We start from the raw sequence: 57,671 nt of genomic DNA on the forward strand, positions 1-57,671 counted from the left end.
TGGTTTAACGCTGATAAAGGTTTCGGTTTCATCACTCCTGCTGATGGCAGCAAAGACGTGTTCGTTCACTTCTCTGCTATCCAGAGCAATGATTTCAAAACCTTAGATGAAGGCCAAAAAGTTGAGTTCTCTATCGAGAGCGGCGCTAAAGGCCCAGCAGCGGTAAACGTTATTGCTCTGTAAGAGTCAATAATTAATACCCTCGTCATTGGATTTACAGCAAATACAGCTGTGATTTCAAAGATGGCGGGTATACCAGAATAAGTTACGATAATGATGAAATTAATAATTCTGAGCAGTTAAATTATTCTGGTAATATTAGCCCGCCTTAGTGCGGGCTTTTTGTTGTTTATAATATTAACGCCCTATTTATCTACTATAAAATAATCAACAATCCAACTCTTACATTAAAAATATAATATCCATTCTAAAAAACACCATCTGCAAATACTTTATTTTTATTTAAAAATCAAGTATATACGCGCGCATAAAACAACAGAAAATATTATATATAATTAAAAGATTAAATTAATAGCGGCATTTTGTCCGAATCACCCGATTCGGAACAATATATTTAACCCACGTCCCCTCACACTTGTTACTGAGTGGCGTTCTGACGTGGATAATGTGCTTGCCAAGCAAGATACCTGGCACACTATGATTGGGTTCTCGGTGCTGCTGATGCTCGCTAGCCAACAATAAATTGGGTTTTATTGCCGGGCTTAGGTCAGTTATTGCCAGCGCAGAACTGGGTATGAGCTGGGTGCCGATGATAAGCATTCTGCTGCGGGTGGCTCGGCGGCTATCTTGTTCGGCTGTGACTTCATTCCATTGGCGACTTGGTGGAAAATGCTGGAATTCTGGTAAAAATCAGGAACTGATACCCAGAGAATTCGATGACGGCATAGACATTGATTATGTTATAATCTTAAAAAAGCCAATCTCGCTTATCGATAGCCCACCTTTCGTGTTCCTTCACTACGCGACCCCGCTTTTAATGTAAATATTGCGTCAATTATCGTATTCACGAAAACGATAATTGAGTAACAGTGTCTGATAATATGTACCGCTATCGAGTGATATCCATATGCGTTACACATTTGTATTTAATGCATCACGATAGAGTTCATATGATAAAGCCGCAGAAATTCCATATTTCCCTGCTCCGCCCTCGCTATTGGCTAACCTGGTTTGGCCTTGGTGTGCTGTTTCTATTAGTCCAACTGCCCTACCCAGTGCTGAACAAATTTGGGATTTGGCTCGGGCGTACCTCAATGCGTTTTCTCAAACGGCGGGTTTCTATTGCCCGACGCAATCTGGAGCTTTGCTTCCCAGAGATGGACAAAGTCACCCTCGAACGCACTATTGTCGGTAATTTTGAATCCTTGGGAATGGGGCTGCTGGAAACCGGTATGGCATGGTTCTGGCCCGACTCCCGAGTGAAACGTTGGTTTACTGTTTCCGGTCTGAATAACCTGAAAAAAGCTCAGGAAGGCAATCGCGGCGTATTAGTGATTGGCGTGCATTTTATGTCGTTGGAACTGGGTGGGCGCGTGATGGGTCAATGCCAACCTATGATGGCAATGTATCGCCCGCACAATAATAAAGTGATGGAATTGGTGCAGACATGGGGCCGAATGCGATCCAACAAAGCCATGCTGGATCGTAAAGATCTCCGTGGCATGGTGCAGGCGTTGAAAAAAGGCGAGGCCGTCTGGTTCGCTCCGGATCAAGATTACGGCCCGCGTGGCAGTGTTTTTGCCCCTTTATTTGCAGTGGATCAAGCGGCGACCACCAGCGGCACTTTTATGCTAGCGCGCCTGGCAAAACCGGCCTTGCTGCCATTAGTATTGCTGCGTAAAACAGATGGCAGTGGTTATGACCTATTGATCCAACCGGCGTTGGAAGATTATCCCATTGACGATGAGCTAGCCGCAGCCCGTTATATGAATAAGGTCATTGAAAAAGAAATCATGCGAGCGCCAGAGCAATATCTTTGGTTACACCGCCGTTTCAAAACCCGGCCAGAGGGCCAACCGTCGCTCTATTAAACACCATTAAATATGTAAACCCGGCCAGTGACTACGCCGGGTTTTTTATTATCAAAAATCAGCTTGATACCGTTTTCTTATTGCTGTGCAGCTGCCTCTACAGCACTTTCTATTGGTGTTGTTTCCCCAAGGAAGATGGGGTTTCGCCCCGGCAAGGTTTTACATGCAGTGCCGTGGGTTGGCGGCGCGCTACTCGGATAAATGTCTTTCGGTAAGATATACACCGGGGTAGTTGCCACAAAGCCATCATTGAATGTCGCCTCAATAAAAGTGGCCTGCCAACCAGAGCTTGGCGCAGTCAATGCTACCTCAATATTATTTTCCGCTGATATCACTACGGGAAATGCCATGTACTGCACATCACATGCATAGCGGAAATCCCGCGCATCAGGGTTGATGGCACTCCAGAGCACCACTTTCTCTGGTGACTCAGACAAATTCACCGACAATGTTTGCACCTTATTTTTCATTTCGATGCTGGCGGTCACTTGCGGCATTGGAATGGATTGCCGCAGGCGATTCACAAAGGTAATCAAAGCTTGCTCAGTAAAAGCCGTAATGCCCGAGTGACTGGAGTTTGGTGCCACTCTCAACGTTTTTTGCCCCGGTAATTTATCGTCATAAAAATCACTATTATCAGGCACATAAAAATCATCACCACTGGCATTAATAATATATTTCGCAATAGTGAGCCGAGATTGGTACTCCGTCCCCAAATATTGCAGCGGATCAACCATCTGCATCAGATGAGTGAATGCGGGCGTATCCAGATTTTTATCAACTTCCTCCTGATAATAAGGGGCAAAAGCAATGGGCCAGTTACCCCCATAAGATTGATACATATGCTCTAATGCATTGCGCGTATCCAGCAGGTCAAAAACAATGGGGACAATAGCCGTAACTCGCGAGTCCACTACTGCCGTCAGCCAGGTTGTCCAACCGCGCTTAGAGATCCCAGTGACCACAAAACTGTCTAATGCCATTTCCGGCAAAGCATGCTGCACCATACTCATGGCTTGGGAAACTGCAGCCGCCATAGGAACTTGCAACGGCAATGTCGATCGCGCCAGCGGCGCACTCATAAATAAAGCCCAACTGCGGGCCACACTGTCATCTTCTTTACGTGGCTCCCCATCGGGTTGATATTCAAGATATTGATTAGGGATATTGCTTATTGAGAGCACTGGGGTATTGGTCATCCGGGCAATATTTTGCAAAGTACCGAGAGAAAAATTAGTGGGGCCAGAAACTGGCACCGTCTCTGTGCCGTGGTTGGTGCCATTATTAATGACCACCAGCACTTGCGTCGAGGTGCTGCCAGTGGGAATAAAGACCTCCACTTCATGCAGCCAGGCTGCGGGCGAAACCAAATTCTCCGGAGCCCAATGCTGAGAAGTCAGTTGGTAGCGACGCCATTCCAGCCCAGCAACATGCTGCTGACTCAGTAAATGGTAAACCAGCGGCTCGGTTGCCAATTTATCCCGGTAGCAGGGTAAAACCTGAGAAAAATCAATATTGTTGCAGGTTGTGGATTCAGTTGTCGGGGCGACAATCCCTTGTGCCAGACAACTGGCAGCGAACAGCCAGGGCAAAACCAATATTAAGGCCGTTAAAGAGTGGGGCATCATTCTTCTCCTTTTATCTAATGTGACGAGGTAAAAACTGGCTCATCAGGATTAGATAACGAATGTGGAATTCAAAAAATCCGAATTGTGCCGCTATAGGCTGCTTTTTATGTTACTCAATTGACGAAACACAGGCGGCCACTCCGCCCTCATTCCCCTACTCCGTTGCCCAAAACGGTTGCACTAAAAAGCATCAACCGGCCATTAAGTGCCCGATAAAAGTGCGTCTTGCCCCATCAAAACCTCCTCATAAAGAGTTAACCCATAGTAATTATCCGGATGATCAATGGAATGCAACTCTGGCATTGCATTTGCTAATACCAAACTGGCTACACGCCAACACACAGCGACAGTGCATCACCGGTGCGCTACAAAATTAACATCGGCTCGACTTTGCCTCACAGGACGCTTTCATGAAGAAAATAATGATTTCAACTCTGGTTGCTGCCGCCTCATTAGTGGCATTAGCAGGTCAGGCCCACGCGGGCACTACTTTGGATGCGGTGAAGAAAAAAGGTTTTGTGCAATGCGGTATCAGTGATGGATTGCCTGGTTTTTCTTATGCCGATGCGAGCGGTAAATTTTCCGGCCTGGATGTCGATATCTGCCGTGCTGTCGCGGCAGCCATCTTTGGTGATGCAGAAAAAGTAAAATACACTCCGCTGACAGCAAAAGAGCGCTTCACTGCGCTGCAATCAGGCGAAGTAGATATTTTGTCGCGTAATACCACCTGGACATCATCTCGCGATGCCGGTATGGGAATGTTATTTACCGGCGTTAACTATTATGACGGCATCGGCTTTCTGACCCACAATAAAGCGGGGCTAAAAAGCGCTAAAGAATTAGACGGGGCAACCGTGTGTATTCAGGCCGGTACTGACACTGAACTGAATGTTGCTGACTACTTTAAAGCCAATAAAATGCAATACACCCCAGTCACCTTCGACCGCTCGGATGAAAGCGCCAAAGCACTGGATTCTGGCCGCTGTGACACCCTGGCCTCTGACCAATCCCAACTGTACGCCCTGCGTATCAAGCTCGGTAAACCAACCGAATTCATTGTATTACCAGAAGTTATCTCTAAAGAACCTTTAGGGCCAGTCGTGCGCCGTGGCGACGAAGACTGGTTTGCCCTCGTGCGCTGGACACTGTTTGCCATGCTGAACGCCGAAGAAATGGGGGTGACATCGCAAAATGTTGAAGCCTTGGCGGCAAAACCAACCACACCGGATATGGCACATTTATTAGGCCAGGAAGGTAACTACGGTAAGGATTTGAAAGTTCCTAACGATTGGGTGGTTAAAATCGTCAAACAAGTGGGTAACTACGGCGAAAGCTTCGAGCGGAATGTCGGCATGGGCAGTGAGCTGAAAATTAAACGCGGCCAAAATGCGCTGTGGAACAATGGTGGGCTCCAGTACGCACCACCGGTTCGCTGATTAAAGAGACCTTTCCGGCAGGTTAGCCCTGCCGGATGAACTCCCCAGACCGAGGCCCACACTATGTCACAACGCCCAACCGTTAAAGGTGCCTTTTCGCTGACCAATCCAGCGGTACGCGCCTGGCTGTATCAAATTATCGCGCTATTGATACTGATCGGATGCGGTGCGTATTTACTCCATAACACCCTGACCAACTTGTCCACCCGGGGCATCACCTCCGGCTTTGCTTTTCTCAACAACAGCGCCGGATTTGGCATTATTCAGCATCTGATCGACTACCAGCAGGGCGATAGCTATGGCCGGGTATTTCTGGTCGGGCTATTCAATACACTGCTGGTATCCGCATTATGTATTTTCTTTGCCTCAATACTGGGTTTTTTTCTTGGTTTAGCGCGCTTGTCAGATAACTGGCTGCTACGCAAACTGTCGACAATCTATATTGAGACATTCCGTAATATTCCGCCGTTGCTGCAAATTTTCTTTTGGTATTTCGCGGTATTGCGCAATTTACCTGGGCCAAGACAGAGTCTGGAGGCCTTTGGTGTCGCCTTCCTCAGTAACCGGGGTTTATATCTGCCCTCACCCGAGTTTGCCGCCGGTGCGATACCCGCATTGGTCGCCGTGTTACTGGCCATTGCCCTCATTATTGCTATTCATCGCTATAACCATTTTCGCCAGTTACATACCGGACAATTCCACCGCACCTGGCCCATTGGCGTGCTGCTCTTGATAGCCCTGCCCGCAGGAGCACAGTTAATATCTGGCCCGGCGTTGCATTGGAATCTACCTGAATTACAAGGTTTTAACTTTAAAGGCGGGTTGGTGCTTATCCCAGAGTTGGCGGCGTTAACACTGGCGCTGTCAGTTTATACCTCAACTTTTATTGCCGAAGTGATTCGCTCTGGCATTCAGTCCGTGCCTTATGGTCAGCACGAAGCCGCGCGCTCGCTGGCGCTGCCAAACAGGGTCACCTTGCGCCAGGTGATTCTGCCCCAAGCGCTACGGGTCATCATTCCGCCACTGACCAGCCAATATTTAAATATCGTCAAAAACTCCTCACTGGCGGCGGCCATTGGCTATCCGGATATGGTGTCATTGTTTGCTGGCACAGTACTGAACCAAACCGGCCAGGCGATAGAAACCATTGCCATCACCATGTCGGTCTATTTGGTTATCAGTCTATCCATTTCATTCTTGATGAATCTTTATAACCGGCGTATTGCGCTGGTGGAGCGCTAAGGGAAGCGAATGACCATGATAATAAGCCGCGAACCTCCCAGCACCGTACGACCGGGTAACCCAGTGAGTCGATGGGTTTTGTGGGCCAGAAAAAATCTGTTTTCCAGTTGGACCAACAGCCTGCTGACACTCTTGTGCCTGTGGCTGATGTGGCAGTTTATCCCGCCATTGCTGAATTGGACTATTTTTGACGCCAACTGGCTGGGCACATCGCGCAGCGATTGCACCCGGGAAGGGGCCTGCTGGGTATTTATTCATGCGCGCTTTGGCCAGTTTATGTATGGCTTGTATCCCATTGAGCAACGCTGGCGAATCAATACTAGCTTAATCATTGGGTTACTCACGATGATCCCGCTGTTCTGGCGCGCTATGCCACATCGTGGGCGCTACTTAGTGGTCTGGATGCTGGCCTATCCGCTGCTGGTGTGGGTGATGCTATATGGCGGTTTCTTTGGGCTGAGCCGTGTAGAAACCCATCAGTGGGGTGGGCTGACACTCACTCTGATTATCGCCGCAGTCGGGATTGCCGGTGCTCTGCCGCTGGGTATTTTGCTGGCTCTGGCACGCCGCTCCAGTATGCCGGTGGTGCGCATTCTATCCGTTATCTTTATTGAATTCTGGCGCGGGGTGCCGCTCATCACAGTGCTGTTTATGTCCTCGGTAATGCTGCCGCTGTTTATGACCGAAGGCACCAGCATCGACAAGCTGATCCGCGCCCTGGTGGGAGTGGTGCTATTTCAGTCGGCTTATGTGGCAGAAGTGGTGCGCGGTGGACTGCAAGCGTTACCTAAAGGCCAGACAGAAGCCGCCGAATCACTTGGGCTGGGCTACTGGAAAACACAAGGGCTGGTTATCTTGCCACAAGCGCTGAAAATGGTGATCCCAGGGCTGGTGAACACCATTATCGCGCTATTTAAAGACACCAGTTTGGTTATCATCATTGGCTTATTTGACCTGTTCAGCAGTGTGCAACAGGCCACTGTCGACCCCGCCTGGCTTGGCATGTCGACCGAAGGCTATGTTTTCGCCGCAGCAGTTTACTGGATTTTCTGTTTCAGCATGTCGCGCTATAGCCAACATCTGGAAAAACGCTTTCACACCGGACGTTCCACACATTGAGGCCCAATATGAGTAACAATCAGCCAAAACAAGGCGATAAGATGATGATTACGTTGGAAAATGTCAATAAGTGGTACGGGCTATTCCACGTATTGAAAGATATCAATTTGCATGTGCGCCCCGGCGAGCGCATCGTGTTGTGCGGCCCTTCCGGCTCCGGAAAATCCACCACCATCCGCTGTATTAACCATTTGGAAGAGCATCAGCAAGGGAAAATCATGGTGGATGGCATCGAGCTTAATGATGATTTGCGCAATATTGAGCGGGTGCGCACCGAGGTTGGCATGGTATTTCAGCACTTCAATTTGTTCCCGCACTTAACTGTCATGCAGAACTGCACTCTGGCCCCAAGCTGGGTGCGCAAAATGCCCAAAAAAGAGGCCGATGAGCTGGCGATGCATTATCTGGAGCGGGTACGTATTGCCGAACACGCGCATAAATTTCCCGGTCAGCTTTCCGGCGGCCAGCAGCAGCGGGTGGCGATTGCGCGCTCGCTGTGTATGAAACCCAAAATTATGCTATTTGACGAGCCGACCTCGGCACTGGATCCAGAAATGGTCAAAGAAGTGCTGGATACCATGATAAGCCTGGCACATGAGGGGATGACTATGCTGTGTGTCACCCACGAAATGGGTTTTGCCCGCACTGTTGCGGATCGCGTCATTTTTATGGATCGCGGCGAGATTGTTGAGCAAGCTCCACCAGCTGAATTCTTCTCTAACCCAAAGTCGGAGCGCACCCAAGCATTTTTAGCGCAGGTAATACATTAATTAACTGACCCTGACGCCATTAAGGGCTAAGGGAATGAATTCATTACTTGGGTCTTTTCATTGAGTATTTTAGGGTGAGGTTTTCCTCACCCTTTTTTATATTTTTGTCTTTGTAACTATGGAATAAATTTATGGCTGTGCCATTTATTTCAGCCGACTTCTTTGACAAGATCGTCAAATAAAATTCGGTCATGGGTAAGATGTGATTGTGGACACAAAAATACAAATTCGACATCGGTACTGGCGATAAGCTGATGCGCTGTATTAGGATAAATACAAAATACAGTGCCTTTAGTAAATTTATCTACGCGTTTATTTTTTAGCATCCCCGCGATAACATCCGCAGTCCAGACAGCCCCCTCACCCGAAATAATAATATACCATTCCTCGCCTTCGGTATGATAGTGACAACCAACCCGATTGCCCTGCTCGACCTTAGTCCCATAGGCCCGCAAACCACCTTTATTAAACATTTCTGTAAATGAAATACCAACCACATTATCTGCTATTGAATTATTAAAATTGAATTCAGAGAAGTTTATCATATAACGCCTCCTTGCATAAAATAGAGTTAATAATACTCTGGAATATTCAGGTTAGTCGTTATTAAATAACTTAACAACAGCCATTAATAATTAATGGCCCACGATACTTTTATATATAAATTAAGTGCCAAATAATATATTAGCAAATTATTAGGCCCATAATAATAGCAATAAAGGGTGGAGATAAATCCGGCTACGAAGTAGCAGCCGGATTCACAGCAGAATTAACCTTCTTTTTCAATCAACAGGGCTTCCAGCAGATCCAAATCATGCAGCAGTTTTTGCAATGTTTCGTCACTGATTTTCTGGGTGGCGCGCAGGTGATATAACTCACCACGCTCAGCCCGCAGAGCCGTTAGCCGAAAACGCCGCTCCAGATTTTCAATCAATAAGGTATTTTCGACTTCATCTTTACTGCCAGTACGCCGTCGTAAAAGGCCAATGACTCGCGAACTCACCTCTTTGAGCAGTTCAGGGTCGATATTCTCATCACTGCTGGCCGCCAGGCGCTCTTCCATCTTATTTAAGCTGACAATCGCCACTTCTGCCGCTGCCGCACGCGCTAAACGAATCTCTTCACGACTGATGCTCTTATCGCCCATCGCCACGCCGCGTAGCAAAGGTGGTAAGGCAATCACCCCGACAATAACCGATAATAAAATCACGCCAGTGGCAATAAATACCAATTGGTAGCGAGAGGGGAAAGCCGAGCCGTCACTGAGGAATAGAGGAATGGACAGCACACCTGCCAAGGTTATCGCCCCGCGCACCCCCGCAAAGGACGCCACCCACAGCTCGCGCGTGGTGTAAGTGCTAAACTCCAGTGGCCGCCTGCTCAGTAAGCGCTTGCTAATCTTTTTCATCGACCACAACCAGCCAAAACGCAGCACCAGCAAGGCACCATAAATGATGGCGACATCGGCAAACAGGTTCCAGGTTTGAATGGTTGGGTCCAGTTCCGCCTGCACTATCGAGGTTTCCAGAATCCCCGGTAATTGCAGCCCCAACAGGATAAAGACCATGCCGTTAAACACAAACTCCAGCATCCCCCACACACTGTTAGCACGTAACCTCATTGCCAGTGGGGCATTACGAATAACCCCCGACTGACTGATGGTCATCCCCGCAGCGACTGCGGCCAGAATGCCGGAAACACCAATATGTTCCGCAATCAGGTAAGAGGCGAATGGCAATAACAGCAGCAAGACAATTTGAGTGGCCGGATCATCGCCACTCCAGCGGCTCATCAGGCGCAATGACTTACTGTACAGCCAGGTTACCGCCACACCGGCCAGTAATCCGCCAATCGCCACTTTCAGAAACTCCAACGTGGCGCCGGAAACCGTAAACACCATCGTGCCCATCGCCACCGCGATGGCGAACTTCAGCGCCACCAGACCAGAGGCATCATTCATCAACGCCTCTCCTTCCAGTACGCCCATAATTGATTTAGGTATTCGCCCTTTACCCACAATACCGGATAACGCCACGGCATCGGTTGGCGACAATACCGCCGCCAGCGCAAAGGCTGCCACCAGCGGAATGCCCGGCACCATCCAGTAAATCAGATAGCCGATACCTACCACCGTAACCAGCACCAAGGCCAAAGCCAGACCTAATATCTCCCGCCCATGATGGAGAAATTCCCGTGTTGGTGTTTTCCAGCCATCGGCAAAAAGCAGCGGCGGGATAAACAGCACCAGGAATAATTCCGGGTCAAAATCGACATGCAAACCAAAGTGGGGCCAGGCCAACATGGCACCACAGACAATCTGCATCAGAGGGAGGGGAACTTGAAACGGTAGCATCCGAGTGACAACGCCAGAAAGCGATACCACCAAAATCAGGATGAGGATTGTAAAAAAGATTTCCATGCTTTCCTTAGACTCAACTCATTCAACGCAATATAAGACCTGACCGTTTCCCCCATAAGCTGGGCTGAATAGCCGCTTTTGATAGTAGATCACTTTTTTGTTAAACGGGGAAAAAACCTGTAACTGAAAGCAGGAAAAAACAAAGAAAGTAGGGATATATAGCAGTGACCATATTGGGGGCAGAACGCCCCCAATATTATTGATGATTAAATCGCCCAGCCGCCGGCGTAAAATGCCACCAGTGCCACCGCGATAATCACAGTGCCCAGATTCAGCCTGCGCCATTCACCGGAGCAAATACGGCCAATCACCAGTGAGCTAAAACCAAGCATGATGCCGGTAACGATATTGCAGGTCAGCACGATAAATACCGCACACAGCAAGCCGGACATCGCATCGACAAAATCGTCGAAATCCAGTTTGGATACGTTACTTAACATCAGCAAGCCGACGTACATCAGGGCCGGAGCTGTTGCATAAGCCGGAACCAAATAGGAAAGCGGAGAAAGGAACAGCATCAGCAAGAACAGCACCCCAACCACAGTTGCTGTCAGGCCGGTTTTACCGCCTGCTGCAGTACCGGCGGCAGATTCAATGTACACCGCCGCTGGAGCCGCGCCCACCAAGCCCGCAAAAATGCTGCTGACGGAGTCAGAGGTCAGCGCTTTGCCACCACTGATAATCTGGCCGTCTTTATCCAGCAAATTAGCTTGCCCTGCAACCGCGCGGATAGTGCCGGTAGCATCAAAGACCGCGGTCATCACCAATGCCAACACACTTGGCAGCACCACAGGTTTCAATGCGCCCATGATATCAAGACTGAAAATCAATGAGTTACCATTAGCATCAGCCAAACTCGGCATCGCGAACAACCCTTGATAAGTCACACTCGGGTCAAAAATCAGGCCGATAACCGAAATAGCAATAATCACTAACAGAATGCCACCAGGCACTCGCAGTTTTTCCAAACCGAAAATGACCGCCAGCCCCAACAATGACATCATCACCGGGAAAGAGGTGAATGCGCCCAGCGCGACAGGTAAACCTTCAATAGGGTTCTTCACGACCAGGCCGACACCATTTGCAGCAATCAGCAACAAAAACAGGCCGATACCAATGCCGGTGCCGTGTGCGACCCCCATCGGCAAGTTACGCAATATCCAAGAGCGGATCCCCGTGACGGAAATAATGGTAAACAAAACCCCCATCAGGAATACTGCGCCCAATGCCACAGGAATACTGATGTGTTGGCCCAATACCAGACTGAATGCGGTAAAGGCGGTCAGGGAAATGGCGCAACCAATCGCCATAGGTAAATTCGCCCACAAGCCCATCAGCAAAGAACCCAAGCCAGCGACCAGACAAGTCGCGACAAATACCGCTGTTGGTGGGAAGCCCGCTTTGCCTAACATACTCGGCACAACAATGACTGAGTAGACCATGGCCAAAAAGGTCGTCAGACCGGCCAGCACTTCCTGGCGCACATTACTGCCACGTTCACTAAGCTTGAAAAAGGTATCAAACGAACTTTTTGGCTTTGCTGCCGGGTTCGTTTGAGAATTGGTGCTAGACATGGTTATGTCCCCTGTGTGTCATTTTAAAGTCGTCAGCAAATCAAGCGCCCTTCCCATACGTAATCGTTTCCGTCCCTAACGATTTACTCGCCAATTCCCCCGACCAATATTGGGTTGAGAAAATAGCAAACGATTAGCTGGGAGCGCGCATGACTGAAAAAAAATCGAAGTTTAGGACAGTTGTAATTTAAGGCAAACGATTATCTAGCTATTTGCTGCGACTAATCAACATCAGATGGCGACATTTTATGCATTTTCTTACAATATTTTGTTCGGGAGCATTAATTATTGCGGGAAACTAAAGTGTGAGCCGCCTCACACCCAGTTATATCAGCCCTTGTTGATATTCCAGTGCGGATTATCACTTTTCTATTTTGAAGGCTCCGCCCTTTGCAATCGCCTGTTGATAGGCCGGGCGCTGATGAATTCGCACTAAGAAATCTTGCAGTTTCGGGAACCCCTCCAAACCACCACGCAGGTTTATGGCCTCGATAGGAAAGCTCATCTGAATATCAGCGGCGCTAAAATCTCTGCCAGCAAACCACAAATTTTGTGTTAAATGTTGTTCCAGATAATCACGGTGTGTCGCAATTTGCTTATTCAAATAGTTTTTTTGCACTCCCTCACCCAATGCTTTGGCAACCGGACGAATAATCCACGGCACGGGCGGCCCGCCAAATCGACTGAAAATGAGCTTCATCACCAGCAGCGGCATTAATGAACCTTCCGCATAATGCATCCAGTAACGGAATTGCTGGCGATCATAATGGCCTGTGGGCTTAAACTGCCCTTGAGCATCATAGGTTTCCTGTAAATACTCGATGATGGCACCCGATTCTGCCAAAGTCAGATCACCATCCGTAATAACTGGCGATTTCCCTAGCGGATGGATTTTTTTCAATTCTGGCGGAGCCAGCAAGCTGCCGGGATCCCGCTGATAGCATTTCAATTCATAGGGAACTTGCAACTCTTCTAGCATCCACAAGATACGCTGTGAACGTGAATTATTCAGGTGGTGAACAATGACCATAACCAAGCTCCATATGATAAATATCAGAGTATTGATTATAGGGATAAAAATCATATCCTGCGGCGGGCTTAAAACAGATAATAAAAAGCCCTGTAAATACAGGGCCTTATTTTAACATCATGATTTTTCGTGCTTAACGACAAGAATCAGAATGGGATGTCGTCGTCAAAATCCATTGGTGGCTCATTGCCGCCTTGTGGTTGTGCTGCGGGTGCTGCCTGTGCAGGGCGTGAAGTCTGACCGCCGCTGAACTGGTTACCACCTTGTGGTTGTTGAGGTTGACCCCAACCGCCTTGCGCGCCACCTTCTTGTGGTGCACCGCCACCCGCTGGAGCCCCGCCGCCTTGACGGCCACCCAGCATTTGCATGGTGCCACCCACGTTAACCACAACTTCTGTGGTGTATTTCTCAACACCCGCCTGATCTGTCCACTTACGGGTTTGCAATGCGCCTTCAATATAGACCTGAGAGCCTTTACGCAGATATTCACCCGCCACTTCAGCCAGCTTGCCGAACAACACCACACGGTGCCATTCCGTCTTTTCTTTCTGCTCGCCGGTTGCTTTATCACGCCAGCTTTCGGAAGTGGCCAGGGTGATATTGGCAACAGCGCCGCCGTTAGGCATGTAGCGGACTTCCGGGTCTTGGCCCAAATTCCCGACCAAAATCACTTTGTTTACGCCTCTGCTGGCCATGTGAACTCTCCTGATGAAGTAAATTTTGTACAGTATAAACGAGTAAGTTTAACACGCTAACCACCAAAGGGCACAACAGATCGTAACTGCGAAATGCATTACATATTTATCCTGTTACCTGTCTTATTTACACCCAGATACTGGATATCCATTCAGGTTTTTTTGTGTCATAATTATCCGTTTCGTACTGGCTGTGTCTTTTTCCGGTGTTGTAAAATGCGCCGATAACATGACTCAAAGTAATTGGAATTGCAGGTGAGCGGCAAGCAAACTCATCCCGATAAACTGATACAAATCAGTGATTCGAGTAAGAGTGAACCTGGCTAACAACCCTGTAATTTCAAGTGCGAAGGGTAAAAAGACACAGTGAGAGGCTCAGTTTTAATCCGGGAAGTGTTTGAATGGATAATATCGAAGTTCGGGGCGCTCGCACCCATAATCTTAAGAATATCAACCTGATTATCCCGCGCGACAAACTGATTGTTGTCACCGGCCTATCGGGTTCAGGCAAGTCCTCACTGGCTTTTGATACCCTGTATGCTGAAGGGCAACGCCGTTATGTTGAGTCTCTCTCCGCCTATGCGCGCCAATTTCTATCACTGATGGAAAAACCTGACGTTGACCATATTGAAGGTCTGTCACCGGCGATTTCCATCGAGCAAAAATCGACCTCCCATAACCCGCGCTCTACCGTGGGTACCATCACAGAAATCCATGATTATCTGCGTTTGCTGTTCGCCCGTGTCGGTGAACCGCGCTGCCCGGATCACGATGTTCCGCTAGCGGCCCAAACTGTCAGTCAGATGGTGGACAATGTGGTAAGTCAGCCCGAGGGCCGCCGCCTGATGCTACTGGCGCCGGTGGTAAAAGATCGCAAAGGCGAACATACCAAAACCCTGGAAAATCTCGCCATGCAGGGCTATATCCGGGCGCGGATCGACGGCGAGGTCTGCGATCTTTCTGATCCGCCAAAATTAGAACTGCAAAAGAAACACACTATTGAAGTGGTTGTCGATCGCTTTAAAGTTCGCGAAGATCTGGCTCAGCGCCTGGCAGAATCCTTTGAAACTGCACTGGAGTTATCCGGTGGCACTGCCGTGGTTGCCAATATGGACGATCCACACGCCGAAGAATTGCTGTTTTCCGCCAATTTTGCCTGCCCGATTTGCGGCTATAGCATGAGCGAGCTGGAGCCACGCCTGTTCTCCTTTAATAATCCGGCGGGGGCTTGCCCTACTTGTGATGGTTTGGGTGTGCAGCAGTTTTTTGACCCTGATCGCGTACTGCAAAACCCAGAGCTTTCGCTGGCAGGTGGTGCAATTCGTGGCTGGGATCGCCGTAACTTCTATTACTTCCAGATGCTGCGCTCATTAGCGGAACATTATAAGTTTGATATCGAAGCGCCATTTAACTCGCTGGATGCCAATGTACAGCATGCGGTGTTGTATGGTTCCGGCAAAGATACTATTGAATTCAAATACATTAATGATCGCGGTGATACCACCGTCCGCCACCACCCCTTTGAGGGGGTACTGCACAATATGGAACGCCGTTATAAAGAGACGGAATCTAATGCTGTGCGCGAAGAATTATCCAAATATATCAGTAATCGCTCCTGTGCTTCTTGTGACGGCACCCGCCTGCGCAAAGAAGCCCGTTATGTGTTTGTGCAAGATACTCCGCTGCCGAAAATCTCGGACATGAGCATCGGTGATGCACTCGAATTCTTCCATGCTCTGAAAGTGACCGGCCAACGAGCACAAATTGCCGATAAAATACTTAAAGAAATTGGCGATCGGCTGAAGTTTCTGGTTAACGTCGGGCTGAACTATCTGTCATTGTCCCGCTCGGCCGAGACCTTATCCGGCGGCGAAGCGCAGCGTATTCGTCTGGCAAGCCAGATTGGCGCGGGTCTGGTGGGGGTGATGTATGTGCTGGATGAGCCCTCCATCGGCTTGCATCAGCGCGATAATGAACGTTTACTGGAAACCCTGATTCACTTGCGTAATCTGGGTAATACCGTGATTGTGGTCGAGCATGATGAAGATGCTATCCGTGCCGCCGATCATGTGATTGATATCGGCCCTGGCGCAGGTGTGCATGGCGGAGAGGTGGTGGCAGAAGGCACCGTCGATGACATTATGGCGACGCCCGAATCATTAACCGGCCAGTTCCTTAGCGGGAAACGCGGAATTGCCATTCCAGAACAACGGGTTACAGGTGACCCAAGTAAAGTCCTCAAGCTTATCGGGGCCAGAGGCAATAACCTGAAAGATGTGACCTTGACCTTGCCGGTCGGGCTGTTCACTTGCATTACCGGCGTCTCCGGCTCGGGTAAATCTACACTGATTAATGACACTTTATATCCTCTTGCTCAGTGCCAGCTTAATGGGGCGACTTTGGCTGAACCGGCGGCTTACCGCGAGATTCAGGGATTAGAGCATTTCGATAAAGTTATTGATATTGACCAAAGCCCGATTGGTCGAACACCGCGTTCTAACCCGGCAACCTATACCGGTATCTTTACCCCAATTCGCGAACTATTCGCCGGAGTCCCTGAGTCACGTACCCGTGGTTATACACCGGGCCGCTTCAGTTTCAACGTGAAGGGGGGCCGCTGCGAGGCCTGCCAAGGGGATGGGGTGATTAAAGTCGAAATGCACTTCCTGCCAGATATTTATGTCCCTTGCGACCAGTGCAAAGGTAAGCGCTATAACCGCGAGACACTGGAAGTTAAATACAAAGGCAAAAGTATTCACGAAGTATTGGCGATGACTATCGAAGAAGCGCGTGAGTTCTTTGACGCGGTTCCTGCACTGGCGCGCAAACTGCAAACCTTAATCGATGTTGGCTTGTCGTATATTTGCCTGGGTCAGTCGGCGACCACATTATCGGGTGGCGAAGCACAGCGCGTAAAACTGTCGCGCGAGCTTTCAAAACGCGGTACCGGCCAAACATTATATATTCTGGATGAGCCGACCACTGGCCTGCACTTTGCTGATATTGAACAACTCTTGGCGGTATTGCACCAGTTGCGCGATCAGGGCAATACCATCGTGGTTATTGAGCATAATCTGGATGTCATTAAGACAGCAGACTGGATTGTCGACCTTGGCCCTGAAGGCGGCAGCGGTGGCGGTGAGATTTTAGTTTCCGGCACCCCAGAAACCGTCGCGCAATGCGCTGCATCGCACACAGCCAGATTCCTCAAGCCACTGTTGAGTCAGCAAAAAAACGCTAAATAAACTCTCTATTGGGGGGCGAATTCATCGCCCTCCACCCGTTCAACTTTGGGTTATTAGGCCCGCAGCTCCTGCCGGACTTGATCCGATAGCCCTTGCAACACTAATTGATAAGAGCGGTCAATTAGCGAATAGAACTGTGAGTTGGGCAATGCTCCATCCAGAAACACCGTGTTCCAGTGCGCTTTATTCAAGTGTTCACTCGGCACGATCTCCGGATGTTGCTCACGCAAACTTTCGGCCAGTTCAGGACTGGTTTTCAAGGAAATAGAGGGACGGCCCCCTGTCTCACCCACCATCGCAAACATCACATCTGCCACTTTAATCTGATTGACTTGCCACGCCTCATGGTCACTCTGCTCTGCCCCAGGTTTGGACATGCAGTACTCCAATAATGCCGAATTATTCATTGGGATATCTCCTGTCATGGGCCGGTGCCGTCTAGCGAAAAGGCCTCATTAAGATTTCATTCCATCACAAACAGCAACATGCTGCCTAACCAGCTTGCGCCTATCACAACAAATTTACTGTGAGCAGTGAATGATCGTTTGGCATCTATCTACCATATTAATGAGTATATTCTTTAATCGCTTTACAGCCATTGGCTCTGGTATAAACCGGTAGGATGTGAGGGTAACTCGAGGAAAAAACGCGGAAAAATAAAAAAGGCGATATTGCTATCGCCGCTGAAGTTTACAAGTAAATTATTGCACGGCCGCAAAAGCCGCCGCGACGCGCTGAACATTGCTGTGATTAAGGCCGGCCATGCACATCCTGCCGCTGGCAATCAGATACACACCGAATTCTTCGCGTAGCCTATCCACCTGTGCAACACTAAAGCCGGTGTAGCTGAACATGCCGCGCTGTTGCAGCAAATAGTCGAAATTACGATTTGGCAGCGACGCTTTTAAGGCATCGACCAACGTGCGGCGCATTTCAATAATACGCAAACGCATCTGTTCAACCTCAGCCTGCCATTGCAGAGTCAATTCACTGTCATGCAGCACTTTTGCAACCACTTGCGCACCAAAGTTAGGTGGGCTGGAATAGTTGCGGCGAACAGTGGCCTTCAGTTGCCCCAACACCCGGCTGGCGGCTTCTTCACTTTCACATACCACCGACAAACCGCCGACTCGCTCGTTATACAGTGAGAATATTTTAGAAAATGAATTACTAATCAAGCAGGGCAATTCAGCCGCAGCCATCGCGCGGATGGCATAAGCATCGTCATTCAACCCGGCACCAAATCCCTGATAGGCGATATCCAGGAAGGGAATTAAATCCCGGCCTTTCGCCACTTCAATCACTTGATCCCATTGTGCATTGGTCAAGTCAGAACCGGTCGGGTTATGGCAACAAGGGTGCAATAACACAATACTTTTGGCGGGTAACTGCTGCAAAGTTGCCAGCATCTGGTCAAACTTCACCCCTAACTTGTCATTATCAAAATAGGGATAGGTATTTACCTTAAAACCTGCACCACTGAAAATGGCCACATGGTTTTCCCACGTTGGGTCACTGACCCACACCTGTGAGTCCGGAAAATAGCGATTGAGGAAATCAGCACCCACTTTCAGCGCACCCGAACCACCGACCGTCTGGATAGTCGCCACCCGCTGCTGGGCGAGCATCGGATGTTCGGCCCCAAATAATAGCTGCTGGATAGCGCTACGATAAGATTGCAGGCCTTCCATCGGCAAATAGACCGGAGTCCCGTGTGGTTGAGCATTTAATTGTGCTTCAGCTGCTTTCACCGCCTGCATCAACGGGATTTCACCCTGCTCATTGTAATAAAGGCCAATACTCAAGTTCACTTTGTGGGCTTTTTTATCGGCTTTAAAACTTTCCATCAATGACAGGATAGGATCACCTGCATAGGCATCAACATTCTGGAACACGGCGCTGCTCTCCTCTTAGCTATTTCGAACGACAGGTATGCGTGTATATGAAAATAGGTTACTTAGGCAGCTTACCTTATTCCTCCAGATATTCCATCGCTACGCGGGAGGTCAGCTTAGTAATCAATTCATAGGCACTGATGCCGGTGCGCGCGGCTATTGTTTCTACAGGTAATTCAGCGCCCCAAAGCAGCACTTCGTCGCCAACTTTATCCGTGGCATCCGGCCCCAAATCAACAGAAATCATATCCATCGAGACACGGCCTACAATGCCAACTTCACGGCCATTGATCAGCATCGGCGTCCCTGAGGGCGCGCTGCGCGGGTAACCATCGCCATAGCCAATCGCCACCACACCCAATCGCGTATCCCGCTCACTGACCCAGGTGCCGCCATAGCCGACTGATTCACCGGCTTTATGTTCACGCACCGCAATTAGGCTAGATTTCAATGCCATCGCCGGTAACAGATTAAAATGGCTAGCATAAGGCTCGTCCATCGGTGAAACACCGTACAGGATAATACCCGGGCGAACCCAATCACGGTGCGCCTCTGGCCACAACAAAATCCCCCCCGATGCCGCAATAGACTGCTTACCGGGTTTACCGGTGGCGAAGGAATCAAAACAATCAAGTTGCTGGCGGGTCGTCTCTATCAGCGGCTCATCTGCACGGCTAAAATGGCTCATGATATTGACTGGCTGAATAACATTTTTGCAGTCACTTAAACGCTGGTAAAACGCCTCCGCTTGTTCTGGGCGAACCCCTAAGCGGTGCATACCGGTGTCTAGTTTCATCCAAACATTGATCGGGGCGGAAAGCTCAGCGGCTTCCAGTGCTTCCAGCTGTTCAATGCTATGTACCGCAGTCTCAATACGATTGGCGACCAAGACAGGCAAGTCCTCTGCGGCAAAGAAGCCTTCCAACAGCAAGATGGGTTTTACAATTCCGCCCGATCGCAGCATTAGTGCTTCGCCTATCCTTGCGACACCGTAGCAATCTGCATCCTGCAAAGTATGCGCTGTTTCTAATAACCCGTGGCCATAAGCGTTTGCTTTCACAACAGCAATCAGGCGGCTTTGCGGTGCCATGCGCCGTACCTGTTGCAAGTTATGTCGCAGAGCGCGGCGGTCAATTACTGCGGTTGCCGCTTTCATTTCTTATCCTTAGTTATCTATATAATATCCAAAGAAATTGACGCCACAGGTCGGCTGCGAGCTTATTCATCCTGATGAATAAGCACAGCTAACAATCCTGCGGTTTCAAGTTCAGAGGGAATTACTCGTCGTCGTATTGCGGGCCAGCGTAATTATCAAAACGTGACCATTGACCATTAAATTTCAGCCGAACAGAACCGATTGGGCCGTTACGTTGTTTACCTAAAATAATCTGCGCGATCCCTTTCTCATCACTGTTTTCGTGATAAACCTCATCACGGTAAATAAACATGATTAAGTCGGCATCCTGCTCGATAGAACCTGATTCACGTAAGTCGGAGTTTACTGGCCGTTTATCGGCACGTTGCTCCAAACTACGGTTAAGCTGTGACAGCGCCACCACCGGCACTTGTAACTCTTTTGCCAATGCTTTCAGGGAGCGCGATATTTCGGCGATTTCCAAGGTACGGTTATCTGACAGTGACGGCACCCGCATCAATTGCAGGTAGTCGATCATAATCAGACTCAAACCGCCATGTTCACGGAAAATACGCCGTGCACGGGAGCGCACTTCAGTTGGCGTCAGGCCGGAGGAGTCATCGATGTACATATTGCGTTTTTCCATCAATATGCCCATGGTGCTGGAGATCCGCGCCCAATCCTCATCATCAAGCTGGCCGGTACGAATACGGGTCTGATCGACATGTGACAAGGAGGCCAGCATACGCATCATTATCTGATCGCCGGGCATCTCCAGACTGAAGATCAAAACCGGTTTTTCCTGCATCATCGCGGCGTTTTCACATAAGTTCATCGCAAAAGTGGTTTTACCCATCGATGGACGCGCGGCGACAATGATCAAATCTGATTTCTGCAATCCGGCCGTTTTCTTATCTAAATCAGTAAAACCGGTTGAAACCCCGGTAACACCATCATGTGGCCGCTGATAAAGCTGCTCAATACGCGCCACTGTGGCTTCGAGGATCTGATCGACACTCTTCGGGCCTTCATCTTTATTGGCGCGACTTTCTGCAATCTGGAAGACTTTGGACTCGGCCAAATCCAGCAGATCTTCACTGCTACGCCCTTGAGGATCATAACCGGCATCGGCAATTTCATTGGCGACAGAGATCATCTCACGGACAACAGCACGTTCGCGCACGATGTCAGCATAAGCGCCGATATTCGCAGCACTTGGCGTATTTTTTGATAATTCGGCCAGGTAAGCAAAGCCCCCGACAGAATCCAGATCACCTTTTTGTTCCAGCGATTCTGACAGTGTTATCAAATCGATCGGCTTGCTGTTTTCCAGCAACCGCTGCATTTCAGAAAAGATCCGGCGATGTGGGCGGCTGAAAAAGTCCTTGCTGGCGACGCGCTCTGACACGTTATCCCAGCGCTCATTATCCAGCATCAAACCGCCCAACACGGACTGCTCTGCCTCCAGCGAATGAGGCGGGAGTTTCAGCCCTTCCATCTGGCGGTCTCGTGGCTCTGTCATATTGTTGGTTGGTTTTTTTGCTGCCATGAAAAGTGTTCTTTACCTTTGTTGCGAAGAGGAAAACGACGAATAAAAAATACAGGGGCCTAGTATACGCGATGATATCCGAAGGGTAATTATGAATTGCCTATTACTTATCGGTATTAGCAAGATACTGACTCCTGATGTAGAACTCTGTAAGGTAAAAATACACCTATTCCCAGGAGCTAGCATGGCAAAACATATTCAATTTAGCACCATTGGCGGGCCGGACGTGCTGCAATACCTTGATTTTACACCTGTAGATCCCGCACCACATGAGGTTCAGGTCGAAAATAAAGCCATCGGTATTAATTACATTGATACCTATATTCGCAGCGGCCTGTACCCACCGCCACAATTGCCAAGTGGCCTGGGCACCGAAGCCGCAGGGGTGGTGATTAAAGTCGGTTCAGCAGTTAACACCATCAATGTCGGGGATCGGGTGGTATATGCCCAGTCAGCCCTTGGGGCTTACAGTGATATCCATAATGTCGCCGCAGAAAAAATTGCCATACTTCCTGAGCAAATCTCTTTTGAGCAGGCGGCGGCTTCATTCCTTAAAGGGCTGACAGTCCAATATTTATTACGCCAAACTCATAGCATCAAAGCTGGCGAAGTCTTCTTATTCCATGCGGCGGCAGGAGGGGTTGGGTTGATTGCCTGTCAATGGGCAAAAGCACTGGGGGCGAAGCTGATTGGCACTGTTGGCTCTGATGAAAAAGCCGAATTAGCCAAAGCGCACGGGGCTTGGGCCACCATCAACTACCGCACGGAGAATATCGCCGAGCGGGTGGCTGAGCTGACCCACGGCGAGAAAGTGGGCGTGGTGTATGACTCTGTCGGGAAAAGCACCTGGCTGGACTCCCTCAACAGCTTGAAACCTAGAGGTTTAATGGTCAGTTTCGGCAATGCTTCCGGCCCGGTGACCGGGGTCGACCTGGCCATACTGAACCAAAAAGGCGCACTGTATGTTACCCGCCCGTCCCTTAACGCCTATGTCACGAATCAACAAGAGTTGGCCGCTGCCAGCCATGAACTCTTTTCATTGATTGCTAGTGGCGCAATTAAGGTGGATGTGGCCAAAAACCAACAATTTGCTCTACAAGATGCGCGTCGCGCCCATGAAAGGGTAGAAAGCCGCCAGACAACCGGCTCCAGCTTGCTGATCCCTTAAGTCTAAACGCGAATAATATGATAAAAAACAAAAGGCTCCGATTAAGGAGCCTGTTGTTATAACGCTTTCTTTGATGCATGTGTAGGGTATAGCAGAGTACTCTGCCAGAGCTTTCGTTTAAGTGTAATTTCACTTAAATGACATGCCGTTTATACGGCTATTTTTCGCTCTAACAGTGATGAAAATAGGATACCAATTCGTATCGGCTAGCATCCTAGCAAGCCAATCTGGGAAAAAATACGTTTTCGCGCTATTTATCCCGACTAAACTTTCAGCCTGTGACCGCCCCCGCAAGAAAACAAAATAATCAGTAACGTCTTACCGCAGGTTTTTGCATCGAACGCCAAATCCAGACCACAACGACGGCCAGAATTAGCCACGGCAATAGCTTAATCATCATCACAAATAGCCCGCCGAGCATCATAAAAGCGGCGGCAACCATCAAAGCCGCGAATATACCCAACAGAGAAATACCGGTCACCATCAGCATAATAAAAAAGCCGATCACAAAAAGAATTTCGAACATGGCTGGCTCCTTAAAATTATTTATTCCCATTACATCATCACGATATAAACAGGAGCATTATGAGGAGTATTACAAGAAACATGCCAAGCTGAAAAACTCAATTAACAAATTGATTTTATTAGCTATATAGCAGTATACGCCTGCCAGAATTACTGGCAGACATAGTCAATCTGACTAACTTATAGTGAATTTGCTTATTATAAATTGTGTTGCGGGCGAGTCACCAGCGCTAGCGCCTGCTCTACCACAGAAACATCCGCCCCAGGTTTATGCGCATTTTCACTCAGATGACGACGCCATTGGCGCGCACCTGGGATCCCTTGGAAAATACCCAGAATATGCCGGGTTATATGGCCTAAATAAGCACCGCGCGACAATTCTTGCTCAATATAAGGATAAAGAGCTTCGATAGCTTGAACTGGGTCGATCACCGGTGCATTTGGGTCAAACAGCTCGCGATCCACTTGCGTTAAAATACTTGGGTTTTGGTAGGCTTCCCGCCCCATCATCACCCCATCAAGATGTTTGAGATGTTCTTTAGCTTCAGCCAGCGTTTTTACCCCGCCATTAATGGCGATGGTCAGTGCCGGAAAATCGCGTTTTAGCTGATAAACTCGCTCATAATCCAGTGGCGGGACTTCGCGGTTTTCTTTCGGACTCAATCCTGAAAGCCAGGCTTTACGGGCATGAATAGTAAAAATATCACACTCGCCTTGTTCAGCCACGGTTTGCACGAATTCACACAAAAACTCATAACTATCCAGCTGGTCAATCCCAATACGGGTTTTCACCGTTACCGGAATAGTAACCGCATCGCGCATGGCTTTGATGCAATCAGCAACCAGACTGGCTTCCGCCATCAAGCAAGCACCAAAACGGCCATTTTGCACCCGATCAGAGGGGCAACCGACATTGAGGTTTATCTCATTATAGCCACGAAGTTCCGCCAATTTGGCGCAATGGGCTAAAGCTTGCGGATCACTGCCACCGAGCTGCAATGCAACCGGATGGTCTTGCTCACTGTAAGCCAGATAGTCTCCTTTACCATGGATAATTGCACCCGTGGTGACCATCTCGGTATATAGCAGCGCCTGTTTAGTTAACAAACGATGAAAGTAGCGGCAATGGCGATCTGTCCAATCGAGCATCGGCGCGACGGAAAAACGCTGTAGGGGATAATTGCCTTTAAACTCGCTTATAGCGGCGGTTACGGCTGAATTGGTGAATGTGTTATTTTCGTGCATTCTGGGTCATTTCGTCGTGTTTCTATGTCAGCCCACAGCAGTGCCCTGGTAGAGGGGAACTGATAGAGGGCAAGGGAAAATCATGGCCTACTATAGCATAGAAAAACGCCTTCGCGCCGATGGTACCGGCGCGCTATAGCCCAGAGCAATCTCATTGGATTCTTATTGCGGTAGCTTTTTGGAAAACATCCCCAAGCACTAATCTTGCGCCAGCATTAGACAAGTGATTTCCATTATTATAGAGCCCCCCATCTTTATTAATAATTAAACAGCGGTTATCACTGCATAAACTATCAACCGGTTTGATAATAATCAGATTAGGGTTTGATGTGAGCGAGTTATCAAGTGTCTCACCTAAAGAGAGTGCGGCATAATAACCTTTAGTTCTTTTATCATAAACTTTATTAATATGGGAGTTCGTCATATTAAGCAGTCTGAAGTACTCTATTTTAACATCGGTACTAATGCTAGGTATTGGATATATCACGACCACCCGGTGCCCTAAAGAAAGCAATTTGTTAATATTCTCAGCAAGAGATTCCCATACTAACTCCTCACCAACAACAGGCATACCATTTGATTTTTTCTCGCCCTCTTGTACCACTTTAACATCTTTAAATTGAGCATAATTCGCGGCAATTAAAAATGTTTTTTTATCCGTGAAGTTATTAATCACCTGCCAACGTTGACGATTAATTTCTGGACATTCAGGGGCAGTGCCAAACCATAATTTTTCGGAGACAAATGAACATTGCTCATATGTTAAGGATATAATGCCATGACCTTTTTCCGCTAACTCATTTTGTAACGCATATTCGAAAGATGCGGCATAACTATCACCCAGAACGACCCAACTCTCATCACCAAACTTACATGCTTCCAAGGGACTTCTATTGGTACAATCGATTGTTTTTTCACCAGACAAATAATTCTTACCTTCGGAGTTTCCCTTTAGACGCCTAAACTCAGGGACTTTAAAATCCTCATACATTTTTTTAGCTAAAGGAGACATGAAGGTTTCAGTCTGATCAGATGAACTATTTTTAACTAATATAAACGCTGAAAACATAATTAAAATAATCGGCGACGCCGTAATAACGATCAACTTCCAGCGAGATAACTGTTTTGTCCTAAAGGGTTTTTCAATCAAATAAAAAGATAACACGGAAATAACTATTGATAGCAAAATCAACAAGATGGATGTTGACATGCCGATTTCACCTATTTTAATTCTATAAAAAACAAATAATGGCTGATGCCAAAGATAGATAGAATAAGATATCGCCCCAATGAAAATCATTGGTTTCAGTGATAAGAAATTAGATGCAAGATTTTTATCGCGAGAGAATAATATTATTAAGCAAGTACCTAAAACAGGTATTAATGTAATAACAGATGGATGCAACATACCATCATTAATAAATAAAATGGATAAGGTAATTAAAACAAGCCCTACAACTGGGAATACTTTATAATAAATTTTGCCAACATTAAGTTTATTTTCTAAAATAATAATAGCAACAATGCTGCCAGCCATTAACTCCCACATTCTACTCGGTAACATATAGAATGCGAAGTTGGGTTGGCGGTAGGCTAAAATGTTAGATAACACTAATGAAAGCAAAAAAAGTGAAAATATTATAGTCAGTTTTTTATTTTTAAATCTCTTAAATAACCAAAGGCATAAAAAAGGGAAAATCAGATAAAATTGCCACTCAACAGACAAACTCCAGGTATGCAGTAAAGGTTTATATTCGCTGGAGTCTGATACATAAGTGTCCTCACCAAAGAAATACAAATTAGACACAAAAAACAAAGATGCCAATAGAGTCTTTACATAAATAATAAGACTATCAGGCAATAAAAAATAAAAAGCAAAAACAGAAGATACTAATAAAACCGCAACCATAGCTGGCAGTATTCTTTTTATTCTTCTAATAAAAAAATCTTTTAAAGAAAAAACACCCGCATTCATTTGTGTAAAAATTATTGTTGTTATCAGGTATCCTGATAATACAAAAAATATATCTACGCCAAGAAAACCGCCCTTGAATACCTCATAGCCAAAAAGGGAAAATTTGACGTGGTATAAAAGCACGGATATCACTGCAACAGCCCTTAAACCATCTAACTCCGCCCTGTACTTGGTGATATCAGAAGACATTCTTATCTCTGCAAAAAATTAGTTTATTTATTTTCCCATAGCAAAAATTATTTTACAATGTCCTAACAATAGAACATTGTAAAATACCATTAGTTTGAGTCAGTTATACATACTGACTTTTTATTTAGCTGGGCTTAAATTTTTCACTTTTAATTAACTTAAGCTCAAAATAGACACCCGCGCTTTAATCACAGAATCTGTCAATAAAGGGATATTGAGCAACAGGTTAATATGATAAAATCTGTTCTATTCAAACACTGTGGGATGAAATCATGAAGTCAACCAACCTGGAAAAGCTGCTTGCTCAGGCTGAAAGTCTGTGCCAACAACGTAACGTCCGGCTGACACCGCAGCGTCTTGAAGTATTACGTTTAATGGCAGAACAACCTGGTGCAATTAGTGCTTATGATTTATTGGATCTGCTCCGCGTTGCCGAGCCACAAGCCAAGCCGCCCACAGTTTACCGCGCATTAGATTTTTTACTGGAGCAAGGGTTTATTCACCGTGTTGAATCAGCCAATAGTTACGTATTGTGTCATCATTTTGAAGAGCCAACTCATACCTCTGCGCTCTTTATCTGTGATCGCTGCAAGATTGTGACCGAACGCACCACCGTCGGTATTGAAGAAGCTCTGGCACTGTTAGCACAACAATCTGGTTTTACCCTGCGCCATAGCGTGGTAGAAGCCCATGGTTTATGTACTGAGTGCGGAAAGGTCGAAGCATGTGAAAGTCACGAACATTGTGATCATGACCATTCTATTGTAATAAAGAAGAAATAGCTTGGCGGATAATAATCCAGCGGTCGGTAGAAGGCGGTGGATTAATTATTATCTGAAGAAATGAAGAATTAACATGCCAGAAAATAACGTATTTTAAATACGACACATCCATGTGTCATATCGATATAAAATAACAAACAAACAGAATGCTTTTCATTATTAATATTTCATTTAATCATGAAAATAAAATTAAAATATATTAATAACTCATACTCTATAAATTGAAAAGCTCGATTAATTTATATCGATATCAGGTTAATTCCATTTAACGCTGTTACCAGCGATACTTACTATGGTCTTCCCAAGCTTTAACTTCTTTCTCAGCCTGCTCTTTCTGGTAGCCATATTTTTCCTGGATTTTGCCCACCAGCTGGTCACGTTTACCTTCAATAACCGTGAGGTCATCATCGGTCAACTTACCCCACTTCTCTTTTATTTTACCTTTAAACTGCTTCCAGTTACCGTCGGCTTGATCTTTATTCATAATATCTCCGTCAACTTGGTCTTTGGATATGTTTATATGTAATATGGCAAGTAACTTCAATTTATAATAACCTTATTTAGATTAGTCATCTCTCAGACATAATTTAAATTACACTTGGTCATTTCACTTACCGTATGAATAACTCTAGCAGAGAATTCGGAGAATTGAAGTGCAGATAATATTAACAGCTGCAATTAAGGCCGAAAATAAAAAAATATAGCGGTGAAATATTCAGTTAAAACAGTAGGTAATAACGTATTATCGGATTGTTCTCAAACTAAATATGATTTAATCGGCGGGAGAGTTAAATGGAGGATATATTCGCTTGTGGTAAAGATATTGCGGTCATATAGCAAAAAGCGGGATTATTGGCTGTAATCGGTATTAACTTCTGTTCCAGGGGGTTATCACCCAAGCCATTGAGTTACCTCAACGCCTTGGGTTTACTGCCAACCTACAACTCGAAATATCTTGGTATAAAGACAGCTAAAATCAGATCCAATCGCCATTGCGAATGACACCAACAGCCAGCCCTTCAATAGTGAAACTTTGCTCACGCAGATCGACTACAATCGGCTGAAATTCACTATTTTCTGGCAGAAGCTGTACGATATTGCCCTGTTTTTTCAAGCGTTTTACCGTCACTTCATCATCAATTCGCGCAACAACCACTTGCCCGTTACGCACGTCTTGTGTTTTGTGTACGGCAAGTAAGTCGCCATCCAAAATACCGATATCTCTCATCGACATGCCATTAACCCGCAGGAGGAAATCTGCGCTCGGTTTAAACATGGCTGGGTCTACTTTGTAATGCCCTTCGATATGCTGCTGTGCCAACAGTGGTTCACCCGCAGCAACCCGGCCAATTAGCGGCAAGCCGTCTTCTTCTTCCATCAGCAAACGAATACCACGGGAAGCACCAGAGACAATCTCAATAACACCTTTGCGCGCCAGTGCTTTTAGATGCTCTTCAGCAGCGTTAGGAGAGCGAAATCCCAGACGCTGCGCAATTTCGGCACGGGTCGGTGGCATACCTGTTTGTGCGAGGTGATCGCGCACCAAGTCATAAACCTCTTGCTGTCTGGTAGTAAGTGCTTTCATTTCGCCCCCTGTTTGTTTATACAGTCTTGCTGTGAGTATATACAGCTAAACCAGTGTTGGGAACCAAAGAGTGAATAAAAGCAGGGATTAATCACAGCTTATATTGATCCCGTGGTTGGCGGGATGCAAAGTTATTGACGTGATGGGAAGTTATTGACGTGATTAGAGGTCTCAGAGGCTCGCGTGCTGCCAGAGCACGGTTATCCATACAAATAGCGCAAGCAGAATGGCGAGAAGCACTGCGGCGGAACCCATATCTTTAGCTCGGCCGGACAGTTCATGGAATTCACTGCCGATACGATCGACGACAGCTTCAATCGCACTATTAATAACTTCAATAATTACGACTAAAACGACACTGGCAATCAATAAAATGCGTGCTAAAGCATCTACATCTAGCCAGAAGGCCAGTATGATAGCGAGGATGGCAACCAGAGTTTCTTGACGAAACGCCGCTTCATTTTGCCAGGCCGCGCGCAAGCCTTTTACAGAATAGCCCGCCGCTTTATAGATTCGGGTTAGCCCTGTTGATTGATTCGCCATGTTTTATTGCCTTTATCTTAAGTTAATGATGACCTTTGCCGCTTTCTGTTGTCTTAACTCCACAGATCTCAAAACCAGTTTCTGGTATCCTTGCGACGAATTGCTAACAAGAGGCTTCACGTAGTTATGTCAGGTTGGCGTAAAATATATTATAAGTTACTGAATTTACCACTTAAACTGTTGGTAAAGAGCAAGGTTATTCCGGCAGATCCTGTGACTGAGTTAGGGTTAGACCCAACTCGTCCTATTCTGTACGTTTTGCCTTACAATTCTAAGGCTGATTTGCTGACTTTGCGAGCGCAGTGTCAGGCACAGGATCTGCCCGACCCATTGATTCCCTTGGAAATCGATGGCGTGCAACTTCCCAGCCATGTGTTTATCGATAATGGCCCTCGGGTTTTTCGTTATTACGCACCTAAACAAGAATCGGTAAAGCTGTTCCACGATTATCTGGACTTGCATCGCAATAATCCGGCGCTGGATATTCAGATGTTACCGGTTTCTGTGATGTTTGGGCGGTCACCTGGGCGCGAAGGCCATGGTACGCCACATCTGCGGGTGCTGAATGGCATACAAAAATTCTTTGCCGTATTGTGGTTAGGTCGCGACAGTTTTGTGCGCTTCTCTACCACGGTTTCATTGCGCCGGATGGCCAGTGAGCATGGCACGGATAAAACCATCGCCCATAAGCTGGCGCGCGTTGCACGGATGCACTTCTCTCGTCAGCGTTTGGCTGCTGTCGGCCCAAGTCTGCCGGCCCGCCAAGACTTGTTCAAAAAGCTGTTGACCTCCAAGGCGATTGAAAAAGCCGTGGCGGATGAGGCGCGCACCAAGAAAATCTCCCATGAGAAAGCGCAGCAAAATGCCATTACGCTGATGGAAGAGATTGCCGCAGACTTCTCTTATGAAGCCGTGCGTCTGTCAGATCGGGTGTTGAGCTGGACGTGGAACCGCTTGTATCAGGGCATCAACGTCCACAATGCAGAGCGCGTGCGCCAGTTGGCGCAAGATGGCCATGAAATTGTCTATGTGCCTTGCCATCGTAGCCATATGGATTATTTGCTGCTCTCTTATGTGCTGTATCATCAAGGGCTGGTACCGCCACATATTGCCGCCGGTATTAACCTTAATTTCTGGCCAGCTGGCCCGATTTTCCGTCGTTTAGGTGCGTTCTTTATTCGCCGTACCTTTAAAGGCAATAAATTGTATTCAACCGTATTCCGTGAATATCTGGGTGAATTGTTCACCCGAGGCTATTCAGTGGAATACTTTGTTGAAGGTGGCCGCTCACGTACTGGCCGTTTGCTGGAACCTAAAACCGGCACACTGTCGATGACCATTCAGGCCATGTTGCGTGGCGGTTCGCGGCCCATTACTTTGGTGCCAATTTACATCGGCTATGAGCATGTAATGGAAGTGGGCACTTACGCCAAAGAGTTACGCGGTGCCACCAAAGAGAAAGAAAACCTGTTGCAGATGCTGCGCGGTTTGCGCAAGCTGCGCAATCTTGGTCAGGGCTACGTTAACTTTGGCGAACCCATCCCACTGACCACCTATCTCAACACCAATGTGCCGCAATGGCGCGATGCTATCGACCCTATTGAAGCACAGCGCCCAAGCTGGCTGACTCCGGCGGTTAATGATTTAGCCGGTAAGATTATGGTCAGAATTAACAATGCGGCGGCAGCGAATGCCATGAACCTGTGTTCTACCGCCTTGTTAGCCTCTCGTCAGCGCTCACTCACTCGTGAGCAGTTGCTTGAGCAACTTGATTGCTACCTGCAACTGATGCGCAATGCGCCTTACGCGAAAGATGTCACTGTGCCGGATAAAACACCGGAAGAGTTACTTAATCACGCCTTGAATATGAACAAGTTTGAGGTAGAGAAAGACACTATTGGTGACATTATCATTCTGCCACGGGAACAAGCCGTGCTGATGACCTATTATCGCAATAATATCCAGCACTTACTGATGCTGCCATCATTGATTGCCAGCATAGTGATGTACCACCGCCGCATTACTCGCGCAGAATTATTGCGCCAAATCAGCATGATTTACCCTATGTTGAAAGCAGAACTGTTCCTGCACTACAGCAAAGAACAGTTGCCGCAAACACTGGATATATTGATTGATGAACTAACGCGCCAGCAGTTGATTTGCGATAAAGGGAATGAGTTAGTTCTGAATCCGGCCCGCATTCGTCCACTGCAATTACTGGCCGCAGGTGTGCGCGAAACGCTGCAACGTTATGCCATTACGCTGTCTTTGCTCAGTGCTAACCCAAGTATTAACCGTGGAGCACTGGAGAAAGAAAGCCGGATTATGGCGCAGCGTTTATCTGTTCTGCATGGGATTAATGCTCCGGAATTCTTCGATAAAGCCGTGTTCTCAACGCTGGTAGGCACCTTGCGAGAAGAGGGTTATATCAGTGATAGCGGTGATGCAATTCAAGAACATACGCTGGAAGTGTATAACATGCTGAGTGCGTTGATGACACCGGAAGTGAAGCTGACAATAGAAAGCGTCAGTATGCCGGCAGAAACCAACGCTCAGTTGCCGACACCCAAGGCAGAGGATGAATCGCAAGATTAATCCCTTAGCATCATAATGAGAAACAGCATGGCCGGATTAATTATCTGGCCATTTTTTTGTCTCTATTACACAGGAGCCTGACATTACCCAAAGTAATTGGCGTTGCAGGTAGGCAGCCAGCAAACTCATCCCGATGAGCTGACATCAGTCAGTGATTCGGGTGAGTGAGCGCAGCTAACAACCCTGCGGCGTCAAGTACGAAGGGTATAGCTGAGCAAAATACCAAGAAACAACACCAATCCCACATAATTATTATTCAGGAAGGCACGAAAACAGAGCGCGCGTTCACGCTGGGCAATCATTTTTTGCTGATGAATGAATAATGCCCCTGCCAGTAAGACTGACCAATAGAACGCGCCGCCCAAGTTCATCAACCAACCTATTGCGACCATCAAGATTAAGGTTGCTAATTGCAGTAAGCCGATGACTAATTTGTCATGCCGACCAAATAAAATGGCGGTGGATTTAACGCCAATTTTCAGATCGTCATCACGATCAACCATGGCATATTGGGTGTCATAAGCCACTGTCCAGCAGATATTCGCCAACAACAGTAGCCAGCAAACCAGAGGGAGACTTTCACTCACAGCGGCAAATCCCATTGGGATTGACCAGCCAAAGGCCGCGCCCAATACCACTTGCGGCAAGTGGGTAACCCGTTTCATAAAGGGATAAATCCAGGCTAATGCCAGTGCCGCGAGTGATAACCAAATCGTCATGCTATTGAGTGTTAATACCAATCCAAATGATAACAACACCAAGACCACAAATAGGATTTTGCTTTCTTTCTCACTGATAAGGCCGCTTGGTAATGGCCGGGATGAGGTGCGTTTCACAAAGCCGTCAATATGACGGTCAGCATAATCATTGACGACACAACCGGCCGCGCGCATGAAAAAGACCCCTAATACAAAGACAATCAGGATTCTGGTGTCAGGAACGCCCTGGCCCGCTAACCATAAGGCCCACAGTGTCGGCCACAGCAGCAATAATGACCCAATGGGCTTATCAATGCGCATCAAACGGCAATAGGCCAGCCATTTGCTCTTAGCTGTACTTCCCTTCAATTTATCAATCTCCAAAATCTCACCACCACATCAAACGACTGAAACTTGCAATCTCTTGGGTATTATTACTTTCCTCGGCTGTACAGCGGCGAGGCCGGTAAAAAAACTTCAGTCAGCAGTAAGGGTTTTCCTGACAAGCGGAGTAACGAACGGCGAGCCCAAAGTGAATCCTGCCGCCCCACTTGAATATAATCTCGGGTTAAATTGTCACCACCAAATAAATAGCGCCCCAAGGGTAATGTCCCTAAGTCTACCAGCGCCCGGTCTGGGCCAGACAATGTTTCTTCCGGGATAACGGTGCGCCCCAGCAGCCAAGGTTCATTATCACCACATAAAATGATTTCTCGCAGCCAATAACGTTCACTTACTGGCAGATGCGCCGCATCTTCCCCTAACTCATGACGCGTGATAAAACATTCTCGTTGCGGTTCAACATGAACTCGCTGGCAATGTTGCTCAAAACGCCGGGTCATCGAGCCCAGTTCCATTAGCCAATCAGCAATGTCAGCAGGAAGAGTGGGTTGCTCAAGAGCACACCATTGGATGGGCTTTAAAATTGATGTTTCGCCGGTAGACATACGGCTCGCTCCCTGCCGGGGATAAAATATCCATCCCGCAATTGGTGACTGATAATCAGTAAATAGGAATCCATTGTAACGCAGAATAGGCATCCCGCGACATCGGGTAACCTTTAATACGACCACAAAATAAAGTCATTTCTTATTAGTCTGTTTTATTATTGGTTAGTCTGGAGAAACCCGCCCTTTATAATGGATAATTGCCGCCGCAGTGCTATCACGTAGACTGGATGGCCGGAAATACATCTCGAGTAAGTCCGCAGCGCCTGGCCCTGAAAGGTATTTTTTGTCTCCCTGAGTGATAAGTTCAGGAAGTAATCTTTCATATATTTCTCTTGGTATGGATCTGATTGATTCCAACTTCTCTGCATTTATTAAATTGGTATCAAAAACGTACAGACCTTCTTTGTTGGCAGTTTGCACTATGGTGATAAGATGTGAGCGTTCAGGAAAAAATATAATACTTTCGCCGGGTTGTAACTGGCTAATTTCCATTTTTATCGCATTAATATCATATGGATAGATATTTATTCTGTCCGGAAATAACTGAATGGCTTGTGCAAAGGCATTCGGGAAATTGTTTGGATTGTCCTCGAATATTGACGTCTCCGTTTCAATGCCTTCTCTTTGAAACTGTTCAAGAAGCTGATGCAAAAATCTTCCGGAGCTTTTGGAGGTGGCAATATTATTACGTAATGGCTCAAAGAATGTCTCAGCCAAACTCATTTCACCTGTATTGAGGTAAGTAAATACACCTGATGAAACTAGAGCGCAGGGGGATATCCCGGTGCTAGCTTGTTTTAACGCCCTCTCCTCTAACCAATCAAAATCAGCATTTGTTAATAAGTGCGTTTCGCTAAAGCGATTGGGCCCTCCCCCCAGTAATCTATCCAGTTTTATAAACTGCGGGCCTTGTTTCAACACCACGCCCAAGTCTTGACCCGTGGCTAAATCGACTTCCCAGTAAGCGCCGCCACCGCCCTGTCTGACCCAAGCTGGGCGGGTGTTACTTAAAATGGCGCGGTCTTTAAGTGCAATCCGTTGCACTTCAATCAGTGCTCCATGTGGGTTTTGTATCTTCTGACTATCGGGTTCAATAACTTCTTCTGAGAGGTTTGCACCCGTCTTCGTTTCTACTATCCCACTGTTTTCATTCGTGATGATATGCGCCGCATCAGCCAATAAGCTGGGATGCTGGCTGGGCTCGACGCCCTGCGGGGGATTTTCCGCCGTCGTCACCCCTTTTTCCATGCCCCTTAATAGGCTGACTTCCATTACCATTGCCGTCATCCCTGCCGCCATATTTTCCTTTTCATTGCGATAACGCGGGCCTTCAACTCTGGCGATACTGCACATAGGGTTGGGGAGGGGGAGCTTACAGACCCAATGATTTTCTAACTTTGTCCAGGCATTTCCCCAGAAACGCGCGGTTTCAGACTCGGGTTGGTAATCTTCGGCCAGTGCTTGGATTTTATCTTGTAATACAGTGCCTTGCAGATGTTGGCCCTCATCAATTAATACCTCAATGGCGCTGGCACGAAGTGCGGGATGGGATTTTATCTGGGCATAATATGCGGTTTTTTTCGCCTCTAATGTATCAAAAACATGAATCGGCCTGCCGTTATTGCCAAGCATCGACATATTGGCGACAAAGTGGCTGCTGGCATCCCGACGCCGTTTAAATTCATTCATCGGAGAGTCGAATTCTTTCTGTGAAAAACCAAACTGGGGATCCTGGCGATAGGTATATTGTCTGGCAAACCTTATGTCCCTAACCCCTTTTTCTTGCAAAATCGCGGTTATCGCTTCCTCTTCATTAAACACGGCCGGAGGATGGCGATAGGCTAAACGCATATCAAGATAATCTAATTGCCCCGCTATTTTTTCTTGTGCTGTGGTGTAAATTTTATGCTGCGCCAGTGAGTGCAATGCTGGCTGAGTATGTTCTAGCCGTTGAGCAACCGCTTTGAGGTCAGATACAAACCTTTCTTGTTCCAAATCAATGGCTATGCCGTCTGTAATATTATCAGCCAATTGTTTTAACCGATGAAAAGTGCTCTGCACCGCCAGGGGCAAATTCTGCACATCAATGGGTTCGGCAATGCGATTAAAAGCGAGTGCCATTTGCTCGACAGTGAGCGCCTCCGTGCCATTGGATTGGCTGAAATGGGACAAGAAAATCAGGGTCGGGCTGTAACCTACCGCCCCGGTTTGTTGCAGTTGTTGTTCTTCCTCAAGCAATAAACTGTATAACTGCTCGGTATCCATCCCATCCAACTTATCAAGCGGTTTGCCCTGTAACTGATAATGCAGCTTAAGGGTAGTTTTAAGTGAAAATGCCAGACTGCCGACGGCATGTTGGAGAGAGAGAAACTGAGTGAAATCCTGTTGGCTACCCGCATCAAACCCAATCTGACCACAGCCGATTAACACCATTTTCGTCAATTCAGGCGACTGGTTTTTCAGGTAGCGCCCTTGAGCATTTTTCGGTGCAAATCCATTCGCAAGATACGCCGCTGATGAGTGCAATATTGCCGGTGGGGCATGCATCCCTTCATGAATAACTCTTAATGCTCTGGCGGCTCGGATAACCGGTTGCTCCGGCTCATCCAGTGGGTTTATCCCAATATTGGCCAGACTCTCCGGGGAAAGCCCGGCAATGTCGCCAGAGCGATGACCATAATGGGAGTGGTTAAAAAGTATCACCGCCTGCATACGAATGGCTTTATTTTCAGGCCGATAAATGGCGGCGGATAAGTCAGCTAAACTGGAGGGGGACGGCTGATGTAACCACCAGCTCAGGTTCAGAGCAGCAAGCGGGGTCAATTTTTCATCTTTGGCGAGCGCCAGGCCTTTTTGGGATAGCTTAAATAAGACCGCTCTCTCCAGGCTGATAATGCGGGCTTTTTCATACCCTTGGGCCGGGGTTAATCCGGGCCTTAAATACAATAAATCTTCTAAACTCCCAGCCTGTTCAATCCCTTCAACATCATAGAGTTGCAGATAAATATCCACAATTCGCCCGACACGGGCATCACTGATTTCTGGCAATTGTCGCAACCAACTTTTTTGATCCTGTTCTCTGGCAGCATCAATTAACTGCATCGCCTGCCTGAAGGCAGGATCCACAGAAGAACTTACATTGGGTAATTCTTTGGCCATTTTTTCTAATAGCACATTTTCTCTTGCCGTCACTTTTAATGGCAAACCCGTCTCTAATGGCAATCTGCCCTCTTCCAACAGCAATGTCTGCTGGGCCATGATAGAGCTCATGGTGACCAACGAAAGGTTATCTTCTGTTATCGGAGGAGGCCCAGGTGGCACCGCAAAAGGGGTTAACTGCGCCGGTGTTATTGAACCAAATAGGATTTCTTTCAACATCAATTAATTCCTTTAATTGAATAGCTGAACAATAAAAAGTCATGGTAGTGACTCTGTGAAGTGTCATCCAAGATACCGGTATCAGCTTAATTACCTCTCTGGTAGATGCTTATTTACCTTTTGTCTTACTACAAAAAAGAAGAGGGAAAATCGTAGCCGATCAATAGACCCAAACGAAAAAAGGTGCGCCAAAGCGCACCAATCATCCAGCCATATTCGGCAGTGCCGGGAATTAACCCTTGCCTTTTACACTACCAATAAAGGTTTTTCGGGCTGAAGTTGAGCCCAAATGTTCCGCTTCGTTCAACAATTTCAGCGCTTTATCGACATCACCGGCTTTCACCGCATCTTTAATCGCCTGGTTGAAGTAGTTTTCCGTCTCACTCAGCATCGGTTCTGCTGCTTTGGTCGGTGCCGGTGCCGCAACGGGTGCAGGTTGAGCGGTATTACCCACGACAACCGGAGCCGATGCCGGCGCTGACTGTATCAAGCCAATCATAATATTGCCCATGCCCTGCTCGGCGGTGACTTTAATTTTCAAGTCGCCGGTTGGGGTATGTTTGGCAATGGGATCTGGAATATCTGGCACTGCATTACCTACGCCCATGGCATAGGCCTTAGCCGGAGCCAGTAAGGTGGTGCTTTTCGCCAGATCTTCACGAGTGGTATACACCAGCAGATAAATTTGTTTCTGACCCAATGCTGGGGTCAATTTCATTACCCCTTGCAGCCGGTCATTGACCATGATGCCCGCTTTCTCATAAGTGAAATAGCTGGCAGGGTAATAGGCCGCCGGGCGCATTTGTTCATCTAACACTAATACGCTCGGTGAAAATAGTTGGTTATCAGACACTAAACTGCTGAGTGTGATTTCCATGGAGCCGCGATCGGCTGGCAATGCAAAAGCAGCAACCGCCCCTTCAATATTCCCCTGAGAGATTTGCGGGCTGTTAGCCGTGAGTTTCACTTCTTGCGTCGCCGGTGGCACTAATGGCTGCCACGGCAACTGCTGTAATGTAGCCGTGCTGATGGTTGGCGCGATAGAAACATTCGCCGGTGAAATCGTTGATGTAGCAAGAGCCGCCAAAGGTGTTGTCACCCCCAGAGCCAATGCCAGACAGAGTGTCAGCAGATTCTTTTTCATTGTTATACCCTCATACATTGAGCGTCAGCGCTAACTGTGCACAGGCAAGGTTGGCAAAGTTAACCAATTCTTTCAAATTGCAGCCCTGTTGGCTGCAACCCGAAATATTGTAAAGATATTATCGCGTTATCTTGTTAGAGATAGGCTGTAGCCCACCTCATCAAAATAGAACAGCCGCCCCAAAGGACGGCTGCCTCACCACTGTTACCACCAAGCTTCGAATTGTGCGCCGAAGGTCACTTCATTATTTTTACCGCGGCTGTCTGTACCGATAGTGCCGTTTTGTGCCATGCCTTGACTTGCGCTGCCACTTACATCGTTATAGCCCCACTTCTCATCCCAGTTAGCATAAGTTGCGAAGACACGGATGGCCGGACGAGACCAGATGCTGTCGCCAGCCTGCCATTGTTGTGCCAGAGTCAGTTTGTACTGGCCGTTACGATCGCCAGTTTTTTGTGACTTAACATTGTCATAGCCTGCTTCCAGCAAGGTGCTCATGATGTTGGTCCATTTGTACATTGGACGAACACCCACGCTATACCAAGTGGTGCCGTTATTGTTGTCCCAGTCAGTGTCTTGATACAGACCGACGTACATCAGATCCCATTTTTCAGCCAGATTGATGGCACCGTGGTCGATAACACGCAGCATATGGCCGTTGTTATCAATTTTTGTCCCTTGTGAATGGCCGCTGTTATAAGAGGTCATGGAGTCGGTAGCATACTGAATGACAAATTTGTTGAAGCCGCCCATCATGCTTTGCGTATGTTCAGCAGTCAGCATCACACCATCTTTCGAGGCATCTGGTGCTAACGCGTAATCATCCTGAGCATTGGCACGACCATAATCCACACCAAATTCCAGTGTACCGCCTGGGTTAGTTTCTAAGCCGGCTAAACGAATATCGTACACATCGTTGACAGTATGCTCAGCATCTTTGCGCTGATTGTCGATCCAGGCGCTTGAACCACCCGCTTCAGAGTTACGGGTTGCTGCTACAGATAATTTACCGAAGCCCAAATCAATGGTTTCTAAACCTGCACCTGGGCCAGAAATATCCCAGTAGTAGAAGTCAATCATATGGACATCATGACGTTGGTAGAAACGTTTACCGGCCCACATGGTGGAACCCGGTAATGCTTCGATAAGATTCTTACCCTGCACGTTGGCTTCACGGAAAGCTGGAGAGGTAGATTCCCAATCATCACGTTGTGAAACGGAATACGCCACGTTGGTATCCAGATAGAAGCTCTTGTCACCTTCTTTCCACAATTCCTGACCTAATTTGATTTCCGCATAAGTTTCACATTCGTTACCCAGACGGTATTTACTTTGAGCGCCGGTGGTTTTGAAACATTGTTGTTCACCGCCACTTGCTGTCCAGCCAATACCGGAACGTGCATACCCGTGGAAATCAACAGCCAGAGCTTGAGTGGAAAGGACACCAGCGGCAACAGCCAGTGCTATCGGTAACTTGCGCAGAGTAGTCATCAGTAATCTCCTGTTATATTTGCCTGTCGGCATGCGTGCTTAACATTTTCCGAAGCCCGACGTCGTGGTAACTAGACGCCCAGCTCTTGGTACAGTCGCTTGCACGCAGAACCATCTTCACGGAACAGATGACAGCGTTGCGGCGGCAGCCCTATGGCAAATGTTGCACCTTCTTCTACCAGCACCACGTCGTTCTGGCGGTAAACCAGGTTCTGACGTATTGCAGGGATTTGGATGTGAATTTGAGTTTCATTACCCAGTTGCTCTACCACTTGAATCTCGCCTTCCAACGTGACTTCAGAGGCACTGCTTGGCAGCAGATGTTCCGGGCGGATACCCAAAGACATATTTGCACCGACCTGAACCTGAGTCCCTTCCACCGGCAGCCACACTAACTGGCCATTGGGATTAGGTAGCTCTATTTGCACTCGGCTTGGTTCAACGGCGGTCACTTTAACCGGTAAAAAATTCATTTTTGGCGAGCCGATAAAGCCCGCGACAAAGCGGTTAGCCGGATAGTGGTACAGCTCCAATGGCTTACCGACTTGCGCTACATTGCCGGCATCCAACACCACAATTTTGTCAGCCAATGTCATGGCTTCCACCTGATCATGGGTGACGTAAATCATGGTGCGTTGCAGGCGCTTATGAAGCCGCGATATCTCAATGCGCATCTGTACTCGCAGTGCGGCATCCAGGTTAGAAAGCGGTTCATCGAGCAAGAACACATCCGGCTCTGCCACCAAGGTGCGGCCAATTGCAACACGTTGGCGCTGACCACCAGACAGGGCTTTTGGTCGTCTATCCAACAAGTGAGCCAATTGCAGCACTTCAGCTACCTGATTCACTTTTTGGTTAATTTCAGCTTTCTTCACACCGGCCAATTTCAGGCCGAAAGACATGTTCTCCGCCACCGACAAATGGGGATAAAGTGCATATGACTGAAACACCATGCCAATACCGCGTTCAGACGGCGGCACTTCATTCATCCGCTTACCACCAATCAACAACTCACCGGAGGTTATGTCTTCAAGGCCGGCAATCATCCGCAATAGCGTTGACTTTCCACACCCGGATGGCCCAACAAAGACCACAAATTCACCGTCATCGATTTCCAGATTGATGTCCTTGGAAATCACAGCCTCGCCAAAGGCTTTATAAACGCCGCTCAGCGTTACATTAGCCATCTGTTACTCCTTCGCTTACGCAAACAACTTTTCATATGAACCTGACTGAAGAAAAATGGCGGAAGCAAACTCCGGCATGACCCATAGATAACTTCCAGTCCCCTGATGACTCTCTTGCTGCGCGCCGTACCGCCATGCGGTAGCCAGTTTTGCCTGACCACTACTGTTGCCCCGGACGGCGTCGCGGCCAGAGTATAGGGCTACGCGTTGGTTAATACTTCAACGTCCTGAAATAGCTGGGTAATAATTAACCGAACAACGTTTTTTTGTTGATGGCGGTGTTTCAATGACGCTGATAGTGCGGGAGGGACACTATTAGGTAATCATCCGTAACAAAGTTTTTCATGGGGGAGGAGATGGGAGGATGAGAGAACGACCTATGTCGGCGGAAGTTCCACTGTAAATACAAATACGTGATCTGGCCTGCAAATTTCGACCTACATTATTGTGCCTGACACCACAGAATAGGCCGCAGTGTTAACTGGGTCACATTAACCAACAGGGGGGCGTAGAGAGGGGGAGGATGATGGGAAATCGGGTGTGACTCAATATGGCAGCGTAATGTTTAGGTTGTGTAATGAATGACTTTATAGTCATCGTAATAAAGTGTAATAAATTGCTTGCAGCTCAACATCTTGCAGCGCTGCCACACCCTCCTCACTTAGTGATTCACAGCTACGCCAGTCTGAAAGCAGGCGAAAAGAATTTGCAGCTAATGATTCACAAGAAAGTCGGTACCCACAAAATTGGATAAAAGGATTGGATTATGACTCGCAGCTTCACAAAATCCGGCATTGGTAAGACCGCACGTGTTTTGGCGCTTTCAGCATTAACTACGCTGGTGCTCTCTTCCTCTGCGTTTGCCAAAATTGAAGAAGGTAAACTGGTTATCTGGATCAATGGCGATAAGGGCTATAACGGGTTGGCGGAAGTCGGTAAGAAATTTGAGAAAGACACCGGCATCAAAGTCACTATCGAGCACCCAGATAAACTGGAAGAAAAATTCCCACAAGTGGCGGCGACTGGCGATGGCCCGGACATTATCTTCTGGGCACATGACCGCTTTGGCGGCTACGCGCAATCTGGCTTACTGGCAGAAATCAGCCCTTCTAAAGCCTTCCAGGAAAAACTGTTCCCATTCACTTGGGACGCCGTTCGCTTTAATGGCAAGCTGATTGGTTACCCGGTTGCAGTTGAAGCATTATCACTGATTTATAACAAAGACTTGCTGAAAGAAGCGCCGAAAACATGGGAAGAAATCCCCGCGCTGGACAAAACACTGCGCGCCAATGGCAAGAGCGCCATCATGTGGAACTTACAAGAACCCTACTTCACTTGGCCAGTTATTGCAGCTGACGGCGGCTATGCCTTCAAATTCGAAAACGGGGCTTATGATGTGAAAAACGTTGGCGTGAATAATGCTGGCGCGAAAGCAGGTCTGCAATTTATTGTCGATCTGGTGAAAAACAAACACATTAATGCTGATACCGACTATTCCATCGCCGAAGCGGCCTTTAATAAAGGTGAAACCGCGATGACCATCAATGGCCCGTGGGCATGGAGCAATATTGATAAGAGCAAAATCAATTATGGCGTCACTTTGCTGCCAACCTTCCACGGCCAACCGTCCAAACCTTTTGTTGGGGTTCTAACTGCCGGGATTAATGCCGCCAGCCCGAACAAAGAACTGGCAACTGAGTTCCTGGAAAACTACCTGTTAACTGATCAAGGCCTGGCTGAAGTCAATAAAGACAAGCCGTTGGGCGCAGTTGCACTGATTTCCTATCAAGAGCAACTGGCGAAAGATCCACGTATTGCGGCAACCATGAAAAACGCCACCAATGGCGAAATCATGCCGAATATTCCGCAGATGGCCGCCTTCTGGTATGCAACCCGCAGCGCGGTGTTGAACGCCATCAGTGGTCGCCAAACTGTTGAAGCTGCACTGAACGACGCAGCAGCACGTATCGTCAAATAATAGCGTCACCTGCCAAGGGGAGCGGTTCGCCGCCCCCCGACAGCACTTGCTCAACCGAATGGATGTTGCAGTAAGGTAGAAAATGAAAAAATCCCGCAGAGCTTACACCAGTCAGTGATTCGGGTAACAAATCGGCTGGGAGCTGATTTGAACGCTGCTTGCAGCGGCCTCGCAGAGGCGAGCCACAGGGATGAACCGAGTAACTAGAGCAGCTAACACCGCTGTAATTTCAAGTACGAAGAGTATGAAAGGGACCCTTATGCAGTTATCCCACACCGAGTTTCAAAGCCGTAAAAAGAAAATTGCCTGGTGGCAGAGAGATGCTCTTAAATGGCTGATTATCGGCACATTAAGCTTATTCACCTGCTATTTGATCATGTTGATGTATGCTCAGGGTGAATATCTTTTTGCCATAGTGACACTCATTCTGGTGAGTCTGGGGCTGTATGTTTTTGCTAATCGCCGTGCTTATGCCTGGCGCTATGTCTATCCCGGCGTCGCGGGGATGGGGCTGTTTGTGCTGTTCCCCTTGATTTGTACCATTGCTATCGCCTTTACCAACTACAGCAGTACCAATCAGTTAACCTTTGAGCGCGCTCAATCGGTGTTGATGGATAGGCAGTTCCAGACCGGCAAAACCTTTACCTTTGGCCTTTATCCAAACATTGATCAATGGCGTTTGCAGCTCACGTCACCTGATGACAATACCCTATTGATTTCCGAGCCTTTCAACTTAAATGAAGGGTTCGAACAGAAAATAACTGTCGCGCCGACCACCACAGAACAAACCGGCGAGCGGGCCTCACTGCGGATAATTACCCAAAATCGCCAGGCCCTGAGTGGGCTGGTCGCCATCCTGCCAAATGGCAGTGAACTGCGCATGAGTTCATTGCGCCAATTTGCCGAAACCAGCCCACTTTATAAGTTGGGTGCAGATGGTAACGAATTGATTAATAAGCAAACTGGTGTGATATACCGACCCAATATGGATATCGGTTTTTATCAGGCAGTTAATGCAGATGGCCAGTGGGAAAACGAGAAACTCAGCCCCGGATTCACCATCACTATCGGCTGGAAAAACTTCCTGCGGGTACTGCACGATGAAGGCATTCAGAAACCCTTTATTTCTATCTTCATTTGGACCGTGGTCTTCTCGGTAATGAGTGTCATTTTGACTGTTGCCGTCGGCATGGTGTTAGCTTGCGTGGTGCAATGGGATGCTCTGAAGGGCAAAGCCATCTACCGGGTGCTGCTTATCCTGCCTTATGCCGTGCCGTCGTTTATTTCAATCTTAATTTTCAAAGGGTTATTTAACCAAAGTTTTGGCGAAATCAACTTGATGCTCAACCACTTATTTGGCATCAAACCCGAGTGGTTCAGTGACCCGCTCACTGCCAAGAGCATGATTTTAGTCGTGAATACCTGGCTTGGTTACCCTTACATGATGATTTTGTGCATGGGGCTGCTGAAAGCGATTCCTGATGACTTATATGAAGCATCCGCAATGGATGGCGCAGGGCCATTCCAGAACTTTTTCCGCATCACTTTCCCTTTGCTGATTAAGCCACTGGCACCGCTGATGATTGCCAGCTTTGCCTTTAACTTCAATAACTTTGTGCTTATCCAGTTATTGACTCGGGGCGGCCCGGATATGATTGGCACCAGCACGCCTGCGGGTTACACCGATTTACTGGTCAACTATACCTATCGCGTCGCCTTTGAAGGCGGCGGCGGGCAGGACTTTGGGTTGGCTGCGGCTATCGCAACACTGATTTTCATTTTGGTAGGCGCATTGGCGATACTGAATTTGAAAGCCAGCAAGATGAATTTTGACTAAGGAGGAGATGCAGATGGCCATGGTTCAACCTAAATCCCAGCGTTTGCGTCTATTAGGCACTCATTTTCTGATGCTGTGCTTTATCGCGCTGATTATGTTCCCGCTGCTGATGGTCATTACCATTTCGCTGCGGCCCGGCAACTTTGCAACCGGTAGTCTTATTCCGGATCAAATTTCCTGGGAACACTGGAAACTGGCTCTGGGTATCAGTGTGACCCATGCCGACGGCACAGTGACACCGCCGCCGTTCCCGGTCATGTTGTGGCTATGGAACTCAGTTAAAATCGCGGTAATCACCGCCATTGGCATTGTTACGTTGTCGACGACTTGTGCTTACGCCTTTGCCCGCATGCGTTTTCGTGGCAAAAACCCCTTGCTGAAAGGCATGCTGATTTTCCAGATGTTCCCTGCGGTGCTCTCATTGGTTGCGCTGTATGCCTTGTTCGACCGTCTTGGCCAATATATGCCGTTTATCGGGCTGAACACTCATGGCGGGGTAATTTTCGCTTATATGGGTGGGATTGCTTTGCATGTCTGGACTATCAAAGGTTATTTCGAAACCATTGATAACTCATTGGAAGAAGCCGCCGCCTTGGATGGAGCCACTCCGTGGCAAGCCTTCCGACTGGTGCTGTTGCCGCTGTCAGTGCCCATTTTAGCGGTGGTATTTATTCTGTCGTTTATTGCCGCCATCACTGAAGTACCTGTCGCCTCATTGTTGTTGCGCGATGTGGACAGTTACACCCTGGCGGTAGGTATGCAGCAGTATCTCAACCCGCAAAACTACCTGTGGGGCGATTTTGCCGCAGCAGCCGTGTTGTCTGCTATTCCCATCACCGCAGTCTTCTTGCTGGCACAACGCTGGTTGGTCGGTGGTCTCACGGCAGGTGGAGTGAAAGGTTAACGTTTCAAAATTTCATCGTTCAATACCCAAAGTAATTGGAGTTGTCGCTAGGCAGCAAACGAATGAAGCCCGATGAGCTGACTTAGGTCAGTGATTCGGGTAAGTAAGAGCAGCCAACAACGCGACAATTTCAAGTAAGAAGGGTATTTTTCCCCTCTGGTACTGTGTCTTTAGGGCGGCCTTTATGGCCGCCATTTTTCTGTTTAAAATACCGCAGAGTTACTCGCGCTTTAACCTTTCTGTATTGGCTAAGTACAAAGTCACCACCAGCAACAGTATCGATGCTGAATAAATCAGAGTATCCATTGGGCTCTCATGATCGACAATGATCAGCCGGATAATGGCGGTGATCCCGATATAGATAAAATAGCGTAATGGGAAGTGATAGCCGGACTCAAAATACTTAACAATCAAGGCAATAAATTCGAAATATAGGAAGTAAATCACAATCCCTTCAATCAACTTGTAGGAAGAAACTTCCTGACTATTCACAAATAACATCTGCCCCAAGTGGATGGTTTCTTTTATCAGGAAAACCACCAAAATCGCGGCTAAAAAAATCAGCCCGACATTCAACATACGCTGTAGGTTTTTAGCTATCCATTGAGAGCGTGAATTTTTGGCCATAAATACCCCATAAAAAATAGGTGAAAAATACCGAGCCAAAAAAAGGCCCCTTACTTAAGTAAGAGGCCAATAAGCACGGATCAAGGAGCTTAAGCCCTAGCTTAACGCCAGTTCTTGAAACGGTTAATCAACGCATTGGTAGAACTGTCATGGCTGGTCACGTCTTTATCATCAGCCAACTCTGGCAAGATGCGGTTAGCCAGTTGTTTGCCCAGCTCTACACCCCACTGGTCAAAGCTGTAAATATTCAGGATAACGCCCTGAGTGAAGATCTTGTGCTCATACAGCGCAATCAGCGCCCCCAAGCTGAACGGCGTAATTTCGCGCAGCAGGATGGAGTTAGTTGGGCGGTTACCTTCAAACACTTTGAATGGCGCAACATGAGCCACTTGCTCAGGTGTTTTGCCCGCGGCTGCAAATTCAGCTTCAACTTCTGCCAATGATTTGCCGAACGCCAGCGCTTCAGTTTGGGCAAAGAAGTTAGACAGCAGTTTTCCGTGGTGGTCACTCAGTGGGTTATGACTGATTGCCGGTGCGATAAAGTCACAAGGAACCAATTTGGTACCCTGATGAATCAACTGGTAAAACGCATGTTGCCCATTGGTACCCGGCTCGCCCCAGATAATTGGGCCAGTCTGGTAATCAACCGGGTTGCCATTGCGATCAACATATTTGCCGTTGGATTCCATATTGCCCTGCTGGAAATAAGCCGGGAAACGGTGCATATATTGGTCGTAAGGCAGGATAGCTTCAGTTTCTGCACCAAAGAAATTGTTATACCAAATACCAATCAGTGCCAACAGCACTGGCAGGTTCTGCTCTGCCGGGGTTTCTGCAAAGTGTTTATCCATGGCATGTGCGCCACTTAGCAACTGTTCAAAGTTTTCGAAACCGATAGACAGCGCGATAGACAAGCCGATAGCAGACCACAGAGAATAACGGCCACCGACCCAATCCCAGAACTCAAACATATTGTCAGTATCAATACCAAACTCGCCCACGGCTTTAGCATTGGTTGATAGTGCAGCAAAATGTTTTGCAACATGCGCGGGATCTTGCGCCGTCGCCAGGAACCAATCACGTGCACTGTGGGCATTGGTCATGGTTTCTTGCGTGGTAAAGGTTTTTGATGCAACCAGAACCAGGGTGGTTTCTGGGTTCAATGATTTCAACGTCTCGGCAATATGGGTGCCATCGACGTTAGAAACAAAATGCATATTCAGATGATTTTTATAGGGGCGCAGCGCTTCAGTCACCATATAAGGGCCAAGGTCTGAACCGCCAATACCGATATTCACCACATCAGTAATCGCTTTGCCGGTATAGCCTTTCCAGTCACCGCCAATCACGCGGTCACAGAACTGTTTCATTTTGGCCAGTACCGCGTTGACTTCCGGCATCACATCTTTGCCATCGACCACAATTGGCGTGTTGCTGCGGTTACGCAGAGCAACATGCAGCACCGCGCGATCTTCAGTCCGGTTGATTTTCTCGCCGGAGAACATGGCTTTAATCGCACCAGCCAAATCCGTTTCTTTGGCCAGAGCTTGCAGTTTTTCCATGGTTTCGCTGGTAATGCGGTTTTTGGAGAAATCCACCAGCATTTGATCATCAAAAGTCGCGGAGAACTTGTTAAAACGCTGATCGTCCTTGGCAAACAGACTGCTGATGGTGACGTCTTTCATCTGTTCAAAGTGTTGCTGTAACGCTTTCCAGGCAGCGGTTTGACTAGGATTAATATTTTTCATAGCGGCGCTCTTCTAGGCTTAAGGATTAATGAAACGAATACATTGATTGTATCCTGTAACCCTGTGATTGAGATCTCTTTTCTTGCGATAGGCAATATCTCTCGAAACAACCCTTGATCTACTTCCTGTTTTCCTCTCTCTCTTAACCCCTCCCCCTTAAAAAGGGTAAATGCCGCATTGTCAGCCGATATCCAGTTAAATTATTTATATGACACGACAATTTATTAAATATGAAAATACCTCATGGCCATATCGTTGACAGAAACTCGATAACCCGCTATTTCTAAACACCTACTTGCGCACCAGTGCGTAAGCCAGAAGAGGTGCGTCGCCCAGGTAAAGTGTCAGAGGAGCCGTAATCCGCTGAAGACATTCGAGGGGGAGCGACGCCGAGACACGATGATTTCGGCTATCAACGTGTCGACTGCAGGGGCTGAATCCCCTGGGTTGTCACCAATGCCGTTCCTTTAGGGCGGTCAACAAGGTGGAGCGCTTCTGGGTGTAACGTAGTGTTATTTCTACGCCTGCCCCCTGACTTACCGCTCTTCCCTTGTGCCAAGGCTAATACAGATGACCACCCAAGATGGCATCCCTGACACGAGGTTTTTTTAGATGAATCAAGCAGCTCTCCAACAGCAACCATGTCAACAAACTGACAGCGCCCTTTCGTCAATGGTCGTCGCCAAATTTGGCGGAACCAGTGTGGCTGATTTTGATGCCATGAGCCGCAGTGCTGATGTGGTGTTATCGAACCCGGACGTTCGTTTGGTCATTTTGTCGGCATCTGCCGGAGTGACCAATCTGTTGGTCGCACTGGCCGAGGGGCGCGCACTGGAAATCCGCACCCAACATGTAGACGAAATCCGCCGCATTCAATACAGTATTCTCACCAAACTGGCTGATTCAGCCATTATTCGCGAAGAAATTGACCGCATGCTGGAAAACATTGCCATGCTGTCAGAGGCCGCCAGTTTAGCCACCTCTCCGGCATTGACCGATGAATTAGTCAGCCACGGCGAATTGATGTCGACACTGTTGTTTGTCGAACTGTTACGCCAACGCCAAATTGCGGTGGAATGGTTTGATGTGCGCAAAATCATGCGCACCAATGATCGTTTTGGTCGCGCCGAGCCGGATACGCAATTGTTATCTGAACTGGCTCAAAGCCAATTAGCCCCGCGCCTCCCGCATGCCATTGTGGTAACACAAGGTTTTATCGGCAGTGAAAGCCAAGGCCGCACCACCACCCTTGGCCGCGGTGGCAGTGATTACACCGCCGCCCTGCTGGGTGAAGCACTTCACGTCTGCCGCATAGATATCTGGACTGATGTCCCAGGCATTTACACCACTGACCCGCGAGTGGTTCCGGGCGCAAAACGTATTGATAAAATCGCCTTTGAAGAAGCGGCTGAAATGGCGACTTTTGGTGCCAAAGTGCTGCATCCGGCCACCTTATTACCGGCAGTTCGCTGTGATATTCCGGTATTTGTCGGCTCGAGCAAAGACCCCGCTGCCGGTGGCACTCTGGTGTGTAATGAAACCAGCAATCCCCCTTTGTTCCGCGCCTTGGCGCTGCGCCGCAAGCAAACGCTGGTCTCCTTGCATAGCTTGAACATGCTGCATGCCCGCGGTTTTCTGGCAGAGGTATTTAACATTTTGGCGCGGCATAATATTTCAGTTGATTTGATAACCACCTCAGAAGTGAGTGTGGCACTGACACTGGATACCACCGGCTCAACATCCACCGGTGACAGCCTGTTGACGACCTCGCTACTGACTGAACTTTCTTCCCTGTGCCGGGTTGAAGTAGAAGAGAATCTGGCCTTGGTGGCCATCATCGGCAATAACTTATCGCAGGCCTGTGGGGTCGGCAAAGAAGTGTTCGGCGTGCTCGACCCATTCAATATTCGCATGATTTGTTACGGTGCCAGCAGCCACAACCTATGTTTCCTGATCCCTGGCAATGACGCGGAGAAAGTGGTGCAAACTCTGCATCACAATTTATTCGAGTAGCAGCCCGTGAGGTAATTTAACCGGCTCACCCTGAGCCGGTTAAAAAAAACAAAAAACAGGTCAATAAGACTGGCAATAAATCAGTGCTGAGAATAAATCAGTGCTGAGAATAAATGTAAATCGCCCTTTGCAGTCCACACCCGCAGGTCTCTGTTACCCAAATAACTCATCTTTTCTCTTCAGGCAAAATTAATCGGCATCATAACCCAGGTTTGGTGCTAACCAGCGCTCCACTTCTGCCACCGGCATCCCTTTGCGGGCGGCATAATCCTCAACCTGATCACGTTGAATCTGGGCCACAGCAAAGTATTTGCTCTCCGGATGGCTAAAATACCAGCCTGATACTGATGCTCCCGGCCACATGGCATAGGATTCAGTCAGTTTCATGCCAGTATGGGTTTCCACATCCAGTAACTGCCAGATTTGGCCTTTCTCCGTGTGTTCCGGGCAAGCAGGGTAACCCGGTGCCGGGCGAATTCCCTGATAGTTCTCACGCACCAGTTCTTCGTTGCTCAGATTTTCATTCGGCGCAAAACCCCAATACACTTTGCGCACCCGCTCATGCAGATATTCCGCAAAGGCTTCAGCCAGGCGGTCGGATAGCGCCTTAATCATGATTTTATTGTAATCATCATGTTGGGCATCATAAGCCTCGGCCAGCGCATCCTCTTCCAGCCCACCCGTGACGGCAAAAGCACCGAAATAATCCGCTTTACCACTGGATTTCGGCGCAACGTAATCCGCCAGGCAATAATTCGGGAAGTCGGTTTTTTCAGTTTGCTGACGCAAATGATGGCTGACCACCAGCACCTCGTCGCGCCGCTCATCGCGATAAACCTCAATATCATCGCCAACACTGTTGGCCGGGAACAAGCCGACCACACCTTTTGGATGCAGCAAATCCTCCGCCGACAGCTTATCCAGCATTTCATTGGCCTCCACAAACAAGCGCTTGGCCTCTTCCCCGACCACTTCATCTTCCAGAATACGCGGATACTTACCCGCCAATGACCAGGTCATAAAGAATGGCGTCCAGTCGATGTAATTACGCAAGGTTTCGATGCTGGCTTCCACGGCTTGCACACCCAGTTTGTGTGCCACTGGCGGAGTATAATTCTCCCAATCGATTACCGTGTGGTTATCCCGAGCCGCCTGCAAGCTGACCGGTGGCGTGCGGGGCTTCTTGCGCGCATGTTGGATACGAACGGTTTCATATTCCTTGCGAGTTTTCGCCACAAAATCATCGCGTTGAGTCGCAGATAATAAAGCTGAAACCACACCGACACTGCGCGAGGCGTTAGAAACATAAGTGGTGGAGCCACTGTAGTTTTGCTCGATTTTAACTGCCGTGTGAGCCTTAGAGGTTGTCGCGCCGCCAATCAGCAATGGCAGAGTAAAGCCCTGGCGCTCCATCTCTTTCGCCACATTTACCATCTCATCCAGCGACGGCGTAATCAGGCCGGATAAGCCGATGATATCCACCTTTTCTTCCCGCGCAGTGCGCAAGATTTTTTCGGTCGGCACCATCACACCCAAATCGATAATTTCGTAGTTATTGCACTGCAACACCACACCGACAATATTTTTGCCGATATCGTGCACATCGCCTTTCACTGTCGCCAGCAAAATCTTGCCCGCTGTGGTGCCTTTTTCTTTGCTGGCCTCAATATAAGGCTCAAGATAGGCGACCGCCTGTTTCATCACTCGTGCAGATTTAACCACTTGCGGCAGGAACATTTTGCCCTCACCGAACAAGTCGCCCACCACATTCATACCGGCCATCAGCGGCCCTTCAATCACCTCTATAGGCCGGGCTGCTTGCTGACGAGCCTCTTCTGTGTCCAACTCGATGAACTCGGTAATCCCTTTAACCAGCGAATATTCCAGGCGTTTCACTACTGGCCAGCCGCGCCATTCTGCTTGCTGAACCGCGATTTCATCACTTTTGCTGCCACGGTATTTTTCCGCCAAATCCAACAAACGTTCGGTGCTGTCATCACGACGATTAAGAATGACATCCTCAACCGCATTTCTCAGCTCGTCAGATAAATCATCATAAATAGCTAACTGCCCGGCGTTGACGATCCCCATATCCATCCCATTACGAATCGCGTAATAGAGGAATACCGCGTGAATAGCTTCGCGCACCGGATCATTGCCACGGAAGGAGAAAGACACGTTGGAGACGCCACCAGAAATCATGGCGTGGGGGAGTTCAGCTTTGATATCTGCACAAGCTTCAATAAAATCAACAGCATAGTTGTTATGCTCGTCAATCCCGGTCGCGACGGCGAAGATATTCGGGTCGAAAATAATATCTTCTGGTGGGAAACCGACAGTCTCGGTCAGGATTTTATAGGCGCGGCGGCAAATTTCGATTTTACGGGCGCGGGTATCAGCCTGGCCCTGCTCATCAAATGCCATCACCACCATCGCGGCACCATAGCGGCGCACCAGTTTGGCATGATGGATAAAGGCGGCTTCGCCCTCTTTCATCGAAATGGAGTTTACAATGCCTTTGCCCTGAATACATTTAAGGCCTTTTTCGATGACATCCCACTTGGAGGAGTCAATCATAATCGGCACTCGGGCAATATCAGGTTCGCCGGCAATCAGGTTAAGAAAGCGCACCATCGCGGCCTCGGCATCAAGCATACCCTCATCCATATTGATATCGATGATTTGCGCGCCACTCTCAACCTGTTGGCGAGCAACATCCAGTGCCTCGCCATATTTATCTTCTTTTATCAGCCGCTTAAACCGGGCCGAGCCGGTGACGTTAGTCCGCTCGCCGACGTTAACAAACAATGTATTGGCATCAATGGTCAGCGGTTCCAGCCCAGCCAAACGGCAAGCTACCGGAATATCCGGCAATGGCCGAGGTGCAACTCCGGCAACAGCTTTAACCATCGCGGCAATATGGCGGGGTGTTGTGCCGCAGCAACCCCCCACAATATTCAAAAATCCAGCCCGCGCCCACTCGCCAATCTGCTCTGCCATCTCTTTGGCTTCCAGATCGTATTCACCAAAAGCATTAGGTAAGCCGGCATTGGGGTGCGCACTGACATAATATTCAGAAATGCGCGATAACTCAGAGACATATTGACGTAACTCATCTGGCCCCAAAGCACAGTTCAGGCCAAAAGAAAGCGGTTTAACGTGGCGCAGAGAGTTATAAAAAGCTTCGGTGGTTTGGCCGGACAAGGTGCGGCCAGAGGCATCTGTAATGGTGCCAGAAATCATCACCGGCAACAGCACACCCAAGGCTTCAAATTCAGTTTCTACCGCGAAAGTCGCGGCTTTGGCATTCAGGGTATCAAAGACCGTTTCAATCATAATCAGATCAACACCGCCCTCAATCAGCGCGCGGGTTGATTCACGATAAGCTTCAACCAATTGATCAAAACTGACATTACGGAAAGCCGGGTCGTTAACTTTAGGTGAAATAGACGCGGTGCGGTTGGTCGGCCCAAGCACCCCAGCAACATAACGTGGTTTTTCAGGGGTGCGGGCAGTCCATTCATCCGCACAGATACGGGCCAGGCGGGCAGCTTCAAAGTTAATCTCAGCTGACAGTGACTCCATCTGATAATCCGCCATTGCAATGGTGGTGGAGTTAAAGGTATTGGTTTCGAGAATATCAGCGCCCGCTTCAAGATAGGCATTATGAATAGCAATAATGACTTCCGGCTTGGAAAGCACCAATAAGTCATTGTTGCCCTTCAGATCACTGGGCCAATCAGCAAAACGCGCACCACGATAATCGGCCTCATCCAATTGATAGCTCTGAATCATCGTACCCATACCACCATCCAGCACTAAGATCCGCTGTGCCAACTGCTGGTGTAATTCCTCAACCTTTTTCTTTGTTATTGTATCCACCACTGTCGCCTCTTTACCCTGTTACCTTGCCATTATCCGACGTTTTTTGGTCGTTTATTCGTATCAGACATGCTGAAAAATGATTCATTCGACAAGTCAGTCTGACATCCTAGCACAAGTTACCAACCTAATGAGTCAACTCACAGTTGAGACTTTTTCAGGTAGCAAAACCCACTCATCGGATGAGCATTTCTGACTGTTTACATGCATAATTGAAAAACGAAAATGAATTCCATAAAAATACCAGAGAGGTTGATTCATGGCGTTACCGATCCCGGTCAAAAGGGGCAAGAAACCCAAAGCAGCCGCGCAAACTACCCCTGCGGTAACTGGTCAGGTTCAATCATTGACTCGTGGGCTAAAATTACTGGAATATATTTCCGAAGCGCAAGGAAGTGTGGCACTCACTGATTTAGCGCAACAGGCGGGTTTACCTAACTCTACCACTCATCGCCTGTTAACCACGATGCAGCAGCAAGGTTTTGTTCGCCAGGTAGGGGATTTGGGCCTGTGGACGATGGGCGCTCACGCCTTTATTGTTGGCAGTAGTTTTTTGCAAAGCCGCAATTTGCTGGCAATGGTTCACCCCATGCTACGGCGTCTGATGGATGAGTCCGGCGAAACTGTCAATTTGGCGGTGCTGGATCACAGTGATTATCAAGCCATTATTATCGACCAAGTGCAATGCACCGCGCTGATGCGTATGTCTGCACCTATTGGCGGTAAGCTACCTATGCATGCTTCTGGGGCGGGAAAAGCCTTTCTGTCAACCTTGCCAGACGACCAGTTGGTGCAGCTTTTACATAAAAAAGGCCTGCATGCCTATACCCAGCATACACGGACGAATCCCAGCAGCTTAAAAGAAAATCTGGCCTTAATTCGCAAGCAAGGCTATTCATTTGATGATGAAGAACATGCCCTCGGCCTGCGCTGTATTGCCGCCTGTTTGTTCGATGAACACCATGAAGCCTTTGCCGCTATCTCTATTTCCGGCCCTGTATCGCGTATCACCGACGATCGCGTAACCGAACTTGGTGCACTCGTTATTCATGCCGCAAAAGAAATTACCCAATCCTATGGCGGGGGTAATAGGAGTTAGATGAATAACAAGGTTAATGTCGGGCAGAGAACACAGACTTCATAAAGACGCCTGTCGGCTTGAACCGCGCCGCTTGGCGCGGACGCCGGAGGATTTCGAGCACTACCAAATCCGTGCAGTAACAATTAATCATACCAAAACAAGGTGTTGCGAGCACAGCACAACACCAGAATCCAAACGCGCAGTCGCCGCTAACTGATCACCCGCTGGGAAAAACGCTGCTTACGCCGATAGGCAAAAACATCCTCCACATGCCCATCCCGGATACGTTGCTGCAAACTGCGCCAATAACTGGCATGGAATAAGTCACTGTGCATTTCTTCAAAACAGCGCCTAATTTGCGGATCTGTGCAGAGAAAATGACGAAACTCCTCAGGAAAAACATCATTGGGCGACACGCTATACCAGGGCTCACTTGCCAGCTCATCTTCCGGATAACGTGCAGGAGGAATATCGCGGAAATTCACCTCTGTCATATAACAAATTTCATCATAATCGTAGAACACCACACGGCCATGCCGGGTGACGCCAAAGTTCTTAAATAACATATCACCGGGGAAAATATTTGCCGCAGCCAGCTGTTTGATGGCATTGCCATATTCCTCGATAGCATCTTTTAATTGCTGATCATTGGCCTGCTCCATATAGAGATTCAATGGCGTCATCCGCCGCTCCATATACAGGTGTTTAATGATGATTTTCTCACCGACCTCTTCCAGTTTTTCCGGCACTTCCCGCTGCAACTCGGCCAGCAGTTCAGGGCTGATGCGATGCTTATCAATTACAAAATTCTCATACTCTTGGGTATCCGCCATGCGGCCTACCCGATCGTGTTCCTTAACTAATTGATAGCATTCTAAAACCCGCGCCTGACTCACTTCTTTTTGCGGTGCAAACTGGTCTTTAATCACCTTAAACACGCGGTCAAATGACGCCAGGGTAAAGACCAGCATCACCATGCCTTTGACCCCCGGCGCGATAATAAACTGCTCGCTGGATTGATGAACAAAAGTCAGGTATTCACGATAACTTTCTGTTTTGCCGTGCTTTTGGCAGCCAATCGCCATATACAATTCAGCAGTCGATTTACTGGGTAATATTTCCCGCAGCCATTCCACCAGCGCCGCTGGCAAAGGCGCATACACCATAAAGTAGGAGCGAGCAAAACCAAATACGATGCTGGCCTCAGCCTTGCTGGTGAGGCAGGTATCAATAAATAGTGCGCCCGCTTCATTGTGATGGATAGGCAGCAGGAATGGATATACGCCGTCCGCCAGCCGCAACTTCCCCACCAACCAAGCGGCTTTATTGCGGTAAAACAGCTCATTAGCTATTTGAAAACGCGCCTCAGAAAGCTGGGCCTGCGTAAATATTTGCAGCAAAGCAGAGACAATATAATCAATGTCGCGAGGGAGATTCTCCCAAGGTAAGCGCAGAGGTAAATCACTGAGTACCGCCTGCAACATGCGACTCAAATCCCCCTTTGGTGCAAAATCACGCGCCAAAGGCCGTGGGATCTCACGGAAACGCCGCTGTGGCTGTGAACTAAAAACAAATAATTTATCGGCTGTTAAATCGCGATGTTTGAATAGGCGGCAATACACTGAATTAAAAAAACTTTCGGCAATTTCAAAGCGCGGATAATCCGGTAACAAGCCGGTGTAAATCTCTTTTACCCGCGCCAGAAATTCGGCATCAAAACAGCGCTGGTCGGTAATGTGCTTTAGTTGCTCCACAACCAATCCCACATGATGGTCGTAGAGATGAATTCGCTTTTTCATCGCCTGCTGTACCGCTTGCCAGTCTGCCTGTTCAAAACGATGTTGGGCACCGGCAGTGACCTCCAAAAAGCGACCATATTGAGCATCAAATCCCTGCAAAATTGTTTGGGCGATTAATTGTTCCAGCTTTGCCACCATATGCACCCCCAGCCCTACGGAACAGAGCCTGCATAAGCAGGCTCCTGATAACACTCACGTTTACTGAATCAGCAGGTTAAAACTGCTGCTCTTCCGTCGAGCCAGTCAAGGCCGTCACTGAGGATTCGCCCCCCTGAATGATATTGGTGACTTTATCAAAGTAACCAGTACCCACTTCTTGCTGATGAGAAGCAAAAGTATATCCGCGCTCAACAGAGGCAAATTCTGGCTGCTGGACTTTCTCAACATAATGTTTCATGCCCTCGCCCTGCGCATAAGCATGGGCCAAATCGAACATGTTGAACCACATGCTGTGAATACCCGCGAGGGTAATAAACTGGTATTTGTAGCCCATAGCAGCCAGATCATCCTGGAAGCTGGCAATTTGCTGGTCGGTCAGATTCTTTTTCCAGTTAAATGA

At 48.0% G+C, this 57,671-nt stretch carries 42 protein-coding genes, 1 pseudogene and 1 riboswitch (1 of these 44 running past the window's edge); of the genes and pseudogenes, 16 read left to right on the plus strand and 27 right to left on the minus strand.

Translation table 11 applies throughout. The annotated features are described in order from the left end of the window. The 3 genes and pseudogenes from YROHD0001_RS0118390 to lpxP form a co-directional block, all read left to right on the plus strand. Positions 1-183 (plus strand): cold shock domain-containing protein (locus YROHD0001_RS0118390; protein WP_032817524.1); only part of this gene is annotated, 183 nt, incomplete at its 5' end. A gap of 412 nt (positions 184-595) precedes the next feature. Beyond that, positions 596-852: pseudogene (locus YROHD0001_RS20960) on the plus strand (anion permease); the annotation flags it as partial. 278 nt (positions 853-1,130) lie between these two features. Then, entirely contained in the window at positions 1,131-2,051 is a 921-nt protein-coding gene (gene lpxP, locus YROHD0001_RS04480; RefSeq protein ID WP_004715798.1) for a kdo(2)-lipid IV(A) palmitoleoyltransferase, read from the plus strand. A gap of 77 nt (positions 2,052-2,128) precedes the next feature. On the opposite strand, the gene YROHD0001_RS04475 is transcribed toward lpxP, so the two are convergent. Next, entirely contained in the window at positions 2,129-3,676 is a 1,548-nt protein-coding gene (locus tag YROHD0001_RS04475) for a PhoPQ-activated pathogenicity-related family protein (protein ID WP_032817526.1), read from the minus strand. Positions 3,677-4,089: 413 nt separating this feature from the next. Here YROHD0001_RS04475 and YROHD0001_RS04470 point away from each other — a divergent pair, with 413 nt between their 5' ends. The 4 genes from YROHD0001_RS04470 (at position 4,090) to YROHD0001_RS04455 (ending at position 8,246) form a co-directional block, all read left to right on the plus strand. Next, positions 4,090-5,115 (plus strand): amino acid ABC transporter substrate-binding protein, encoded by a 1,026-nt coding sequence (locus YROHD0001_RS04470; protein ID WP_004715802.1) that lies wholly within the window; start codon positions 4,090-4,092, stop codon positions 5,113-5,115. A gap of 63 nt (positions 5,116-5,178) precedes the next feature. Further along, complete coding sequence (locus YROHD0001_RS04465; RefSeq protein ID WP_004715804.1) at positions 5,179-6,357, plus strand: amino acid ABC transporter permease; 1,179 nt, start codon at positions 5,179-5,181, stop codon at positions 6,355-6,357. A 9-nt stretch (positions 6,358-6,366) separates the two neighbouring features. Continuing rightward, the gene (locus YROHD0001_RS04460; RefSeq protein ID WP_072086852.1) at positions 6,367-7,476 is read left to right on the plus strand and encodes an amino acid ABC transporter permease; all 1,110 of its coding nucleotides are present in this window, start codon (positions 6,367-6,369) and stop codon (positions 7,474-7,476) included. 8 nt (positions 7,477-7,484) lie between these two features. Then, complete coding sequence (locus YROHD0001_RS04455; RefSeq protein ID WP_004715806.1) at positions 7,485-8,246, plus strand: amino acid ABC transporter ATP-binding protein; 762 nt, start codon at positions 7,485-7,487, stop codon at positions 8,244-8,246. Between the two features lie 149 nt (positions 8,247-8,395). Here YROHD0001_RS04455 and YROHD0001_RS04450 read toward each other — a convergent pair whose 3' ends face one another. From YROHD0001_RS04450 to YROHD0001_RS04430, 5 genes are all read right to left on the minus strand, one after another. Then, on the minus strand, positions 8,396-8,791 hold the full coding sequence (locus YROHD0001_RS04450; protein ID WP_004715807.1) for a cupin domain-containing protein: 396 nt from the start codon (positions 8,789-8,791) through the stop codon (positions 8,396-8,398). 224 nt (positions 8,792-9,015) lie between these two features. Next, a complete protein-coding gene (locus YROHD0001_RS04445) occupies positions 9,016-10,665 on the minus strand; it encodes a Na+/H+ antiporter (RefSeq protein ID WP_032817530.1) in 1,650 nt (549 codons plus the stop codon). A 206-nt stretch (positions 10,666-10,871) separates the two neighbouring features. Continuing rightward, positions 10,872-12,239, minus strand: coding sequence for an NCS2 family permease (locus YROHD0001_RS04440; RefSeq protein WP_004715809.1), 1,368 nt, complete (start codon positions 12,237-12,239; stop codon positions 10,872-10,874). A 361-nt stretch (positions 12,240-12,600) separates the two neighbouring features. Next, complete coding sequence (locus YROHD0001_RS04435; RefSeq protein WP_004715810.1) at positions 12,601-13,269, minus strand: glutathione S-transferase family protein; 669 nt, start codon at positions 13,267-13,269, stop codon at positions 12,601-12,603. A 146-nt stretch (positions 13,270-13,415) separates the two neighbouring features. After that, entirely contained in the window at positions 13,416-13,964 is a 549-nt protein-coding gene (locus YROHD0001_RS04430) for a single-stranded DNA-binding protein (protein WP_004715812.1), read from the minus strand. A gap of 401 nt (positions 13,965-14,365) precedes the next feature. Here YROHD0001_RS04430 and uvrA point away from each other — a divergent pair, with 401 nt between their 5' ends. After that, entirely contained in the window at positions 14,366-17,209 is a 2,844-nt protein-coding gene (gene uvrA / locus YROHD0001_RS04425) for an excinuclease ABC subunit UvrA (protein WP_004715813.1), read from the plus strand. Positions 17,210-17,262: 53 nt separating this feature from the next. Here uvrA and YROHD0001_RS04420 read toward each other — a convergent pair whose 3' ends face one another. The 4 genes from YROHD0001_RS04420 to dnaB form a co-directional block, all read right to left on the minus strand. Next, positions 17,263-17,616: an MmcQ/YjbR family DNA-binding protein gene (locus tag YROHD0001_RS04420; protein WP_032817532.1), complete on the minus strand. Its 354-nt coding sequence runs from the start codon at positions 17,614-17,616 to the stop codon at positions 17,263-17,265. 294 nt (positions 17,617-17,910) lie between these two features. Then, positions 17,911-19,104, minus strand: a complete 1,194-nt coding sequence (locus tag YROHD0001_RS04415) for an amino acid aminotransferase (RefSeq protein WP_004715815.1) — start codon at positions 19,102-19,104, stop codon at positions 17,911-17,913. A gap of 76 nt (positions 19,105-19,180) precedes the next feature. Further along, a complete protein-coding gene (gene alr, locus YROHD0001_RS04410) occupies positions 19,181-20,260 on the minus strand; it encodes an alanine racemase (RefSeq protein WP_004715816.1) in 1,080 nt (359 codons plus the stop codon). Between the two features lie 121 nt (positions 20,261-20,381). Next, positions 20,382-21,788: a replicative DNA helicase gene (gene dnaB / locus YROHD0001_RS04405; RefSeq protein WP_004715817.1), complete on the minus strand. Its 1,407-nt coding sequence runs from the start codon at positions 21,786-21,788 to the stop codon at positions 20,382-20,384. A gap of 184 nt (positions 21,789-21,972) precedes the next feature. On the opposite strand from dnaB, the gene YROHD0001_RS04400 reads away from it, so the two are divergent. Then, positions 21,973-22,956, plus strand: coding sequence for a quinone oxidoreductase (locus YROHD0001_RS04400; protein ID WP_004715818.1), 984 nt, complete (start codon positions 21,973-21,975; stop codon positions 22,954-22,956). Between the two features lie 307 nt (positions 22,957-23,263). Here YROHD0001_RS04400 and pspG read toward each other — a convergent pair whose 3' ends face one another. The 3 genes from pspG to YROHD0001_RS04385 form a co-directional block, all read right to left on the minus strand. Then, positions 23,264-23,482 carry an envelope stress response protein PspG gene (pspG, locus tag YROHD0001_RS04395; RefSeq protein ID WP_004715820.1) on the minus strand — a complete coding sequence of 73 codons (219 nt, stop codon included), beginning with the start codon at positions 23,480-23,482 and terminating at the stop codon, positions 23,264-23,266. Positions 23,483-23,679: 197 nt separating this feature from the next. Then, on the minus strand, positions 23,680-24,726 hold the full coding sequence (dusA, locus tag YROHD0001_RS04390; protein ID WP_004715821.1) for a tRNA dihydrouridine(20/20a) synthase DusA: 1,047 nt from the start codon (positions 24,724-24,726) through the stop codon (positions 23,680-23,682). A 151-nt stretch (positions 24,727-24,877) separates the two neighbouring features. Then, positions 24,878-26,890, minus strand: a complete 2,013-nt coding sequence (locus tag YROHD0001_RS04385; RefSeq protein WP_004715822.1) for an acyltransferase family protein — start codon at positions 26,888-26,890, stop codon at positions 24,878-24,880. A 272-nt stretch (positions 26,891-27,162) separates the two neighbouring features. On the opposite strand from YROHD0001_RS04385, the gene zur reads away from it, so the two are divergent. After that, positions 27,163-27,672 carry a zinc uptake transcriptional repressor Zur gene (zur, locus tag YROHD0001_RS04380; protein ID WP_004715823.1) on the plus strand — a complete coding sequence of 170 codons (510 nt, stop codon included), beginning with the start codon at positions 27,163-27,165 and terminating at the stop codon, positions 27,670-27,672. 274 nt (positions 27,673-27,946) lie between these two features. Here the strand turns inward: zur and YROHD0001_RS04375 are convergent, their stop codons facing one another. From YROHD0001_RS04375 to YROHD0001_RS04365, 3 genes are all read right to left on the minus strand, one after another. Continuing rightward, entirely contained in the window at positions 27,947-28,156 is a 210-nt protein-coding gene (locus YROHD0001_RS04375; RefSeq protein WP_004715824.1) for a CsbD family protein, read from the minus strand. A 492-nt stretch (positions 28,157-28,648) separates the two neighbouring features. Beyond that, complete coding sequence (gene lexA, locus YROHD0001_RS04370) at positions 28,649-29,257, minus strand: transcriptional repressor LexA (protein WP_004715825.1); 609 nt, start codon at positions 29,255-29,257, stop codon at positions 28,649-28,651. 171 nt (positions 29,258-29,428) lie between these two features. Then, the gene (locus YROHD0001_RS04365) at positions 29,429-29,800 is read right to left on the minus strand and encodes a diacylglycerol kinase (RefSeq protein ID WP_004715826.1); all 372 of its coding nucleotides are present in this window, start codon (positions 29,798-29,800) and stop codon (positions 29,429-29,431) included. Positions 29,801-29,926: 126 nt separating this feature from the next. Here YROHD0001_RS04365 and plsB point away from each other — a divergent pair, with 126 nt between their 5' ends. Beyond that, the gene (gene plsB, locus YROHD0001_RS04360; protein WP_004715827.1) at positions 29,927-32,395 is read left to right on the plus strand and encodes a glycerol-3-phosphate 1-O-acyltransferase PlsB; all 2,469 of its coding nucleotides are present in this window, start codon (positions 29,927-29,929) and stop codon (positions 32,393-32,395) included. Positions 32,396-32,586: 191 nt separating this feature from the next. On the opposite strand, the gene ubiA is transcribed toward plsB, so the two are convergent. The 6 genes from ubiA to malK form a co-directional block, all read right to left on the minus strand. Then, a complete protein-coding gene (gene ubiA / locus YROHD0001_RS04355; protein WP_032817542.1) occupies positions 32,587-33,462 on the minus strand; it encodes a 4-hydroxybenzoate octaprenyltransferase in 876 nt (291 codons plus the stop codon). A gap of 65 nt (positions 33,463-33,527) precedes the next feature. Then, on the minus strand, positions 33,528-34,040 hold the full coding sequence (gene ubiC, locus YROHD0001_RS04350) for a chorismate lyase (RefSeq protein ID WP_032817534.1): 513 nt from the start codon (positions 34,038-34,040) through the stop codon (positions 33,528-33,530). 165 nt (positions 34,041-34,205) lie between these two features. Next, positions 34,206-37,421 (minus strand): hypothetical protein, encoded by a 3,216-nt coding sequence (locus YROHD0001_RS04345; protein WP_004715831.1) that lies wholly within the window; start codon positions 37,419-37,421, stop codon positions 34,206-34,208. A 232-nt stretch (positions 37,422-37,653) separates the two neighbouring features. Then, positions 37,654-38,565 carry a maltose operon protein MalM gene (gene malM, locus YROHD0001_RS04340; RefSeq protein ID WP_004715832.1) on the minus strand — a complete coding sequence of 304 codons (912 nt, stop codon included), beginning with the start codon at positions 38,563-38,565 and terminating at the stop codon, positions 37,654-37,656. A gap of 204 nt (positions 38,566-38,769) precedes the next feature. Beyond that, on the minus strand, positions 38,770-40,056 hold the full coding sequence (locus YROHD0001_RS04335) for a maltoporin (protein ID WP_004715833.1): 1,287 nt from the start codon (positions 40,054-40,056) through the stop codon (positions 38,770-38,772). 71 nt (positions 40,057-40,127) lie between these two features. Then, the gene (gene malK / locus YROHD0001_RS04330) at positions 40,128-41,243 is read right to left on the minus strand and encodes a maltose/maltodextrin ABC transporter ATP-binding protein MalK (RefSeq protein ID WP_004715835.1); all 1,116 of its coding nucleotides are present in this window, start codon (positions 41,241-41,243) and stop codon (positions 40,128-40,130) included. 766 nt (positions 41,244-42,009) lie between these two features. On the opposite strand from malK, the gene malE reads away from it, so the two are divergent. The 3 genes from malE (at position 42,010) to malG (ending at position 45,962) form a co-directional block, all read left to right on the plus strand. Beyond that, a complete protein-coding gene (gene malE / locus YROHD0001_RS04325; RefSeq protein ID WP_004715837.1) occupies positions 42,010-43,221 on the plus strand; it encodes a maltose/maltodextrin ABC transporter substrate-binding protein MalE in 1,212 nt (403 codons plus the stop codon). A gap of 259 nt (positions 43,222-43,480) precedes the next feature. Then, positions 43,481-45,058, plus strand: coding sequence for a maltose ABC transporter permease MalF (malF, locus tag YROHD0001_RS04320; RefSeq protein WP_004715839.1), 1,578 nt, complete (start codon positions 43,481-43,483; stop codon positions 45,056-45,058). A gap of 13 nt (positions 45,059-45,071) precedes the next feature. Next, a complete protein-coding gene (gene malG, locus YROHD0001_RS04315) occupies positions 45,072-45,962 on the plus strand; it encodes a maltose ABC transporter permease MalG (protein ID WP_004715840.1) in 891 nt (296 codons plus the stop codon). Between the two features lie 219 nt (positions 45,963-46,181). Here malG and psiE read toward each other — a convergent pair whose 3' ends face one another. Both psiE and pgi read right to left on the minus strand, forming a co-directional pair. Continuing rightward, positions 46,182-46,589 carry a phosphate-starvation-inducible protein PsiE gene (gene psiE / locus YROHD0001_RS04310; RefSeq protein WP_032817536.1) on the minus strand — a complete coding sequence of 136 codons (408 nt, stop codon included), beginning with the start codon at positions 46,587-46,589 and terminating at the stop codon, positions 46,182-46,184. Positions 46,590-46,690: 101 nt separating this feature from the next. Continuing rightward, positions 46,691-48,337, minus strand: coding sequence for a glucose-6-phosphate isomerase (gene pgi, locus YROHD0001_RS04305; RefSeq protein WP_004715843.1), 1,647 nt, complete (start codon positions 48,335-48,337; stop codon positions 46,691-46,693). Between the two features lie 310 nt (positions 48,338-48,647). Further along, a riboswitch (Lysine riboswitch) is annotated at positions 48,648-48,840 on the plus strand. Positions 48,841-48,949: 109 nt separating this feature from the next. Here pgi and lysC point away from each other — a divergent pair. Continuing rightward, on the plus strand, positions 48,950-50,350 hold the full coding sequence (lysC, locus tag YROHD0001_RS04300) for a lysine-sensitive aspartokinase 3 (protein ID WP_032817538.1): 1,401 nt from the start codon (positions 48,950-48,952) through the stop codon (positions 50,348-50,350). A gap of 189 nt (positions 50,351-50,539) precedes the next feature. Here the strand turns inward: lysC and metH are convergent, their stop codons facing one another. Beyond that, entirely contained in the window at positions 50,540-54,232 is a 3,693-nt protein-coding gene (metH, locus tag YROHD0001_RS04295) for a methionine synthase (RefSeq protein WP_390900170.1), read from the minus strand. A 259-nt stretch (positions 54,233-54,491) separates the two neighbouring features. On the opposite strand from metH, the gene iclR reads away from it, so the two are divergent. After that, entirely contained in the window at positions 54,492-55,331 is an 840-nt protein-coding gene (gene iclR, locus YROHD0001_RS04290) for a glyoxylate bypass operon transcriptional repressor IclR (protein WP_004715847.1), read from the plus strand. A 191-nt stretch (positions 55,332-55,522) separates the two neighbouring features. Here iclR and aceK read toward each other — a convergent pair whose 3' ends face one another. Together aceK and aceA are read right to left on the minus strand one after the other, a co-directional pair. After that, entirely contained in the window at positions 55,523-57,250 is a 1,728-nt protein-coding gene (gene aceK, locus YROHD0001_RS04285) for a bifunctional isocitrate dehydrogenase kinase/phosphatase (RefSeq protein WP_004715848.1), read from the minus strand. A gap of 76 nt (positions 57,251-57,326) precedes the next feature. After that, positions 57,327-57,671 carry the 3' portion of an isocitrate lyase gene (gene aceA / locus YROHD0001_RS04280; RefSeq protein ID WP_004715849.1) on the minus strand. The gene runs 963 nt beyond the window's last position, so 345 of the gene's 1,308 nt are visible here — the last part of the coding sequence; its start codon lies beyond the right edge, outside the window; its stop codon occupies positions 57,327-57,329.

It is taken from the genome of Yersinia rohdei ATCC 43380 (assembly GCF_000173775.1).
Classification (GTDB): Bacteria; Pseudomonadota; Gammaproteobacteria; order Enterobacterales; family Enterobacteriaceae; genus Yersinia; species Yersinia rohdei.

Coding starts and splice junctions, on each gene's coding strand:
- YROHD0001_RS04365 (WP_004715826.1), bottom strand. CDS start 29,800: ATGGCGAATCAATCAACAGGGCTAACCCGAATCTATAAAGCGGCGGGC.
- ubiC (WP_032817534.1), bottom strand. CDS start 34,040: ATGTCTACCGGCGAAACATCAATTTTAAAGCCCATCCAATGGTGTGCT.
- YROHD0001_RS04440 (WP_004715809.1), bottom strand. CDS start 12,239: ATGTCTAGCACCAATTCTCAAACGAACCCGGCAGCAAAGCCAAAAAGT.
- dusA (WP_004715821.1), bottom strand. CDS start 24,726: ATGCACGAAAATAACACATTCACCAATTCAGCCGTAACCGCCGCTATA.
- alr (WP_004715816.1), bottom strand. CDS start 20,260: ATGAAAGCGGCAACCGCAGTAATTGACCGCCGCGCTCTGCGACATAAC.
- malE (WP_004715837.1), top strand. CDS start 42,010: ATGACTCGCAGCTTCACAAAATCCGGCATTGGTAAGACCGCACGTGTT.
- malG (WP_004715840.1), top strand. CDS start 45,072: ATGGCCATGGTTCAACCTAAATCCCAGCGTTTGCGTCTATTAGGCACT.
- YROHD0001_RS04450 (WP_004715807.1), bottom strand. CDS start 8,791: ATGATAAACTTCTCTGAATTCAATTTTAATAATTCAATAGCAGATAAT.
- YROHD0001_RS04430 (WP_004715812.1), bottom strand. CDS start 13,964: ATGGCCAGCAGAGGCGTAAACAAAGTGATTTTGGTCGGGAATTTGGGC.
- psiE (WP_032817536.1), bottom strand. CDS start 46,589: ATGGCCAAAAATTCACGCTCTCAATGGATAGCTAAAAACCTACAGCGT.
- YROHD0001_RS04335 (WP_004715833.1), bottom strand. CDS start 40,056: ATGACTACTCTGCGCAAGTTACCGATAGCACTGGCTGTTGCCGCTGGT.
- YROHD0001_RS04465 (WP_004715804.1), top strand. CDS start 5,179: ATGTCACAACGCCCAACCGTTAAAGGTGCCTTTTCGCTGACCAATCCA.
- malF (WP_004715839.1), top strand. CDS start 43,481: ATGCAGTTATCCCACACCGAGTTTCAAAGCCGTAAAAAGAAAATTGCC.
- lexA (WP_004715825.1), bottom strand. CDS start 29,257: ATGAAAGCACTTACTACCAGACAGCAAGAGGTTTATGACTTGGTGCGC.
- YROHD0001_RS04375 (WP_004715824.1), bottom strand. CDS start 28,156: ATGAATAAAGATCAAGCCGACGGTAACTGGAAGCAGTTTAAAGGTAAA.
- uvrA (WP_004715813.1), top strand. CDS start 14,366: ATGGATAATATCGAAGTTCGGGGCGCTCGCACCCATAATCTTAAGAAT.
- YROHD0001_RS04460 (WP_072086852.1), top strand. CDS start 6,367: ATGACCATGATAATAAGCCGCGAACCTCCCAGCACCGTACGACCGGGT.
- lpxP (WP_004715798.1), top strand. CDS start 1,131: ATGATAAAGCCGCAGAAATTCCATATTTCCCTGCTCCGCCCTCGCTAT.
- YROHD0001_RS04435 (WP_004715810.1), bottom strand. CDS start 13,269: ATGGTCATTGTTCACCACCTGAATAATTCACGTTCACAGCGTATCTTG.
- YROHD0001_RS04445 (WP_032817530.1), bottom strand. CDS start 10,665: ATGGAAATCTTTTTTACAATCCTCATCCTGATTTTGGTGGTATCGCTT.
- dnaB (WP_004715817.1), bottom strand. CDS start 21,788: ATGGCAGCAAAAAAACCAACCAACAATATGACAGAGCCACGAGACCGC.
- pgi (WP_004715843.1), bottom strand. CDS start 48,337: ATGAAAAATATTAATCCTAGTCAAACCGCTGCCTGGAAAGCGTTACAG.
- malM (WP_004715832.1), bottom strand. CDS start 38,565: ATGAAAAAGAATCTGCTGACACTCTGTCTGGCATTGGCTCTGGGGGTG.
- zur (WP_004715823.1), top strand. CDS start 27,163: ATGAAGTCAACCAACCTGGAAAAGCTGCTTGCTCAGGCTGAAAGTCTG.
- YROHD0001_RS04455 (WP_004715806.1), top strand. CDS start 7,485: ATGAGTAACAATCAGCCAAAACAAGGCGATAAGATGATGATTACGTTG.
- malK (WP_004715835.1), bottom strand. CDS start 41,243: ATGGCTAATGTAACGCTGAGCGGCGTTTATAAAGCCTTTGGCGAGGCT.
- plsB (WP_004715827.1), top strand. CDS start 29,927: ATGTCAGGTTGGCGTAAAATATATTATAAGTTACTGAATTTACCACTT.
- lysC (WP_032817538.1), top strand. CDS start 48,950: ATGAATCAAGCAGCTCTCCAACAGCAACCATGTCAACAAACTGACAGC.
- pspG (WP_004715820.1), bottom strand. CDS start 23,482: ATGTTCGAAATTCTTTTTGTGATCGGCTTTTTTATTATGCTGATGGTG.
- aceK (WP_004715848.1), bottom strand. CDS start 57,250: ATGGTGGCAAAGCTGGAACAATTAATCGCCCAAACAATTTTGCAGGGA.
- YROHD0001_RS04385 (WP_004715822.1), bottom strand. CDS start 26,890: ATGTCTTCTGATATCACCAAGTACAGGGCGGAGTTAGATGGTTTAAGG.
- YROHD0001_RS04470 (WP_004715802.1), top strand. CDS start 4,090: ATGAAGAAAATAATGATTTCAACTCTGGTTGCTGCCGCCTCATTAGTG.
- YROHD0001_RS04475 (WP_032817526.1), bottom strand. CDS start 3,676: ATGCCCCACTCTTTAACGGCCTTAATATTGGTTTTGCCCTGGCTGTTC.
- YROHD0001_RS04400 (WP_004715818.1), top strand. CDS start 21,973: ATGGCAAAACATATTCAATTTAGCACCATTGGCGGGCCGGACGTGCTG.
- iclR (WP_004715847.1), top strand. CDS start 54,492: ATGGCGTTACCGATCCCGGTCAAAAGGGGCAAGAAACCCAAAGCAGCC.
- YROHD0001_RS04420 (WP_032817532.1), bottom strand. CDS start 17,616: ATGAATAATTCGGCATTATTGGAGTACTGCATGTCCAAACCTGGGGCA.
- YROHD0001_RS04345 (WP_004715831.1), bottom strand. CDS start 37,421: ATGTTGAAAGAAATCCTATTTGGTTCAATAACACCGGCGCAGTTAACC.